49 protein-coding genes and 3 pseudogenes (1 of these 52 running past the window's edge) are annotated in these 56047 nt (G+C 70.9%); 28 read left to right on the top strand and 24 right to left on the bottom strand.

Going from position 1 to position 56047, the window contains the following annotated elements:
- Nucleotides 1-373: 373 nt before the first annotated feature.
- The 5 genes and pseudogenes from ACIREI_RS00495 to ACIREI_RS00475 form a co-directional block, all read right to left on the bottom strand.
- Nucleotides 374-844, bottom strand: a complete 471-nt coding sequence (locus tag ACIREI_RS00495) for a DIP1984 family protein (protein ID WP_403325564.1) — start codon at nucleotides 842-844, stop codon at nucleotides 374-376.
- Between the two features lie 495 nt (nucleotides 845-1339).
- Nucleotides 1340-2246 (bottom strand): annotated as a pseudogene (locus tag ACIREI_RS00490) (transposase family protein); the annotation flags it as partial.
- 57 nt (nucleotides 2247-2303) lie between these two features.
- Nucleotides 2304-3083 carry an alpha/beta fold hydrolase gene (locus tag ACIREI_RS00485; RefSeq protein ID WP_403325561.1) on the bottom strand — a complete coding sequence of 260 codons (780 nt, stop codon included), beginning with the start codon at nucleotides 3081-3083 and terminating at the stop codon, nucleotides 2304-2306.
- Nucleotides 3084-3379: 296 nt separating this feature from the next.
- Nucleotides 3380-3745: a hypothetical protein gene (locus ACIREI_RS00480; RefSeq protein WP_403325559.1), complete on the bottom strand. Its 366-nt coding sequence runs from the start codon at nucleotides 3743-3745 to the stop codon at nucleotides 3380-3382.
- A gap of 17 nt (nucleotides 3746-3762) precedes the next feature.
- On the bottom strand, nucleotides 3763-5316 hold the full coding sequence (locus ACIREI_RS00475; RefSeq protein ID WP_403325557.1) for a hypothetical protein: 1554 nt from the start codon (nucleotides 5314-5316) through the stop codon (nucleotides 3763-3765).
- Nucleotides 5317-5544: 228 nt separating this feature from the next.
- On the opposite strand from ACIREI_RS00475, the gene ACIREI_RS00470 reads away from it, so the two are divergent.
- Entirely contained in the window at nucleotides 5545-5727 is a 183-nt protein-coding gene (locus ACIREI_RS00470; protein ID WP_403325555.1) for a hypothetical protein, read from the top strand.
- A 35-nt stretch (nucleotides 5728-5762) separates the two neighbouring features.
- Nucleotides 5763-5986: pseudogene (locus tag ACIREI_RS00465) on the top strand (IS5/IS1182 family transposase); the annotation flags it as partial.
- 29 nt (nucleotides 5987-6015) lie between these two features.
- Here ACIREI_RS00465 and ACIREI_RS00460 read toward each other — a convergent pair.
- Entirely contained in the window at nucleotides 6016-6318 is a 303-nt protein-coding gene (locus ACIREI_RS00460) for a hypothetical protein (protein WP_403326903.1), read from the bottom strand.
- Between the two features lie 517 nt (nucleotides 6319-6835).
- Here ACIREI_RS00460 and ACIREI_RS00455 point away from each other — a divergent pair.
- On the top strand, nucleotides 6836-8167 hold the full coding sequence (locus ACIREI_RS00455; protein ID WP_403325553.1) for a cytochrome P450: 1332 nt from the start codon (nucleotides 6836-6838) through the stop codon (nucleotides 8165-8167).
- A gap of 412 nt (nucleotides 8168-8579) precedes the next feature.
- Here ACIREI_RS00455 and ACIREI_RS00450 read toward each other — a convergent pair whose 3' ends face one another.
- A complete protein-coding gene (locus tag ACIREI_RS00450; RefSeq protein ID WP_403325550.1) occupies nucleotides 8580-9002 on the bottom strand; it encodes a secondary thiamine-phosphate synthase enzyme YjbQ in 423 nt (140 codons plus the stop codon).
- Between the two features lie 133 nt (nucleotides 9003-9135).
- Between ACIREI_RS00450 and ACIREI_RS00445 the strand changes: the two genes are divergently transcribed.
- The 6 genes from ACIREI_RS00445 to ACIREI_RS00420 all read left to right on the top strand — a co-directional run bounded on the left by ACIREI_RS00445 (nucleotide 9136) and on the right by ACIREI_RS00420 (nucleotide 14474).
- The gene (locus ACIREI_RS00445; protein WP_313884353.1) at nucleotides 9136-9219 is read left to right on the top strand and encodes a putative leader peptide; all 84 of its coding nucleotides are present in this window, start codon (nucleotides 9136-9138) and stop codon (nucleotides 9217-9219) included.
- A 190-nt stretch (nucleotides 9220-9409) separates the two neighbouring features.
- A complete protein-coding gene (locus ACIREI_RS00440) occupies nucleotides 9410-10291 on the top strand; it encodes an ABC transporter permease (RefSeq protein ID WP_403325548.1) in 882 nt (293 codons plus the stop codon).
- A complete protein-coding gene (locus ACIREI_RS00435; RefSeq protein WP_403325545.1) occupies nucleotides 10264-11082 on the top strand; it encodes an ABC transporter ATP-binding protein in 819 nt (272 codons plus the stop codon). The genes ACIREI_RS00440 and ACIREI_RS00435 overlap by 28 nt, the downstream gene beginning before the upstream one ends.
- 25 nt (nucleotides 11083-11107) lie before the next feature.
- Nucleotides 11108-12133, top strand: a complete 1026-nt coding sequence (locus ACIREI_RS00430) for an ABC transporter substrate-binding protein (RefSeq protein WP_403325543.1) — start codon at nucleotides 11108-11110, stop codon at nucleotides 12131-12133.
- Between the two features lies 1 nt (nucleotide 12134).
- Complete coding sequence (locus tag ACIREI_RS00425) at nucleotides 12135-13292, top strand: LLM class flavin-dependent oxidoreductase (RefSeq protein ID WP_403325540.1); 1158 nt, start codon at nucleotides 12135-12137, stop codon at nucleotides 13290-13292.
- A gap of 114 nt (nucleotides 13293-13406) precedes the next feature.
- Entirely contained in the window at nucleotides 13407-14474 is a 1068-nt protein-coding gene (locus tag ACIREI_RS00420; RefSeq protein ID WP_403326838.1) for an NAD(P)-binding domain-containing protein, read from the top strand.
- Nucleotides 14475-14921: 447 nt separating this feature from the next.
- Here the strand turns inward: ACIREI_RS00420 and mltG are convergent, their stop codons facing one another.
- A complete protein-coding gene (mltG, locus tag ACIREI_RS00415) occupies nucleotides 14922-15782 on the bottom strand; it encodes an endolytic transglycosylase MltG (RefSeq protein ID WP_403325538.1) in 861 nt (286 codons plus the stop codon).
- A gap of 43 nt (nucleotides 15783-15825) precedes the next feature.
- Nucleotides 15826-17631 (bottom strand): ABC transporter ATP-binding protein, encoded by a 1806-nt coding sequence (locus ACIREI_RS00410; RefSeq protein WP_403325535.1) that lies wholly within the window; start codon nucleotides 17629-17631, stop codon nucleotides 15826-15828.
- Nucleotides 17632-17725: 94 nt separating this feature from the next.
- On the opposite strand from ACIREI_RS00410, the gene ACIREI_RS00405 reads away from it, so the two are divergent.
- Nucleotides 17726-18175, top strand: coding sequence for a MarR family winged helix-turn-helix transcriptional regulator (locus ACIREI_RS00405; protein WP_403325533.1), 450 nt, complete (start codon nucleotides 17726-17728; stop codon nucleotides 18173-18175).
- Nucleotides 18176-18553: 378 nt separating this feature from the next.
- On the opposite strand, the gene ACIREI_RS00400 is transcribed toward ACIREI_RS00405, so the two are convergent.
- The 3 genes from ACIREI_RS00400 to ACIREI_RS00390 all read right to left on the bottom strand — a co-directional run bounded on the left by ACIREI_RS00400 (nucleotide 18554) and on the right by ACIREI_RS00390 (nucleotide 22664).
- Nucleotides 18554-20032, bottom strand: coding sequence for a cation:dicarboxylate symporter family transporter (locus ACIREI_RS00400; RefSeq protein ID WP_403325530.1), 1479 nt, complete (start codon nucleotides 20030-20032; stop codon nucleotides 18554-18556).
- Between the two features lie 169 nt (nucleotides 20033-20201).
- Nucleotides 20202-21872 carry a peptide-N4-asparagine amidase gene (locus ACIREI_RS00395; protein WP_403325527.1) on the bottom strand — a complete coding sequence of 557 codons (1671 nt, stop codon included), beginning with the start codon at nucleotides 21870-21872 and terminating at the stop codon, nucleotides 20202-20204.
- Nucleotides 21873-21932: 60 nt separating this feature from the next.
- A complete protein-coding gene (locus tag ACIREI_RS00390; RefSeq protein ID WP_403325524.1) occupies nucleotides 21933-22664 on the bottom strand; it encodes a hypothetical protein in 732 nt (243 codons plus the stop codon).
- A 353-nt stretch (nucleotides 22665-23017) separates the two neighbouring features.
- Here ACIREI_RS00390 and ACIREI_RS00385 point away from each other — a divergent pair, with 353 nt between their 5' ends.
- The 4 genes from ACIREI_RS00385 to ACIREI_RS00370 all read left to right on the top strand — a co-directional run bounded on the left by ACIREI_RS00385 (nucleotide 23018) and on the right by ACIREI_RS00370 (nucleotide 28486).
- Complete coding sequence (locus tag ACIREI_RS00385; RefSeq protein WP_403325521.1) at nucleotides 23018-24880, top strand: ABC transporter transmembrane domain-containing protein; 1863 nt, start codon at nucleotides 23018-23020, stop codon at nucleotides 24878-24880.
- A complete protein-coding gene (locus ACIREI_RS00380) occupies nucleotides 24877-26664 on the top strand; it encodes an ABC transporter ATP-binding protein (protein WP_403325519.1) in 1788 nt (595 codons plus the stop codon). Before ACIREI_RS00385 ends, ACIREI_RS00380 begins: the two co-directional genes overlap by 4 nt.
- A 976-nt stretch (nucleotides 26665-27640) precedes the next feature.
- Nucleotides 27641-28111, top strand: coding sequence for a DUF5709 domain-containing protein (locus tag ACIREI_RS00375; protein ID WP_403325516.1), 471 nt, complete (start codon nucleotides 27641-27643; stop codon nucleotides 28109-28111).
- 114 nt (nucleotides 28112-28225) lie between these two features.
- The gene (locus ACIREI_RS00370; protein WP_403325513.1) at nucleotides 28226-28486 is read left to right on the top strand and encodes a type B 50S ribosomal protein L31; all 261 of its coding nucleotides are present in this window, start codon (nucleotides 28226-28228) and stop codon (nucleotides 28484-28486) included.
- 194 nt (nucleotides 28487-28680) lie between these two features.
- On the opposite strand, the gene ACIREI_RS00365 is transcribed toward ACIREI_RS00370, so the two are convergent.
- On the bottom strand, nucleotides 28681-29475 hold the full coding sequence (locus ACIREI_RS00365; protein WP_403325510.1) for a metal-dependent hydrolase: 795 nt from the start codon (nucleotides 29473-29475) through the stop codon (nucleotides 28681-28683).
- Between the two features lie 145 nt (nucleotides 29476-29620).
- On the opposite strand from ACIREI_RS00365, the gene ACIREI_RS00360 reads away from it, so the two are divergent.
- Complete coding sequence (locus ACIREI_RS00360; RefSeq protein ID WP_403325509.1) at nucleotides 29621-32134, top strand: DEAD/DEAH box helicase; 2514 nt, start codon at nucleotides 29621-29623, stop codon at nucleotides 32132-32134.
- A 19-nt stretch (nucleotides 32135-32153) separates the two neighbouring features.
- A complete protein-coding gene (locus ACIREI_RS00355; protein WP_403325506.1) occupies nucleotides 32154-33023 on the top strand; it encodes an acyl-CoA thioesterase in 870 nt (289 codons plus the stop codon).
- On the opposite strand, the gene ACIREI_RS00350 is transcribed toward ACIREI_RS00355, so the two are convergent.
- Nucleotides 33010-33927 (bottom strand): DUF6397 family protein, encoded by a 918-nt coding sequence (locus tag ACIREI_RS00350; protein ID WP_403325504.1) that lies wholly within the window; start codon nucleotides 33925-33927, stop codon nucleotides 33010-33012. The two genes, ACIREI_RS00355 and ACIREI_RS00350, sit on opposite strands and share 14 nt — an antisense overlap.
- A gap of 125 nt (nucleotides 33928-34052) precedes the next feature.
- Nucleotides 34053-34466, bottom strand: coding sequence for a roadblock/LC7 domain-containing protein (locus ACIREI_RS00345; protein ID WP_403325502.1), 414 nt, complete (start codon nucleotides 34464-34466; stop codon nucleotides 34053-34055).
- Nucleotides 34467-34562: 96 nt separating this feature from the next.
- On the opposite strand from ACIREI_RS00345, the gene ACIREI_RS00340 reads away from it, so the two are divergent.
- The gene (locus ACIREI_RS00340; RefSeq protein ID WP_403325499.1) at nucleotides 34563-34991 is read left to right on the top strand and encodes a PPOX class F420-dependent oxidoreductase; all 429 of its coding nucleotides are present in this window, start codon (nucleotides 34563-34565) and stop codon (nucleotides 34989-34991) included.
- A 19-nt stretch (nucleotides 34992-35010) separates the two neighbouring features.
- Here the strand turns inward: ACIREI_RS00340 and ACIREI_RS00335 are convergent, their stop codons facing one another.
- The 5 genes from ACIREI_RS00335 to ACIREI_RS00315 all read right to left on the bottom strand — a co-directional run bounded on the left by ACIREI_RS00335 (nucleotide 35011) and on the right by ACIREI_RS00315 (nucleotide 40010).
- Complete coding sequence (locus tag ACIREI_RS00335; RefSeq protein ID WP_403325496.1) at nucleotides 35011-35616, bottom strand: GTP-binding protein; 606 nt, start codon at nucleotides 35614-35616, stop codon at nucleotides 35011-35013.
- Nucleotides 35617-35735: 119 nt separating this feature from the next.
- Nucleotides 35736-36149, bottom strand: coding sequence for a DUF742 domain-containing protein (locus tag ACIREI_RS00330; protein WP_403325493.1), 414 nt, complete (start codon nucleotides 36147-36149; stop codon nucleotides 35736-35738).
- A gap of 22 nt (nucleotides 36150-36171) precedes the next feature.
- The gene (locus tag ACIREI_RS00325; protein WP_403325491.1) at nucleotides 36172-36645 is read right to left on the bottom strand and encodes a roadblock/LC7 domain-containing protein; all 474 of its coding nucleotides are present in this window, start codon (nucleotides 36643-36645) and stop codon (nucleotides 36172-36174) included.
- Nucleotides 36642-39167: a nitrate- and nitrite sensing domain-containing protein gene (locus ACIREI_RS00320; protein ID WP_403325488.1), complete on the bottom strand. Its 2526-nt coding sequence runs from the start codon at nucleotides 39165-39167 to the stop codon at nucleotides 36642-36644. The genes ACIREI_RS00325 and ACIREI_RS00320 overlap by 4 nt, the downstream gene beginning before the upstream one ends.
- Nucleotides 39168-39236: 69 nt before the next feature.
- Nucleotides 39237-40010, bottom strand: coding sequence for an MHYT domain-containing protein (locus tag ACIREI_RS00315; protein ID WP_403325485.1), 774 nt, complete (start codon nucleotides 40008-40010; stop codon nucleotides 39237-39239).
- Nucleotides 40011-40161: 151 nt separating this feature from the next.
- On the opposite strand from ACIREI_RS00315, the gene ACIREI_RS00310 reads away from it, so the two are divergent.
- Nucleotides 40162-40761, top strand: a complete 600-nt coding sequence (locus tag ACIREI_RS00310) for a class I SAM-dependent methyltransferase (RefSeq protein WP_403325482.1) — start codon at nucleotides 40162-40164, stop codon at nucleotides 40759-40761.
- Between the two features lie 4 nt (nucleotides 40762-40765).
- On the opposite strand, the pseudogene ACIREI_RS00305 reads toward ACIREI_RS00310, so the two are convergent.
- Nucleotides 40766-41149, bottom strand: a pseudogene (locus ACIREI_RS00305) (alpha/beta fold hydrolase); the annotation flags it as partial.
- Here ACIREI_RS00305 and ACIREI_RS00300 point away from each other — a divergent pair.
- The 4 genes from ACIREI_RS00300 to ACIREI_RS00285 all read left to right on the top strand — a co-directional run bounded on the left by ACIREI_RS00300 (nucleotide 41066) and on the right by ACIREI_RS00285 (nucleotide 44858).
- The gene (locus ACIREI_RS00300; RefSeq protein WP_403325479.1) at nucleotides 41066-41539 is read left to right on the top strand and encodes a PadR family transcriptional regulator; all 474 of its coding nucleotides are present in this window, start codon (nucleotides 41066-41068) and stop codon (nucleotides 41537-41539) included. The pseudogene ACIREI_RS00305 and the gene ACIREI_RS00300 sit on opposite strands and share 84 nt — an antisense overlap.
- A 184-nt stretch (nucleotides 41540-41723) precedes the next feature.
- Nucleotides 41724-42020: a hypothetical protein gene (locus tag ACIREI_RS00295; RefSeq protein WP_403326836.1), complete on the top strand. Its 297-nt coding sequence runs from the start codon at nucleotides 41724-41726 to the stop codon at nucleotides 42018-42020.
- A gap of 135 nt (nucleotides 42021-42155) precedes the next feature.
- The gene (locus tag ACIREI_RS00290) at nucleotides 42156-43061 is read left to right on the top strand and encodes a hypothetical protein (RefSeq protein ID WP_403325478.1); all 906 of its coding nucleotides are present in this window, start codon (nucleotides 42156-42158) and stop codon (nucleotides 43059-43061) included.
- A 402-nt stretch (nucleotides 43062-43463) separates the two neighbouring features.
- Nucleotides 43464-44858, top strand: coding sequence for a tannase/feruloyl esterase family alpha/beta hydrolase (locus ACIREI_RS00285; RefSeq protein WP_403325476.1), 1395 nt, complete (start codon nucleotides 43464-43466; stop codon nucleotides 44856-44858).
- Between the two features lie 2 nt (nucleotides 44859-44860).
- On the opposite strand, the gene ACIREI_RS00280 is transcribed toward ACIREI_RS00285, so the two are convergent.
- Complete coding sequence (locus ACIREI_RS00280) at nucleotides 44861-45043, bottom strand: hypothetical protein (protein ID WP_302002678.1); 183 nt, start codon at nucleotides 45041-45043, stop codon at nucleotides 44861-44863.
- A gap of 292 nt (nucleotides 45044-45335) precedes the next feature.
- Here ACIREI_RS00280 and ACIREI_RS00275 point away from each other — a divergent pair, with 292 nt between their 5' ends.
- The 3 genes from ACIREI_RS00275 to ACIREI_RS00265 are packed head-to-tail and all read left to right on the top strand — an operon-like array spanning nucleotide 45336 to nucleotide 49636.
- Nucleotides 45336-48188, top strand: a complete 2853-nt coding sequence (locus ACIREI_RS00275; RefSeq protein ID WP_403325474.1) for a DEAD/DEAH box helicase — start codon at nucleotides 45336-45338, stop codon at nucleotides 48186-48188.
- The gene (locus ACIREI_RS00270) at nucleotides 48185-49471 is read left to right on the top strand and encodes an SWF or SNF family helicase (protein WP_403325471.1); all 1287 of its coding nucleotides are present in this window, start codon (nucleotides 48185-48187) and stop codon (nucleotides 49469-49471) included. Before ACIREI_RS00275 ends, ACIREI_RS00270 begins: the two co-directional genes overlap by 4 nt.
- 3 nt (nucleotides 49472-49474) lie before the next feature.
- Nucleotides 49475-49636: a hypothetical protein gene (locus ACIREI_RS00265; RefSeq protein ID WP_403325469.1), complete on the top strand. Its 162-nt coding sequence runs from the start codon at nucleotides 49475-49477 to the stop codon at nucleotides 49634-49636.
- 102 nt (nucleotides 49637-49738) lie between these two features.
- Here ACIREI_RS00265 and ACIREI_RS00260 read toward each other — a convergent pair whose 3' ends face one another.
- Both ACIREI_RS00260 and xylA read right to left on the bottom strand, forming a co-directional pair.
- Complete coding sequence (locus tag ACIREI_RS00260; RefSeq protein ID WP_403325467.1) at nucleotides 49739-49999, bottom strand: hypothetical protein; 261 nt, start codon at nucleotides 49997-49999, stop codon at nucleotides 49739-49741.
- Nucleotides 50000-50463: 464 nt separating this feature from the next.
- Nucleotides 50464-51630: a xylose isomerase gene (gene xylA / locus ACIREI_RS00255; protein ID WP_403325464.1), complete on the bottom strand. Its 1167-nt coding sequence runs from the start codon at nucleotides 51628-51630 to the stop codon at nucleotides 50464-50466.
- A gap of 203 nt (nucleotides 51631-51833) precedes the next feature.
- Here xylA and xylB point away from each other — a divergent pair, with 203 nt between their 5' ends.
- The 3 genes from xylB to ACIREI_RS00240 form a co-directional block, all read left to right on the top strand.
- A complete protein-coding gene (gene xylB / locus ACIREI_RS00250) occupies nucleotides 51834-53279 on the top strand; it encodes a xylulokinase (protein WP_403325462.1) in 1446 nt (481 codons plus the stop codon).
- A 14-nt stretch (nucleotides 53280-53293) separates the two neighbouring features.
- Nucleotides 53294-54511, top strand: coding sequence for an ROK family protein (locus tag ACIREI_RS00245; RefSeq protein ID WP_403325459.1), 1218 nt, complete (start codon nucleotides 53294-53296; stop codon nucleotides 54509-54511).
- 175 nt (nucleotides 54512-54686) lie between these two features.
- On the top strand, nucleotides 54687-56047 hold the 5' portion of the coding sequence (locus ACIREI_RS00240; RefSeq protein ID WP_403325456.1) for an APC family permease. Its footprint extends 136 nt past the window's final position; 1361 of the gene's 1497 nt are visible here — the first part of the coding sequence; it begins with the start codon at nucleotides 54687-54689; its stop codon lies beyond the right edge, outside the window.

The following is a 56047-nucleotide window of genomic DNA, read 5'->3' as shown; positions in this document are numbered from 1 at the left end:
CCGAGTACAAGCAGTGGCGGCCCCCGTTTGAGACCGCCGGTGGCCAGCGTTCTCCATCGACCTGACTTTGGCGGAATCCCGTTCACGACGATGCAGGATCGCCAACAGTCCGCTGGAGATCGCCGTTGTCCATGGCGCTGCGATGTGGAAAGCCCCGAGCCCGCCCTCGCCGCCTCGGATCTGCACGTGGTGATGTGCTGTGCGATGTACGCCGTTACCTGTACGCGGTGCTGAGCTGCGCTGTCTGGTGGGGAGTCGAACCCCCGCGTTGCTCTTCACGCGCCAGGAGTGGGCTGGAAAACCGCCAGCCCTCGGTGTGTGCACGCTTCCGAAGCTGCTACCTGCTCCACATCGTCCCAGCTTGCTGGACTGCTCAGTCCAGCAGATCGACCTCCCAGTTCGTACGCTGGATCCGCACATCGACCTCGCGGATCTCCCGGGCGAGTGCATCCGCCTGACCGCGAAGATCCGCGACCGGAAGCGCAGAGAGCATCATCAGCTCGGACCGAAGCTGACGGCCGTATCCCCGCTCCCCCTTACCCGCCGCCGCGTCCGCTGCTGCGGTGACTACGGAATGACGCAACCGCAGGACATCCCGGCGTGCGAGGGCATCGGTGAGCGTGCCGTCGGGCCCCATCTCCACGGTGGCATTGGTCCGGTTGATCCGCCGGATCAACGTTTCCAGAGCATCCAGCACCTCACCGGCTTCAGCCAACAGCTGAGCTGCATCCTCGGCGGGTGTCTCCCCTTCCTGGTACCGCGCGCTGCTGACGACCCGCGCTCGTAGCTGCTCTACACGGCGCGTCGCCTCCGCACGCTCTGCCAGTGCCTCAGCAAGCTTCACTGTCTCTGCCTCCCCCTCCATGAGCTCGCACGAGTATACGAGTGCGAACCAGCTCAGACGCACCTGGATTTGATCCGACAGAGCCCCTGACCAGCCGCTGGAGTGAGAGCGCACACTCAGAGCGCCACGAAAGCGAATCCGACAGAAACGGTGAAAATCCGACTACCTCAGCGCGACGGAACAGTCCCCATAGGCCGGACAAGGGCCACCGTCAATGACAATGGGACATCCGAATTGCGAATCGGCACGACAAGTGCAGTGCAGATTCGCAGGAGAATGTCCCACTTCAATGCGCCGACCTGGGAGTTCTCGACTGTCTCGTACGTGTAACACGGCACTTCTGTCTCACGATCTTGTCCTTTGGGCTTACGAGGTTGTGAGCGAATGAGGTCTGGCGATATTGGCCGGAGTTCGGCTGGTAGGTGATTCAGCAGTGGCCTGCCGGACGAGGACGAGTTCGGTGCTCGTCCGTTGCTTTGTAGTCCGCCGGGCGGCGCGGTCGGAGACCATGCCGGCGATGGCCTGGTAGGTGTGTGCGAAGTGTTCGCGACGGCCGGTATACCGCTGCAGGGGACGCACTGTTTGTGCTCGGCGTTCGCGTGTTCCACGCAGATCCGGGCTGAGGACTGGCGTCGTCGGTGCTCACGCCAGGCGTACCGTTCGCCGAGCGGGGCATCGTCCTTCGGCTTGCGGGGCGGGGCCGAGATCTGGGTCGGGAACTCATTAGCCAGGCCCCGGTAGCCCTCATCAACCTCGGCCGTCACCTTCGGGTGGAGGCAGAGCTGTTCGGCGATGCCCTCGGTGCGCATGGCGGTCTGATCGTGCATCCTGCCGGGCCGGTCGGCCCCGGACCACAGGGTCGGCCCTGCCCATCGCTGATCGTGGTGGTCTTGATGGTGTTCTGCTTCTTCTTCCCTGAGACGAACGCACGCCGACCGGGGCGGTGCGCGGCCGGGCGGCGGACCTGGGTCTCGGTCCCGTCGATCCGCAAGGTGACACCCTCCGCTTCGGCGTAGGCGAACACGTCGGCCAGCGTGCGCAGCCGGATCCCGGGCCGGTCGGGGACGGCAAACCCCCGTTGCGCGAGCAGGGGGCGGATCTCGCCGATCGCCCGGGTGATGGTGGAGCGTTCCAGGCCACACAGCTCGGCGAGTGCGGCGTACGGGAGCTGGAACCGTAGGTGGACCAGGGTGACCAGGACCCGGTCGGTGAAGACCAGTTCGTGCTTCGGTCCGGCTCCAGCCTGCCGCTTCCGCCTCCCTCCCCGCCGGTTGCGCAGCGCAGATTCACAGCGCGTGATCCAAGGAGCGGCCAAGTCCTCGATCCAATCGCCGAGATGCGTGTGGGAGAGGCCGGTGAAGGCAGGATGAGACAAGGCCACACGGGCCCACTTCTTGGTCACACTCGAAGAACCCGTGCGGTCGCCCCCACGTCACGGCCGCTGCCGCCCACGACCTGATCAATCCTGCTCTCGGTCCGCCAGTGCGACCGCGGTGGCGCGGACGAAGGCTTCCGGATTGTCCAGCATGATGTTGTGCCCGCAATCCGGGATCGGCATCACAGCCACCCCCGCCTCGATCAGCGCCTTGGCCCCAGGGAGCGGGCCGTCGGCCTCGGGGAGCAGATAGCTACGGGGAATCCTCAAGTCCAGCAGCAGTTCGCGCATGCTGGGAACGGTTCCGCGAGCGAGATGGACCGCGCTGCGGTGCAGGGCCTCACGCCCGGCCAGGCGCATGGTGGACCACCAGTGGGGGCCCACCCGGTCGCGGACCTCTGCCCAGCCGCCTGCCAGGAACTCCTGCTCGGAATAGGCGGCGATGCCGCTGCTACCACTGGAACCGGGCTGGCGCGATATCGGGTCGAGGTTGGCGTCGACGAGGACCAGGCGAGAGACCAGGTGCGGGTGCCGGGCGGCCAGGACGATGGCCACCGAGCCACCCATGCTGTGCGCGATCAACTCGGCACCGGCGATGCCCGCGGATGTCAGGGCCTGAGCGAGAGCATCGGCGTGCGACTCCAAGGTGTAGTCGAAGTCCGTCGGCCGGTCACTGATGCCATGACCGAGCAAGTCGATCAGCAGCGAACGACGGCCGGCCAGCACAGGATGGACCGCAACCTCCGCAAAGTAGGCAGGCGAAGTAGCACCCAGACCATGTACGTAAACACGGGCGGGTTCCTGCCCCGGCAGCTCAACCCAGCGGATCAGGTCACCCTCGGGTGTCACGGCGGCATTACGCACAGTCTGCTCCCTGCGATCAAGATCGATGGAGAGACGAGAGTAGCCACCGCACCTCAGCTCATCACCACCGATCCCCGGCGCAGACACCAGAGAGCAGCCAGTCCGTGGCCAAGGAACCTCATCCGTTTCCGCTCACAACCTCGTTACCGTCCGCACCAAGTCGAGGGCGGATGGAGCAGGCCGGGTGACCATCGCTCCCGCCCGGGCGTCTGAGCGTCGTTGGCGCTGGAGCAGCGGCAGACCGGGGGCTGGGGGGAGAATCCGTCCGCCGTCCGGACGACGGCGGTTGGGGTGTCCTACCGCTTCGGCAGAGCTCTCCACGGCACGGCGATCGAACCATCGGGTTCCCACCCGAACCGATACAGCTGGACACTCTCCTCTGTTCGCCTCAGCTTTCGCAGCATCCAGACCGCCGTGGACAGGGCACGGGGGGAACCGGCTTCGGCGGCGCGGAAGTACCAGTGCATGGCCTCCTCCACCCGCCCCGTCTCCTCCAGCAGCCGGGCCGCCATCCACGGCCAATCGAAGTTGGTGTCGGCTGCGGCACGCGCCTGGTTCTCCCTGATCGCCTGCTCGATCCGCCCGTGCTTCTTCAGTAACGGAATCAATATCTCCATCATCTCGGCCGGCGTGGGTATGCGGGTGGCGTCCAGCTCGATCACGGTGAGCTCCTCCTCCTTCAGCTCCGTGATCTGAAGAGCCGGGGCGAAGGCGGTAGCAGCGTCGAAGCGGGCGGCGGCACGCAGCAGGCCGCGCTCGACGGCTGCGGCCTGATAGCGCTGCGGTCGGCGGGAGGGGCGTGGTCGATCAGGGCGTGCCACAGGGCGGGCGGTGCGGGAACGGCATTGCGCGCAGTGCGGCCGTGCTGTTCGAGGTAGTCGGCGAGGCGGAAGCAGGGCCGGGCAGGATGGGGCTGTCCGGGGCGCGGACGGATGCGGGACAGCGGGCCGCGGGCGCCGTGCACAGGCGTGCCGGTGTAGGTGAGGGCGTGTTCGAGCCAGTCGTCCTCCAGAAGGTCGTACTGGGCGTCGGTGAGGTATCCCTCGGCGGCTGCCTCCAGCAGAGCGTGGGGAAGGGCCAGTCCGTGGCCCAGGCGCCGGGCATCCATGGCAGCGGTGATCAGGGCTCGTGCTGGAGCGGGGGCACTGCGATAGCGGTCCAACAGCACGGGGGCGCCAGCCAGATATTGGGTGATCTGCCCCTGCTCAGCCCGTGCGGCGGCCTGCCGCAGCCGAGGATCGTCCTTTGCCCTACAGGCCAGGAGTTGCAGATCGGTGCCCGTGAACGTTTCGGGGACGGGCACGTCATGACCGGTCAGCAGCGCACGGGCCTGGGCATGCGGGTCAGCCGCTGCGTCGGCGGGCGACGTGGTCATGGTGGACCAATGACCGGGCCAGACGGTGCCCAGCACCAGCACCGGTCCCCGCTCCGGCTCACGCAGCAAGCTGCGTAGCCCTGCGGCGACCCGCTCACCCACCGTGCCGGAGGCCAGGTAGAACTGAGCCTCGTTCAACCACACCACCGTGTACGGTGCGACGTCCTTCAACTCGGCGAGGGCGGCCTCGGGCCGGGTGGGGTCGATGGGATGCCACAGCCGCCACGGCTCGTCCCGCTCGCGCAGCAGATTGAGGGCCTCCCAGCAGGCGCGGGTCTTGCCGGTGGATGACCCGCCCACCAGCACCGCGATCTGGCTGGCACCGGCAGCCGCCCGAGCCACCACCTCGCCCAGCTTCTGGTCATGCGCGCGCGGCACGTACTCCGGCAGCACAGGCAGGCCGGCGATCGGGGAATCGATCGCGCGGTGCACCTCCAGATGGAATGGGTCGGTCACCGAGCTCAGCGGCCGGCCTGGCCGCATCCGCTCCAGGACGGTCTGTCCCTGCTGGGCCTGAACCGCCGCGCGCGTGGCCGACGCGCGCCGTTGTGCCTCGGCCTGGTACGCGCGCCGCCACTGTTGTGGGTCCAGCAGTGCGGCCGCCGCCGGGTCATCGGCCAGTCCGGCGTGATCGGCTTGGCCTCGCAGGGCCCGTAGAACGGCGAGGAGCGGACCGATCTGCTGCGGAAAGCGGTCCGCGCGTAGCCAGTCCCCGACCGTGGTCGGGCTGACTCCGGCAGCCATGGCCAAGAATCGATCCGAGGGCTGGCGGCGTAGCCGGCCGTTGCGGAACGCGGCCAGTTCGGCCATCAGGTCGGCGAAGGCTGGTCCCTGCGCCCCGGCCCCCGTCTCCGCCATCCCTGCTTCCCTCCACGGCACCGGGTGCCGGATCGAATCCTTGAACGCACGCTTGGTCTCGCTCCACCTTGCTCTGAACCCCAGGTGGTCACCAACCGGTTCACCCGGAACGTGTCCAATCCGCAGCAGACCCCTGCTGGACAGCCCACCTGGACGGCCAGCATCGGACTTCACTCAGTCCATCCCCGTTCACCAGGACGCCGACCTCATTCCAGGGGAGTGCATGCAATGTGCCTGCTCCAGATCCTGTCCCTGCTGCTCGCCCTGTCCATGGCCCTCAACATCGCGATCAGCGCGGGACTGCTCGCTCACCGATCCGGCGCCGGCATCCCCGACGCGGTCCTCACCGGTGCGGGAGCCGCGGCCAGCGGCCTCGGCATCTACTTCGCCGCCCTCGCCGCCTACCGTTGACCATGCTCATGCCCCATGCCCGGACGGCATCATGCCGCAGATGGCTTCGATGGAAGCGGATCGGAGTGCGCATCGCACGCAAGGGCATCGAGTCCAGCGAACGATCAGGGCGACGCCGCCAGGTCATCGAGCGGACCATGTCCTGGCTGTCCGGCTACCGCCGACTCAACCCTCGATACGAGCGAATCCCCGCAACTACCTGGCCTTTCTGGGCCCCGCCGCCGCCCTTTGCTGCTACAAGCGACCCGTCCACCTCACCAGGCACGCGGCACGGTCGAGAGCGTACAGCTACAGCTCTCTGGCCAGCGGGCGGATGCTCTCTGGCAGGCCGAGATTGATGCGTGTGCTCGGTTCGTCGATGCCTGCAATCGGGCAGTGCTCAAGATGGGGCAACTGCTGGCTGTTGCCCAGTTGCATCACGACCAAGAGCAGCCGCTTGGAATCTGCGGTCCGTATCTGAAAGGACTGCGAGACCTTAAGGACGAGTGCATGTTGCGAGAGGTCGAATTGTTCCTGCGCATGCCATCGTCCGAGGCGGAGACTGCCAGAACTCTCGGTCAGGCACTGATGGTGGCTGCCGATAGCGTGCACGAATGGTGCGCTACACGTGCGAGTCGAACTGAGGACGAGCCGGATCGGCGTCGAAACGCTCACGAGAAGCTGGATTCGTACAGAGAGTTGCTGAAGCAGTTCACGATCAGGTCGCAACAGCGCTGCGGTGCCACAACGTCGCCACAGCAGCAGCTCCGGCCCCCCTGGCCCTGGGGAGACGATCAGCCAGGCCCGGAGCCGAGCGCATGGATCAGGCGGACAGTCGCAGGACCAGCCAGCGCAGGTAGTTGGCACGCTCCCCAGGAGTGAGACCGAGCAGCGCTGACCGAACACCCACCGACGTGGATTCGTAGGCAAGGCTGAGGACTGGCCCGGCCTCATACAACTCGCCCGCGCGGAGGGTCCTGAGCATGTCCTCGCCTCTGCAGATCCTTCGATGGCTCCCTCGACGAGTAGGGGAAAGCCGCCGTCGCAACTCAAGAGCCCCAGTTCCTTCATCTGGATGAAGAGCACCGATGAAACCCCTGCACTCCGGCGTAACCCATAACATCCGACAATGCGCACATCCTCATCGCTGCTGCGGGCCTTTCGTCCCCAAGTCCAAGAGCGCCTCTACGACTTCTACGAAGACCTGCGGAGCGCCGACGATCTCTTCTGGGACCGCCACCTGGATGCCTGGATCGCCACCGGGCACGCAGTGGTCAGCAGCGCCGCAGGGGACCCGAGGCTGTCCTCAGTGCGCTATCCCGACATCGCAGCCGTCTCCGAGGAACTCCGGCCGCTGGCCCACGTCCTGAGCCGGCAGATGCTCTACAGCGACGCTCCCGACCACCCCCGGCTGCGGGCCCTGATCAGCAGGGCCTTCACCCCCAGGGCAGTAGCGGCACTCCGTGCCCGGATCGTCGAAGCCGTCGACCGGATCATCACCCACGCCGCGCCGACCGGCCGGATGGACATCGTCGCGGACCTCGCCCGCCCGCTGCCGCTCACCATCATCTGCGACCTGCTCGACGTACCCCAGCAGGACCGCCCGGCCCTCGCCGCCTGGTCCGAGCCGATCGCCGAAGCCATCGGCAACTCCCGGCTCGATGCCGACGGCAACCGCGCGGCCTCGCAGAGCATGGCGGACCTGCTCGCCTACCTCCGCGAACTCCTCACCCGCCACGCCACCCCGCCGGCCCCCCACACCCTGCGCGCCTTGGTGACCGCACAGGCACAGGACACCGGCCAGGACCTCGACGAACTCCTCGCCAACTGCGCCCTGCTCCTCATCGCCGGCCACGAGACCACCACGCACTTCATCGGCAACGCCACACTCGCCCTGCTCCGCCACCCGCACGCGGCCGACCAACTGCGCCGCCGGCCCGATCTGATGCCCGCCGCAGTCGAGGAACTCCTGCGCTACGACGCCCCGGTACAGCTGATGCTGCGCCGGGCGCGGCAGGACATGGAGTTGGCAGGCCGTAGCGTCGCCGAAGGGCAGACAGTGCTCCTCGTGTGCGGGGCCGCCAACCGGGATCCGGCTGTGTTTCCCGATCCCCATGTACTGGACTTCGAGCGGCGCGGCGGACGGCACATGGCGTTCGGGCACGGCCCGCACTTCTGCCTCGGTGCAGCGCTGGCCCGGCTCGAAGGCACGATCGCACTGGAAGCACTCCTCACCCGGCTCCCCGGCCTGCGCCTCGACGGCACCGCGCCACAGTGGCAACGCAGCCTCAACTTCCGCGCGCTCACCCGCCTGAATGTCGCCTTCACCCCGCTCACGAACGAACACGACACAGGCACGCTGGACCTGCCGACCGACGGTCCCCCACGCGACCTTGGGCGTGCGCCACATGCCGGCGAGTGTCCCGCCAGGACGGCACCCGGCGGCGTCATGGACGCTTGACCGCGGACCAGAGCGGAGTCAAGAGCTGAGCGATGCCGAGGTCCGCCTGGGTCCCTTGTCGGCAGTGGTGAGCCCCAGGGCGACGGCCGGTTGGCGGCACTGAGTTCCTGGACGGTGTTGCCGAACCGGTCGCAATTCGAGCCCGGTGTGGCATCGGCCGGGAACACGGCGGTGGCGTCGGTCTGACTCCACGCCTCCACGTCCGAATCACCAACGCTGTACGGGGCCCGGGGCCGCGGTACCGGAGCGCGACCGCCAACTACCCACGCTGAATCCGCAACACCACGCGGAGAAGAGGGCGGCCCTCCGCAGAGACGCCCCTTCAGCGCACAGGAGGACTGTGCAGGCATCCACTCACTCCGGCTCCTTCAAGGAACGCTGGGCCGCTAGGCCACACCCAGAACGATCTTGCTCAGCCCAGGAAGCTCAGTCGAACCTGACGGTTGACATTGTCTTTATTCGTGTCCACGAGGCACACCGACTGCCACGTCCCGAGCTCCAGCCGCCCGCCCAGTACCGGCAGCGTCGCATGGGGCGGGACGATCGCCGGGAGGACGTGGTCGCGGCCGTGGCCGGGGCTACCGTGGCGGTGTTGCCAGCGGTCGTCTGCGGGGAGGAGGGTGTGCAGGGCGGCCAGGAGGTCGTCGTCGCTGCCGGCGCCCGTCTCGATGATCGCGATGCCGGCCGTCGCGTGCGGCACGAAGACGTTCAGGAGGCCGTCGCGGCCCGCCGCCGCCTCCTGCAGGAAGGCCTCGCAGTCGCGGGTGATGTCCACGACCCTCTCCGAGGAGCCGGAGGCGACGTTCAGAACTCGGGTGGTGAAGGCGTCTGACATGTCGTCCATCCTCGCCCATACAGCGGAGTCCGCGCGTCAGGGGACGGTCCGAGACGGCCGAGCCGTGATACAGGAGGTCCACTTGGCGAGACGCCGTTGACCGTCGCCGCGCCATCTGGCTACTTTCAGCGGCATGTTGCGTTCAGCCCTGCTCACCACGCGCGGTCACATCGACCTGCTGCGGGTGGCCTCCGCCGCGTGTCGTCGCGGCCGCTGACGCCCTTCTTCCCGATTCACCGACGCTTCCTGCGCGCACCCGCCCGGTGCCGGTCCGGCCCTGACCCGGTGCTGGTCCGGCCCTGACCCGGTGCTGGTCCGGCCGATCCGATCCTGGTTTCCGGCCCTGAGCCGGCCCAGCGGCGCTGAAGCGCGTCCCCATCACGGCTCATAGCCCCCCTGGAGCACTCATGAGCATCAGCCATGCCCCACCCAGCTCTGCCGAGACGGATATTCCCCTGAAATCCGGCTTTGAGCACCCGACCGCCGTCGATGTCGTCCCCCTCCTCCCCTCCTCCTCCCGCCGCACCCACGTCCCCCGCTGGCTGCGCCGCACCACCGGCCCCGTCCTCCTTCTCGCCCTGTGGCAACTGCTCAGCAGCACAGGCCTGTTGACCCCCGACGTCCTCGCCTCTCCCGGCCGCATCGCCCAGGTCGCGGGCGATCTGATCGGCGACGGTTCACTGCCCTCGGCCATGGGCACCTCCCTCCAGCGCGTCGCCGCCGGGCTGGCGCTGGGGACCGTCGTCGGGACCGGACTCGCCCTGGTCGCGGGCCTGTTCCGGATCGGCGAGGACCTCGTGGACGCGCCCGTGCAGATGCTGCGGACAGTGCCCTTCGTCGGGCTCATCCCGTTGTTCATCATCTGGTTCGGGATCGGCGAGGCGCCCAAGGTCGCCATCATCACCCTCGGCGTGACCTTCCCGCTCTACCTCAACGTCTACGCCGGTATCCGCGGTGTCGACGCCCAGTTGATCGAGGCCGGGGAGTCCCTGGGGCTGTCCAGGTGGGGGCTCGTGCGGCACGTCGTACTGCCCGGTGCGCTGCCGGGTGCCCTGACCGGCCTGCGCTACTCGCTCGGCATCGCCTGGCTCGCCCTCGTCTTCGCCGAGCAGGTCAACGCCGACTCCGGCATCGGGTTCCTCATGGTGCAGGCGCGGGACTTCCTGCGGACCGACGTGATCGTGGTCTGCCTGATCGTCTACGCCTTCCTCGGCCTGCTCGCCGACTTCATCGTCCGTTCCCTCGAAAGGCTGCTGCTGCAATGGCGACCGACATTCACCGGCCGGTGAGTCCCAAGGCCGCGCAAGCCGTGCGGTCCACGCAAGCCGTGCAGGCTGCCCAGGCCGTGCGAGCCTCAGACACCGTGCACATCCCACAGGCCGTGCACGTCGAAGGGCTGACCCGCTCCTTCGACGGGCGTGCGGTCATCGATCGGCTGCAACTCGACGTCCGGCCGCGGGAGTTCGTCGCCCTGCTCGGCCGCAGCGGCTGCGGCAAGTCCACCCTGCTGCGCATCCTCGCCGGCCTCGACCGCGACATTGAGGGCACCGTCCTGGTGCCGCGCCGCAAGGCTGTCGCCTTCCAGGCACCGCGACTGATGCCCTGGAAGAAGGTATGGCGCAACGTGCTGCTGGGCCTGCCGGGCAAACCCGGCCGCGATGTCGCCGAACAGGCCCTCACGGAGGTCGGCCTGGACCACCGTACGGACGCCTGGCCCAAGACGCTCTCCGGCGGCGAGGCCCAACGCGCCTCACTGGCACGGGCGTTGGTGCGCGAGCCCGATCTGCTGCTGCTCGACGAGCCGTTCGGCGCGCTCGATGCCCTCACCCGTATCAAGGCCCAGCGTCTGGTGGGCGAGTTGTGGCAGCGGCGCGGCTGCGCGGTCCTGCTCGTCACGCACGACGTCGAGGAGGCCGTACTCCTCGCCGACCGCGTCCTCGTGATGGACGACGGGATCATCGCGCACGAGCAGCGCATCGACCTCGAGCGCCCCCGCGACATCACCGACCCCCGTTTCGCGGAACTGCGCGCCGGCCTCCTGGAGCGTCTCGGCGTCGACACCGCCACCGAAGCAGCCTGACCACCCACCCCAGAACGGAACCACCATGCGACGACGCCTCGCCCCCGCCGCACTGCTCCTCCCCTTCGCGCTCCTGCTCACCGCCTGCGGCGGGAACTCTGCAGCCCAGACCTCGACGGACACCGACGGCCGGGGCTCTCTGACCCTCGACGTGGGTGACCAGAAGGGTGGTTCGGAGGCGATCCTGCGCGCCGCCGGAGAGCTGAAGAACCTCGACTACAAGATCAAGTGGTCCACTTTCACCTCCGGCCCGCCACTGCTGGAGGCGGTCAACGCGGGAGCTGTCGACATCGGCGGCGTCGGCAACACCCCGCCGGTCTTCGCCGCGGGCGCGGGCTCGAAGATCACGGTGGTGGCCGCGTTCCACGGCGCCTCCAAGGGCGATGCGATCCTCGTCCCGAACGGTTCGAAGCTGACGAAGCCCGAGCAGCTCAAGGGCAGGTCGATCGCCGTGGCGCAGGGCTCCTCCGCCAACTACCAGCTCGTCGCGTCCCTCAAGGCGGCCGGACTGAGCCCCGGCGACGTCGACGTGAAGTACCTGCAGCCGGCCGACGCCCTGGCCGCGTTCACCGCCGGCAAGGTCGACGCGTGGGCCGTGTGGGACCCGTACACCTCCCAGGTGCTCGTGGCCAAGCAGGGCAGGATCCTCACGACCGGCGACGGGATCACCAACGGACTCACCTTCCAGGTGGCGGCGCCCGCCGCGCTGCGGGACAAGAAGAAGGCCGCCGCGATCAAGGACTACCTGGAGCGGCTGCGGCGCGCCACGGCATGGGTCAACGGCCATCAGGAGGAGTGGGCCAAGGTCTGGGCGAAGGACACCGGCCTGCCCTACGACGTCGCGCTGGCCTCGGTGAAGCGCACCAACGCCACCCGGATCTCGGTCGCCGTCGACAAGCCCCTCGTCGCCTCCGAGCAGGAGATCGCCGACACGTTCACCGAGCTGAAGCTCATCCCGAAGAAGGTGGACTTCGGCGACTTCGTGGACCCGCGGTACAGCGGCGACCTGCCGCCGTCCACCACCGACACCCGCCCCACGGAAGGTTCGTGACATGACCATCCATCTCCACTGGTTCCTGCCGACCGGCGGCGACGGCCGCACCCTGGTGGACCGGCACGCCTACGGGTCCAACCCGGCCGGAAAGCCGAGCGGCGTACGCGCCCCCGACATCGACTATCTGGCCCAAATCGCCAAGGCCGCCGAACGGTTGGGCTTCGAGGCGGTCCTGACCCCGACCGGCACCTGGTGCGAGGACGCCTGGCTGACCACCGCGGCCCTCGCCCAGCACACCGAGCGCCTCAAGTTCCTGGTCGCGTTCCGGCCGGGCCTGATCTCGCCGACGCTCGCCGCGCAGATGGCGGCGACCTACCAGCGCGTCACGCGGGGACGGCTGCTGCTCAACGTCGTCACCGGCGGCGACTCGGCCGAGCAGCGCCGCTTCGGCGACCACCTCGACCACGATCAGCGGTACGCCCGAACCGACGAGTTCCTGTCCGTCGTACGCGGGGTCTGGCGTGGTGAGCCGTACGACTTCCACGGCGCCCACTACCAGGTCGACGGCGGGCTGACCGCACTGCCGCCGGAGCCGGTGCCGCAGGTCTTCTTCGGTGGTTCCTCGGCGGCGGCCGGGCCGGTCGCGGCGCGGCACGCGGACGTCTATCTGACCTGGGGCGAACCGCCCGCGCAGGTCAAGGAGAAGATCGACTGGATCCGGTCGCTCGCCGAGCGGGAGGGCCGTACGGTCCGGTTCGGGATCCGGCTGCACACCATCTCCCGTGACTCGTCCGCCGACGCCTGGTCGACGGCCCACCGGCTGCTCGACGACCTCGACGCGGACACGGTCGCGGCGGCGCAGTCGGCGCTCGGGCGCAGTGAGTCGGTGGGGCAGCGGCGCATGCTCGCCCTGCACGGCGGCTCCCGCGACGATCTGGAGATCTACCCGAACCTCTGGGCGGGCGTCGGTCTGGTGCGGGGCGGTGCGGGGACCGCGCTGGTCGGCAGCCATGCGGAGGTCGCGGAGCGGATCGAGGAGTACCACGCGCTGGGCGTCGAGCACTTCGTGCTGTCCGGGTATCCGCATCTGGAGGAGGCGTACTGGTTCGGGGAGGGGGTGATTCCCGAACTGGCGGCGCGCGGCTTGATCGCTGGCACGGGGGCGGAGGCCGACGCCGGGGCCGGTGTTCCGCTGCTCGTCGCGGGCGGGCGCTGAGCTCGCTGATATCGGGAGCCGTCGGGGAAGGTCCTCATCCCCGAGATGGTTAGTAGAACCGTGAACAATACGGAGGCAGTCGCGGCAGCCGAGGCTGGTGAGGCCACTGGGCCGATCGAAGTCGTCGACGTCGTCGTCATAGGCGCTGGTCAGGCGGGCCTGTCCAGCGCCTATCACCTGCGGCGCGCCGGTTTCGAGCCGGACCGTGACTTCGTGGTGCTCGACCACTCCCCCGGCCCGGGCGGCGCCTGGCAGTTCCGATGGCCCTCGCTGACGTACGGCAAGGTGCACGGGATGCACGCGCTGCCCGGCATGGAGCTGACCGGTGCGGATCCGGAGCGGGCGTCGTCCGAGGTCATCGCCGAGTACTTCGACCGATACGAGCGGACCTTCGGCCTGCGTGTACGGCGGCCCGTCGACGTGCGCGCCGTGCGCGAGGGAACGGACGGTCGGCTGCTGGTCGAGAGCTCGGCCGGTACCTGGTCGACGCGGGCGCTGATCAACGCGACCGGCACCTGGGACCGGCCGTTCTGGCCGCGCTACCCCGGGCAGGAGACATTCCGCGGGCGGCAGTTGCACACCGCGCAGTACCCCGGGCCGGAGGAGTTCGCCGGGCAACGGGTCGTCGTGGTGGGCGGGGGTGCCTCCGGCACCCAGCATCTGCTGGAGATCGCCCGGTACGCCGCCGCCACGACATGGGTCACGCGGCGCCCGCCCGTGTTCCGCGAGGGCCCCTTCACCGAGGAGGTGGGCCGGGCGGCCGTCGCGCTCGTCGAGGAGCGGGTCCGGCAGGGGCTGCCGCCGAAGAGCGTCGTCTCCGTCACGGGGCTGCCCCTCAACGACGCCGTCCGGCAGGGGCTCGCGGACGGGGTCCTGGACCGGCAGCCCATGTTCGACCGGATCACACCTGAGGGGGTGGAGTGGCAGGACGGGCGGCGCGTGGACGCCGACGTCATCCTGTGGGCGACCGGCTTCCGGGCCGCCATCGACCACCTGGCCCCACTGCGGCTGCGCGAGCCGGGCGGCGGGATCCGGTTGGAGGGGACCCGCGCGGTCGCCGACCCCCGGATCCACCTGGTCGGCTACGGCCCCTCCGCCAGCACGATCGGCGCCAACCGGGCCGGCCGCGCGGCCGTACGGGACATCAGACGGTTGCCGGCCGAGGAGCGGGTGACGGCCTGACCTTCGGCGGCCGGCTCGGCGGCGGCCGGCTCGGCGGCGGCCGGCTCGGCGGCGGCCGGCTCGGCGGCGGCCGGCTCGGCGGCGGCCGGCTCGGTAACCTTCGCCTTGGTCGCGGCCGGCCCGGCTGCGGGGCCCTGGCGACGGGCGACGTGGCGGCTGGTCGCTACCGGCCGGCAACCCCGAGCAGTTTGAGGTCCGGCGCGGGGGAGGTACGCCCCGTCACTGGCACGCCCGGCAGGCTCAGCAGGCATGCGAAGCACCGCCGTGCGACGATCCCGCCGAGCGCCTGAGCCGAACCCTCGGCGTCCGGCTGCTCCGGCAGAGGGTCGCGCCGGGCGCCCGACGCGGGACCGTCGCCGAGGCACGTACCCTCCCGGCACCGGTCGCCGCGACTCGTATCCCTCCGCAACCGGCCGACGCCCCGGCCGCCATCCGATGCCCCGAGCGTCACCTCGCCGGCTTGGGGCTGGCGGGGCTCGCCTTCTGATGGGCGTTGAACTCGGCGACATTGCGCTGGTGTTCGGCGTAGTCGGCCGTGAAGCGGGTGTCGCCCGGCTTGACCGTGACGAAGTACAGCCAGTCCCCCGGGGCCGGACTGATCGCGGCGCGCATCGCGTCCTCGCCGGGGTTGTCGATCGGCGTGGGCGGCAGGCCCATGCGCTGGTACGAGTTGTAGGGGCTCTCGATCCGGGTGTCCGCGTCGGTGGTTTTGATCGTGGAGCGGTTGAGCGCGTAGTTGATGGTGGAGTCCATCTGCAACGGCATCCCGCGTTCGAGCCGGTTGAAGATGACCCGGGCGACCTTGCCCATGTCGGCCTTGCTGCCGGCCTCGGCCTGGACGATGCTCGCGATCGTGACCGCCTGATAGACGTTCATGGCGTTGCGCTGGGCACCGGCGGCGATCGGGGCGCCGCCGAACTTCTTGTTGGCGGTGTCGACCATGGCCGACAGCAGGGAGTCCGGCGTCGCCTTCTTGCCGTTCTGTTCGAGGGGGTACGTCGCCGGGAAGAGGTAGCCCTCGGGGTTGCCGTCGGCGTCGCCCGGGAGTTTGAGGTCGAGCTTGCCGAGGGACTTCTTGGTGGACCCGGGCGGCAGGGCGAGGGCCTTGTCTACGGCGGCGTACACCTGGCTCGCACGCCAGCCCTCAGGGATCACCAGTGAGGTGGGCCGCGCCGGCTCCTCCTCGCCGAGGATCAGCAGCGGCACCGCCACGGCGGCGCCGGCCACGACGGCGCCGGCGGCGATGAGAGCGATACGGCCCCGCTGCGTCAGTCGAATCGTGTTCCGTGGCGGAGTGTTGAAGTGCATGCGGGCACGGTATCCCGCAAACACTTACAAAACCGACATAACGTCACCTCGTCGGCTCCAGTTGGGCGTCCCGGCGGACCAGCCCGGCATACCGTCCGTCCCGCTCCAACAGCTCCTCGTGCGTCCCCCGTTCGGCCACGCGCCCCGCGTCGAGGACCACGATCTGGTCGGCGCCCCGAATGGTGGACAGGCGGTGTGCGATGGTGAGGGTGGTGCGGTTGGCCGACAGGGCGTCGATGGCGTCCTGGACGGCGTGTTCGGTGTGGGTGTCCAGGGCGCTGGTCGCCTCGTCGAGGATGAGGACCGGCGGGTCGCGCAGGATCGTACGGGCGATGGCCAAGCGCTGCTTCTCACCGCCGGAGAAGCGGTGGCCACGCTCACCGACGATCGTGTCGTAGCCGTCGGGCAGGGCGGCGATGTGGTCGTGGATCTGGGCCGCCTCGGCCGCCGCGCGCAGCTCCTCGTCGGTGGCGTCGGGCTTGGCGAAGCGCAGGTTGTCGGCGACGGAGGCGTGGAAGAGGTACGTCTCCTGCGAGACGACGCCGACCGCGCGGGCGAGGGTGTCGAAGTCGAGGTCGCGCACGTCGACGCCGTCGAGGGTGACCCGGCCGCCCGTCACGTCGTAGAGCCGCGGCACGAGGTGGCCGAGTGTGGACTTTCCGGCGCCGGTCGGACCGACGACCGCGAGGCTGCCCCCCGCCGGGACGGTGAGGTCGATGCCGTCGAGGATCGGGCCGCTCTTGCCGTCGTACCGGAACTCGACGTTGTCGAAGCGGACCTCGCCCTTGATGCGGTCGAGGTGGACGGGGTCCACCCGCTCGGTGATGTCGATGGGCAGGTCGAGGTACTCGAAGATGCGCTGGAAGAGCGCGAGCGAGGTCTGGATCTGTACGCCGGTGGACAGCAGGCTGACGGCCGGGCGGAACAGGCCCTGCTGGAGCGAGACGAAGGCGACGATCGTGCCGATCGAGACCTGCGGGCCGCCGAGTTGGAGGGCCGTTCCCGCGGCCCAGTAGATGACGGCGGGCATGGCGGCCATGACGATGCCGATGACGGCCATGCGCCAGCGGCCGGCCATGTTGGACCGCACTTCGAGGTCGACCAGCCGCTCGGACTCGTCGGCGAAGGCCGTGGTGAGCGAGCCGGAGCGGCCCATCGTCCGGCCGAGCAGGATGCCGCTGACCGAGAGCGACTCGGTGACCGTGGCGGCCATCGCGGCCATCTGCTTCTGGCGCTCGGTGGTGATCTTCTTGCGTTCCCGGCCGACGCGGCGGCTGATCCAGACGAAGACCGGCAGGAGGAGCAGGGAGACGACCGTCAGGCGCCAGTCGAGGGCGATCATCGCGACGATCGTGGCCACGACGCTGGTCAGATTGGAGACCAGGGAGGTCGCGGTGGAGGTGACGGTGGCCTGCATGCCGCCGATGTCGTTGGCGATGCGGGACTGGACCTCGCCGGTGCGGGTGCGGGTGAAGAAGGCGAGCGACATGCGCTGCAGGCGGCCGTAGACGGCGGTGCGCAGGTCGTGCATGACGCGCTGGCCGACGGTCGTGGAGATCAGAGTCTGCAGCACGCCGAAGATGCTGGTGAGGACCGCGCTGAGGATCATGCCGAGCGCGAGCAGGGTGAGCAGACCGGTGCGGCCCTCAGGGATCGCTACGTCGAGGATCGCCTTGAGGAGGAAGGGTGTGGCGACGCCGACCAGTGACGAGGCGCCGACCAGGAGGCCGACGACGGCCAGGCGTCCGCGGTACGGACGGAAGAGTCGCAGGATGCGGCGCACCTGCCGGGGTTGTTCCTGCTCCGCGGCGGGTGGCGTCCAGGCGGCGGGTTCTTTGTCGGGGTGCATGGGCTCCTACGGGAGGTGTGGTGACGAGGACTGACGGAGCTTAGCTCATTGTTACCTATGCTCACAATGAATGTCGTCCTGATATTGTTCCCGCATGACCACCCCCGATCCCGACGGCCCGCTCGCCGAGCAGTTGCTGCGCTTCACCCGCCGGGTGCACCGGATTCAGAAACGGCATCTCCAGGAGTGCGGTCTGGGCGTCACCCCGGCCCAGTACCGTCTGCTGCGCACGCTCGCGCACTACGACTCGCCGCCTCGCATGGCCGACCTCGCCGAGCGCCTGGAGGTGGTCCCGCGCGCCGTGACGACGCTGGTCGACGGGCTGGAGACGAGCGGGAAGGTGCGGCGGGTGCCGGATCCGACGAACCGGCGGGTGATCCGCATCGAGCTCACCGACGACGGACGCGAGACCCTGCGGGAACTGCACGGTGCGCGACGGTCGGCGGCTCAGGAGATCCTGGCGCCGCTGACGGGCGAACAGCGTGCGGTGCTGGGCGAGTTGCTGGGCACGCTGATCGACGGGGGTGTCGAGCGGCGGTGCTGAGGGGGCGGTGCCGGGGTGCCTCGAGGCACGTCCGGGGGACCCCGGCACCGCCTCGGGGCCGCGTCTCGGGATCGGCCCGGGATCGGCCCGGGGGCGCCTCGGGGCACGGCCGGGGTCGCCTCGGGGCACGGCCGGGGTCGCCGAGCCCGGTGGGCGGCAGCTCGACTGGCGGATGGCCGGCTGGCCCCCACGGCACGTGGCGGTGCGGACTGGCCGGTGGCCTGGGATGGAAGGAGAGCTGCCGGGAGGCCGCGGCGGCGGACCGCTCGCCGACTTCCGGCACCGGCTGAGGGCCTACGGACTTGGCGGTCGGTCACAGGCCGCGGCCACCGCCCCGTACTGCTGGGGCGATGGCCGCGATTCTGTCGGCGGTGGCCGTCAACCGGCCTCGGGGGCCGTCTCCTTGGTGGTCTGAGCCGGTACGGCGACCGATTCCTCGGACTGCGTCGTCCCGGGCTTCTTGAGCTCCGCGGTCTCCGCGTTCCCCGACTTTTCTGCGTTCCCCGGCTTCTCGGCCTGCTCGGGCTTCTCGGCCTGCTCCGACTCGTCGTCGTCCAGCTCGACCACGATCTCGCCGTCCAGCACCTTCTTCGCCCGCTCCTTGTCCAGGGCGCCCTCCCAGCGGGAGACCGCGAAGACGGCGACGCAGTTGCCGAGCAGGTTGGTGACGACGCGCATCGAGTCCATGATGCGGTCCACGCCCAGCAGCAGGGCCACGGCGCCGGCCGGGATGGCACCCAGAGAGGAGGCGGTCGCGGACAGGGCGAGGAACGCCGAGCCGGGGATGCCCGCCATGCCCTTGCTGGTCAGCATCAGCACCAGGATCACGGTGACCTGCTGGCTGAAGCTGAGGTCGACGCCGACGGCCTGGGCGATGAACAGCGTGCCGATGGACAGGTACAGCGAGGCGCCGTCGAGGTTGAAGGAGTAACCGGTGGGCAGCACCAGGCCCACGGAGTCGTCGCGGGCGCCGGCCTTGCGCAGCTTCTGCATCACGCGCGGCAGGACCGACTCGGTGGACGCGGTGCCGAGCGCGAGCAGCATCTCCTCACGGATGTAGCGCAGGAACTTCCAGAGGCTGAGCCCGGTGACCACCTTCAGGGCGACGGCGAGGAGCGCGATGAAGAGCGCCGCGGCCGCATAGCACAGGATGATCAGCTTGCCGTAGGTCTCGATCACGCCGAGGCCGTAGTTGCCGATCAGGACGGCCATCGCGCCGAACACCGCGATCGGGGCCAGCCGCATCACGAAGCCGACGATCGCGAAGATGATCTCCTGGGCCTGCTCGATGGCGGGTAGTACCTTCGGCACCTTGGTGTGGCCCAGGTGCAGCAGGGCGGCGCCCACCAGGCAGGCCAGGATGAGCACCTGGAGCAGGGAGTTCTCGGCGAAGGCGCCGATGAAAGAGGTGGGAATCGCGTTCAGGACGAACTCGGTCGTCGAGGGCAGGTGTCCGCCACCCGTCTTCGCGTCGACCGCCGAGGTGTCGAGCGTGGACGGGTCGACGTTCATCCCGGACCCGGGCTGGACCAGGTTGGCGGCGAGTAGTCCGATGAGCAGCGCGAGCGTGCTCGCGACCTCGAACCAGATCAGCGCCTTGAGCCCGATCCGGCCGAACGCCTTCAGGTCACCGGCCTTGGCGATGCCGACGACGACCACGCAGAACACCAGCGGCGAGATGATCGTCTTGATGAGCCGGATGAAACCGTCGCCGAGCGGCTGCAGATCCGCGGCGAAGCCGGGCCACAGCTTCCCGACGACGATTCCGAGCACCAGCGCGCAGGCGACCTGCGCGAAGAGGGAGGTACGCAGTGTGCGTGCGACGCGTCGCGGCAGGGGCGATTCGGACGGCGGCACGGGAACTCCTTGGGGACGGCGGCACACAGAAGCCGGGGACGGGGACTTCTGTCATACGGAAAGCGGATTCCGTGGCGATCACTTTGCGGGTGATGTTGGTCCCGCACAAGACCCCCGTGTTGCATCCGTGTAAATCGCGCCCCGAGTGACGCATCACACACAACCCGCCTCAGCAGCCCCTGCGATCCTCGGTGAGCACTCCCTGGACGCTGGTGAGCACACGGTCGTGGCACCCGTCCGAGCCGTACAGCCGAAAGCGCTCGCTCGTCGTGCCGACCGCGTGCCGCTGGTCGCGCGGCACGTTCAACGTCCAGGAGGCATCTCCCTCGACGGTGTCGTCGAGCCATGACCACGCCACCCGTCGACCGGCCTGGGTCGTTGCGACCGCGGCACGGTCACCGAGGGTCAGCACGGTGCGGAGCCGGTCGCCCGCGCCGATCGTGATCGAACCGTCCATCGTGTACGTCCGCTGCGTACGGGTCGTGCGGGCCGGTCCACGTCCGTCGACGGTGACCGACAAGTCGTCCGTCCAGGTGGCGTCCAGGGCGTCCAGGTTCTCCCCGTCGGTCCAGCGGTGCGCGGAGGTGTTCGTGAGCGACCGGCGAACGGTGGTCGTCACCCGGCCGTGCGAGGTGTCGACGTATCCGGCGACGGTCAGCCGGTGACCACCCTCCGTGTCCACCCGGTGCTCCGAACCGGGCGTGTACGTCGAGGAGTTGGCGAGGTCGTCGGCGCGGTGCGTGGTCAGCTTGCCGGTGACGTGGGCGCTCTTCGCGTCCTGCCACACGAGGACGTTCACGGGTGCGCTCCAGCCGCTCTGCCCCTCGGGGACGCCGACGACGGAGACCTCGACGCGGTGCGGGCGGCCGTCGTTGAGGAGACCGGCGAACGGCGTCAGGTCGTATTCGATCGGCTTGACGTCGAAGGCGCGCGGTCCCGGAGTGACGTACCAGAGGAAGGGGTTGGACCAGCCGCCGGTCCACACGTGCGGGAACGGCGCGGCGATTCCGGCGAGTTGGCCGTCGACCTTGATCTGCACCTCACGGTAGGGGCCGCCGGCGGCCTTGCAGGAGTAGGGCGCCGGGTCGGGCGCCGACAGGTACCAGAACTCCTCGCAGCCGCCGCCGGAGCCGGTGGCGTACACCTCGGCGACGATGCGCTCGCTGTTGCGCGGGGTGGTGAGGGTGCCGTTCTGGAGGGTGAGGACGCGGTCGGGGGTCGTGGTGGGGTGACCCGGGGTCGTGGCCGGGTGGCCAGGAGTCGAGGCGGGGAGGCCTACGTAGAACGTCAGCGTGACCTTGACGTCGATGATGCCGGTGTACGTGTCGTCGACGACGTTCCCGATGAGCATCTCGACGTCCTGGCCGTGGCGGAAGGTGTCGCTGTAGCGGGTGACGTCCTTCTCGACGGACCACTCGATGCCATCCGGAGACGGCTCCGGAGTCGACGTACGGAAGATCTCGACCCCGCCGACCTGCAGATGGCCGAGCCGGTCGAACTGGCGCCCCTTGACCTTGCCGTCCATCCGCAGCACCACCTTGCTCCAGCGGTCGCCGCAGCCTCGGGGCGGGGTGAAGGTGCCCTTGTACGGGGTGAAGTCGCGGAACTGCGCCTCGGCTACGGTGACTTGGCAGGACTTACCGGAGGGCTTGGTGACGGGCGGGGCTGCCGTGATGGGGTCGTGCCAGTCGGTGCCGAACTCGGCGGGGACGTGGGCCGGTTGAGCCTCGGCCGCGGGTTCCGCCACGGGTTCCGCCGCCCGGGCGGGGCTCGTTCCGAGGAGGGTGCCCGCCAGGAGGGTCGCTCCCGCGAGCATGGACATGACGATCCGTCTCTTCATGGCCGGTGTTCTACGGGGAGTTGGGCGCCCTCGCAATGACGCCTCTTCAGGCCTCCCCCATCAGTGCGAGCTCTTCAGGTCCGTCCTGTCCCCCATCACCACGACAGGATGCCGGTCCGGATCGAGCGTGCGCAGCAGGTACTCCATCCCCGATTCGGACAGACTGACACAGGCCGACGTACCGCTGCCGTGGTCCATGTGCAACCAGATGCCTCCACCCTTGGATGCCCCCTGGGGACGGGTGGGGTCGTTGGGCGGGACACCCTTGACGCGGTTGTAGTCGATGGCGATGACGTAGTCGAAGTCGTGCCAGTACGACTTCGCCCACCAGCGCGGCGCCGCGAAGGCCGCGGACCGCGTGTACGGCAGCTTGGCCCCGGGGTTCTTCCGTACGCCACCCGCGTCGCTGAGCGTGAACACGCCGACGGGACTGCGGTTGTCGCCCTCGTGATGGTCGGTGGTCCAGCCCTTCTTGCCGTTGTGCGCGGGCCAGCTGCGGGTGCGGTCCCAGGTCGAGCCGTGCTTCGTGTAGAGCACGACCGTGGAGTCCGGGGAGTCCTTGCCGTCACCGTAGACCGCCACGACCTGGCGGGAGTTGGCGGGGATGCGTCGCTGCCACCGGTCGGCGAGGCCCGGGATGCGCGTCGGATCCGAGGTCGCGGCCGACCGGGCGGGTGGCCGGGCGGGTGCGGCCCTGCCGGCATCCTCACCTCCGCCATGCTGCGCGCCGCCGCACGCGGTCAGGGTCGTCAAGGTCGCCAGGAGCGATCCCAGGGCCGCAGTCGCGACCATGGCACGCCGTACTCCGCCCTTCCGTACTCCGCCGTTCCGCACTACGCCGTTCCGCACTACGCCGTTCCGTACTCCGTCGTTCCGTACTCCGCCGTTCCGCATCACTCCATGGTCGCACCGCGTTCGGGGCCGCGGCCGGAGCGACAACCCGGCGCCCGGTCGGAGAGGTTGCCGCATGGGCAGCCGGATCTGTGCGGCGGCGCGAAAAACCGTTTGCGTCCGGCCACTCTGCGACGCGAACCTGTCACGGTTTGCTGCCGCCGTGCGCGGTCCGTACCGCGCACAGGCATCCGATCGACTCCCCATCCCCATCCCTATCCTCTCCCCCCACTGACACGAGCCACTGGGACGTCATGCAGATTCAAGACCTTCCGTATCCCGACCCAGGTGTGCCGGACGCGCGCTCAGGTCCCCGATTCCTGTGGTGGCTCTTCAGGAACCAGATGGGCGGACAGCTCAAATCCCTGGCCTGGGGGCTGCTGCACTTCCTGTCCATCTCCGCCCTGCCGTTCTGCGTCGGCGTCGCCATCCAGGCAGTCGTCGACCGTTCGGGAACGCGGCTCGCCCTCGCGGGCGGCCTCCTGGTGCTGTGCGCCGCAGGAAACGCCCTCGGCGACACCTTCCTGCACCGCACCGCCATCACCAATTGGATCACCGCGGCCGCCCGCGTCCAGCAGGTACTGGCCCGCAAGGCCGCGCAACTGGGCTCGGCGCTGACCCGTCGCGTCGCGGCCGGTGAAGTCGTGGCAGTCTCCACGGGTGACGTCGAGAAGATCGGCTGGTTCGTCGAGGCCTGGTCACGGTTCACGGCGGCGGCGCTCACCATCGTGGTGGTCTGCGTGGGCCTGGTCGTCTATCAGCCGGCGCTCGGTGTGGTCGTCGCCGTCGGTCTGCCCGTGCTGGCGGTCGCCGTGCTGCCGCTGCTGCCCCGGGCGACCCGGCGGGCCGACTTCCAGCGCGAGAAGGCCGGGCGTGCCACCGAGTTGGCCTCCGACACCGTCGCCGGCCTGCGTGTCCTGCGCGGCATCGGCGGCGAGGAACTCTTCCTCGACCGCTACCGCCGCGCGTCGCAGGACGTGCGCCACGCCGCCGTGCGCAGTGCCCGGATGTGGTCCCTGATCTCCGCGATCCAGGTGCTGCTGCCGGGACTGCTGCTGATCGTGGTCGTCTGGTACGGCGTCCACCTGGCCCGCGAGGGCCGGGTCACCGTCGGCGAACTGGTCGCCGTCTACAGCTCCATCATGATCCTCACTTATCCGCTGCGGCACTTCGAAGAGATCGCGATGGCCTACTCCTTCTCACGCCCCTCGGCCAAGCGGGCCGCTGGGGTGCTGTCTCTGGAGCGGCTCACCGACACCGAAGGGTCGCGCGACGGATCCGAGTTGCCCTCCGGAGACCTGTACGACCCCGCCACCGGACTGCTCGCCCCCACCGGCCGGCTCACCGCCGTGGTGTGCGGCGACCCTGACGCGGCGGGGCGGCTGGCCGAACGGATAGGGGGACACGGCTCCGAGGAGGGCGCGCCGGTGCTGCTGGGCGGCGTCCCGCTCGACGAGTTGCCCCTCGACTGCGCGCGTACGGCCGTCCTCGTGCAGGACAAGGACCCGGTCCTGCTCTCCGGCACGCTGCGCGAACTGCTCGACGTGCCGCGGTCGGGCGACGTCGGCCCCGAGGAGGCGCTGGCCGCGGCGCAGTGCGAGGACGTCCTGTCCGCGCTGGTCCAGGGGTCGCTCGGCGTCGAGGACCCGATGGACGCCCGCATCACCGAACGCGGCCGGTCCCTGTCCGGCGGCCAGCGCCAGCGCCTCGCGCTCGCCCGGTCGCTGATCACGGATCCCGAAGTGCTCGTCCTGGACGAGCCGACCTCGGCCGTCGACTCGCACACCGAGGCGCGGATCGCGGAGGGCATGCGCAGCCTGCGGGCGGGGCGCACGACAGTGGTGTTCACCTCGTCGCCGCTGCTCCTGGACCGCGCCGACCGGGTCGTGCTCGTCCACGAGGGCGAGGTCGCGGCGGTTGGCGTGCACCGCGAACTGGTGCACGCCGAACCGCGGTACCGGGCCGTGGTGACCCGGGAGACCGACGAAGAGGCCGCCCTGAACGCCGCGTTGAACGAAAACGAAGCGGTGGGCGAAGGGGGCGAAGGCCCCCGGTCGGGGTCGGCCGCCCTCGACCACGTACTGAAGGAACTGGAAGAGATCGAGGAGTCGGCATGATCGGCGTGGCGCCACCGGCGTACGACCCGGCGGCCCCGACGACGGCGAGCACCCTGCCGGTCGGCGCCCCCGCGACCGTACGCGCCTATGTGGTCGAGTTGTTCCGTCGGCACCGCCGTGCCTTCCTGCTGCTCATCGCCGTCAACACGGTCGCCGTGGTGGCCTCGATGGCGGGGCCCTGGATGCTGGGCGGGCTGGTGGAACGGGTGTCGGACGGCGTCGCCGCGCGGGAACTCCATCTGGAGCTCACCGTCGGGCTGTTCGTGACCGCACTCGTCGTCCAGGCCGTGTTCGTCCGGCAGGTACGGCTGCGCGGCGCGATGCTCGGCGAGCGGATGCTGGCCGATCTGCGCGAGGACTTCCTCGTCCGGTCGGTCGGGCTGCCGCCCGGTGTCCTGGAGCGGGCCGGGACGGGCGACCTGCTGTCCCGGATCACGACGGACATCGACCGGCTGGGCAACGCGATGCGCGAGGCGGTGCCCCAGCTGGCGATCGGCGTGGTGTGGGTGTTCCTGCTGCTCGGCGGGCTCGTCATCACCGCGCCGCCGCTGGCCGCCGCCGTCCTGCTCACTCTGCCGCTGCTGGTGATCGGCTGCCGCTGGTACTTCAAGCGTGCGCCGGCCGCCTACCGCTCGGAGGCCGCCGGATACGCCGCCGTGGCCGCCGCGCTCGCCGAGACCGTGGACGCCGGGCGGACCGTCGAGGCCCACCGCCTCGGCAAGCGCCGCGTGGAGCTGTCGGAGCGGCGGATCAAGGAGTGGACGGCGTGGGAGCGCTACACGCTCTGGCTGCGGTCGGTGCTCTTCCCGTTCGTCAACGTCACCCATGTGATGCTCCTCGGCTCGGTCCTGATGGTCGGCGGCGTGTTCGTCCTCCAGGGCTGGATCGGCGTCGGTCAGCTGACCACGGGTGCCCTGATCGCGCAGATGCTGGTGGATCCGGTCGGGCTCATCCTGCGCTGGTACGACGAGCTGCAGGTGGCCCAGGTGTCGCTGGCCCGGCTCGTCGGGGTCCGGGACATCGAGCCGGAGGCCGGGGACGCCCTGCTGGCGCCCGACGGCCGCGATGTGCACGCCGACCGTGTGCACTTCGGCTACCTGGAAGGCGTGGACGTACTGCGCAAGGTCTCGCTCGAGGTCCCGCCGGGCACCAGGCTGGCGCTCGTGGGGCCCTCCGGGGCGGGCAAGTCCACGCTGGGCCGGCTGCTCGCGGGTATCTACGCCCCTCGTGACGGCCGGATCACTCTCGGCGGTGCGGAACTGTCCCGGATGACCGCCGAGCGGGTCCGCTCCCACGTGGCCCTCGTCAACCAGGAGCACCACGTCTTCGTGGGCGCCCTGCGCGACAACCTGTTGCTGGCCCGCACGGACGCGACCGACGCCGAGCTGTGGGCGGCGCTGGGCGCCGTCGATGCGGACGCGTGGGCCCGTGCGCTCGACGACGGCCTGGACACCGAGGTCGGCTCGGGCGGGTTCGCGCTCACGCCGGCCCAGGCGCAGCAGATCGCGCTGGCCCGCCTGGTGCTGGCCGACCCGCACACGCTGGTCCTGGACGAGGCGACCTCGCTCCTCGACCCACGGGCGGCCCGCCACCTGGAGCGATCCCTGGCCCGCGTCCTCGACGGCCGCACGGTCGTCGCCATCGCCCACCGCCTCCACACCGCCCACGACGCCGACGTCATCGCGGTCGTCGAGAACGGCCGCATCAGCGAGCTGGGCAGCCATGACGAGCTGGTGAGCGCCGACGGGGCGTATGCGGCGCTGTGGCGGTCCTGGCATGGGTGATCGGGGGTGATGGACCGGGACCGGGCTGAGGCGGGAGCCTTGGCCTTGGGCGGCGGGAGTGCTGTGGGCCGGGGCCGGGAGCTCTGGGAGCGGACCTGGTCGTGCGGCGGGCGCCCGGAGGGGAGCTGTGGTCGGCTGGACGCCGGACGCGCGGTCGGCCGGGGCCGCGAACCAGCCCGGCCCACCGGGACTGGGAGCGCAGGGGACGCAGACCACAGCCACGGCCGACGGAACACCGGACACAACCGGCCGAGGCCAGGAACCAGCCCGGCCAACCGGAGCTGAACCCGCAGGGGACACGGCCCACAGCCACGGCCGACGGAACACCGGACGCAACCGGCCGAGCCCGGAACCCCGACCGACCAGGGCTGGAAGCGTGGTGGGCCGAGGCCGGGCGCCTCGGTCGACCGACGCGACGGCGTGGTCGGCTGGGGCTGCCGGGAGTCGCGGTCGGCCGGAGTCGGCCGGATGAGTCGTCTCGGGTGGGAACCGTGGCTGACCAGGGCGGAAGCACGTTGGCCCAGGCCCGGTGCCCTGGCAGACCGGAGCCGGAAGGGGTGATCGGTGAGGGCCGGCGCCCTGACCGGCCGGGCCGGAGACACGGTCGGCCCATACCGGTGGCGCCGGCACGCCATGGCCCGGAGTGGAGGATGCCGTGGCTGAGGAGCGCGGCTCGCGGTGACCGGGAGGCGCGGGCGCGGCCGTCCTCAGTCGGCGGACGGAAGTGGGACTTGCCGGGGCGAGGTGGCCCGGCGCAACGGCGCGGTTCCGGGGCGCGGCTGATCCGGAGGACCCGCCCTTGCCGCCGTGCCGTTGCGCCGGGGCGAAAAGGGGTGGAAGGCTGGATAGCGGCACCGGTTCGGGGAGCACCCGGGAACCACGCGGTTCGCGCCGGGTGCGGCCTGTGCCCCGCACCGTGGCGGCCCGCCGCCGACCGCGGTGAGTTCGGGCCCGTCCCCACCACCTGGAGGTACCCGTGAACAGCGCCGACGGATGGGGGGACGACGTCTACCAGCCCGACGCATCCGATCAACGTGAGGACACGGGGCTGCTCGACGTGGAGGACACCCTGGAGAACGACGGCGTCGACGATCCCCTGGACCGGGGCTGGTCCCCTCCGGAGCGGCCGTGGGCGGTGGAGCGCGCCGATGTAACGGCCGCCGAGCGCCGACAGGGCGAGACCCTGGATCAGCGGCTCGCCGAGGAGCTGCCCGATGTCGTCGCCCCCGACGGCGACGGCCTCGGCGACGCCGAGGGAACCGACGGGGAACTCCTCGACAACGAGGTCGGCGCCATGCGCTCCGGCCGCCTCGTGGCACCCGACGAGGGCGCCCACGAGGACGAGGAGAGCGCGCTCGTCGCGACGGACGTCGGCATCGACGGTGCGGCGGCGTCCGCCGAGGAGGCCGCCGTGCACATCGTCGACGAGGACTCCCTGTACAGCTGAGCCGCGGCCCCTGTACGGCAGCCCCCGCACACCCCGCGACTCAGCCCCCGCGCCTTCGACCCCACTCCGTCGGCCCTTGCCGATGCCAGGGATGCCGCCACCCGAGGAGTTCGCATGCAGCAGGACAAGCACCCCGACTACCACCCGGTCGTCTTCCGCGACCGCGCCGCCGGTTACGCCTTTCTGACCCGGTCCACCGCGACCAGCGAGCAGACCATCGACTGGGACGACGGCGAGACCTACCCCGTCGTCGACGTGGAGATCTCCTCGGAGAGTCACCCCTTTCACACGGGCAAGGCCCGCACGCTGGACTCCGAGGGCCGCGTCGCCGCCTTCGAGCGGCGCTACGGCGGCGGGACGGGACAGGGCGGCTGATTCTGCCGGCAGAGCGCCTGGGCGGCAGGACAGGCCGGAGATCCACGCCGCCCGGCGGCGGCTCGGTCCCGCAGACGGGTCACCGGGGCGGCCAGGCGGATCCGCGGGGCGGCGACGTGCCGGCCCTTTCCCGCTCAGATGGTGACGTGCCCGCGACCTCCTGCTCAGATGGTGACGCGCCCGCCCCCTCCCGCTCAGATGACGTTGAGCGCCGCCGCGCAGCCCACCCCGCCGAGCACCATGAACGCCGGCATCAGCACCTTGAGCTCGACCCAGCTGCCCGCCCGGAACCGCATCGCCTTGGGCGGCCCCACCGGGTACCAGCGCTTGCGTCCGACCGGGATCGGCCACAGGATCGGGCAGCCGGAGACCGTCAGCGCGTCCCCGATGTCGTGCACCAGCGCGCCCAGCACGATCGGCAGCCCCAGCCACAGGTACTCCTGGCCCGGCGCCGTGAACAGCCAGTCCGAGCCGTTGCCCGGCTTGTCCAGGACGCCGGCGATGATCCACGAGCTGGTGGCGGCCAGCAGCCACACCAGGACATCGGCGCTGGAGCCACGGGTCGCGCGCCACAGCAGACCCTCGATGGCCAGCACCATGTGCGCGAACAGGATCGCCAGTACCGCCCAACGGCCACCGGTGATCGCCAGAACCGACGCGCCCCCGCCGATCAGCACCGCCCACAGCCACGTGTGCGTGAGTGTGCGATGTCCACCGGAGCGACGGGGATCGCCCTGCTTCTTCGTCCCCTTGTAGACGGCGTACGACAGCTTGTCGACGATCTCGCACAGCCAGCGTGACAGCGGCCCGAACGCCCGCGAGATGGTGGCCGCCTTGTGATCGAGGTCCGGAGCGAGGGCCGCACCGGCGCAGATCAGCGCGCCGGCCAGGAGGACGGGCCAGGGCATCCCGTGCCCCGCAGCGGCCGCGGCCGCTCCGACGCCGAGCCAGGCCGCCGCTCCCGACAGTGAGTGTGCTGGTCCCATCATCGCCGTTGCCCGCCCCATTCCTCGTGTGCCGCTGTCCAGTTGACCGGGTTCGCTGACGTGTAGTCGGCGACACAGCGTAGCGTTCGCGATCTTCGGCCCTGCAGCCGATTCCCCTGTGGAGCAGGAGGGCAGGCAAGATGGGTGGGTGACCCTCATCGATCAGCTGCCGCCGACCGCCGACCCCGACGCCCTCTACGAAGCCTTCGAGTCGTGGGCCGAGGAGCGTGGCCTCACGCTCTACCCCCACCAGGAGGAGGCGCTGATCGAGGTGGTCTCCGGCGCGAACGTGATCGTGTCGACGCCCACCGGGTCCGGCAAGAGCATGATCGCCGCGGGTGCCCACTTCGCCGCGCTGGCCCGGGACGAGGTCACCTTCTACACCGCCCCGATCAAGGCGCTGGTCTCGGAGAAGTTCTTCGAGCTGTGCAAGATCTTCGGCACGGAGAACGTCGGCATGCTCACCGGCGACGCGTCCGTGAACGCCGACGCTCCCGTCATCTGCTGTACCGCCGAGGTGCTCGCGTCGATCGCGCTGCGCGACGGCAAGCAGGCGGACGTCGGCCAGGTCGTCATGGACGAGTTCCACTTCTACGCGGAGGGGGACCGCGGCTGGGCCTGGCAGATCCCGATCCTGGAGCTGCCGCAGGCGCAGTTCATCCTGATGTCGGCGACGCTCGGCGATGTCTCGATGTTCGAGAAGGACCTCACCCGGCGCACCGGCCGCCCGACGGCGGTGGTCCGCTCGGCGACCCGTCCCGTGCCGCTGTCCTACGAGTACAAACTGACCCCGCTGACCGAGACGCTGACCGAGTTGCTGCAGACCAAGCAGGCGCCGGTCTACATCGTGCACTTCACGCAGGCGCAGGCCGTGGAGCGGGCGCAGGCGCTGATGAGCATCAACATGTGCTCGCGTGAGGAGAAGGACCAGATCGCCGAGCTGATCGGCAACTTCCGCTTCACCACCAAGTTCGGCCGCAACCTCTCCCGTTACGTGCGGCATGGCATCGGTGTGCATCACGCCGGCATGCTGCCGAAGTACCGCCGCCTGGTGGAGAAGCTCGCGCAGGCCGGTCTGCTGAAGGTCATCTGCGGCACGGACACACTGGGCGTGGGTGTCAACGTCCCCATCCGCACGGTGCTGTTCACGGCCCTGACCAAGTACGACGGCAACCGCGTCCGCACCCTGCGCAACCGGGAGTTCCACCAGATCGCCGGCCGCGCCGGGCGCGCGGGGTTCGACACGGCGGGCTTCGTCGTCGCCCAGGGTCCCGAGCACGTCATCGAGAACGAGAAGGCGCTCGCCAAGGCCGGCGACGACCCGAAGAAGCGCCGCAAGGTCGTCCGCAAGAAGGCGCCCGAGGGCTTCGTCGGCTGGACGGAGAACACCTTCGACAAGCTCATCGCCTCCGAACCGGAGCCGCTGACCTCCCGCTTCCGGGTCACGCACACCATGCTGCTGTCGGTGATCGCCCGGCCCGGCAACGCCTTCGAGGCGATGCGGCATCTGCTGGAGGACAACCACGAGCCGCGCAAGCAGCAGCTGCGCCACATCCGGCGCGCGATCGCGATCTACCGCTCGTTGCTGGACGGCGGCATCGTCGAGAAGCTCGACGAGCCGGACCCCACCGGCCGCATCGTCCGCCTCACCGTCGACCTCCAGCAGGACTTCGCGCTCAACCAGCCGCTCTCCACCTTCGCCCTGGCCGCGTTCGAGCTGCTGGACCCCGATTCGCCGTCCTACGCCCTGGACATGGTGTCCGTCGTGGAGTCCACGCTGGATGATCCGCGGCAGATCCTCGTCGCCCAGCAGAACAAGGCCAAGGGCGAGGCCGTCGCGGCGATGAAGGCGGACGGCGTCGAGTACGAGGAGCGCATGGAGCGCCTCCAGGACATCACCTACCCCAAGCCCCTGGAGGAGCTGCTCTTCCACGCTTACAACACGTACCGCAAGAGCCACCCCTGGGTCGGCGACCATCCGTTGTCGCCGAAGTCGGTCATCCGGGACATGTACGAACGGGCGATGTCCTTCACGGAGTTGGTGTCCTTCTACGAGCTGGCCCGCACCGAGGGCATCGTGCTGCGCTACCTCGCCAGCGCCTACAAGGCCCTCGACCACAACATCCCGGACGACCTGAAGTCCGAGGACCTGCAGGATCTGATCGAGTGGCTCGGCGAAATGGTGCGTCAGGTCGACTCCAGTCTGCTCGACGAGTGGGAGCAGCTCGCCAACCCGGAGGAGATGACCGCCGAGGAGGCCCAGGAGAAGGCCGACGAGGTCAAGCCGGTCACCACGAACGCCCGTGCCTTCCGCGTCCTCGTCCGCAACGCCATGTTCCGCCGTGTCGAGCTCGCCGCCCTCGACCAGGTCGAGGAGCTGGGTGAGATGGACGCCGAGGCCGGCTGGGACGCCGAGGCCTGGGGCGAGGCGATGGACAAGTACTGGGACGAGTACGAGGACCTCGGCACCGGACCCAACGCCCGCGGGCCCAAGCTTCTGGTGATCGAGGAGGAGCCGGCGAACCGCCTGTGGCGCGTCCGCCAGATCTTCGACGACCCGAACGGCGACCACGACTGGGGCATCAGCGCCGAGGTCGATCTCGCCGCCTCCGACGCGGAGGGCCGCGCGGTGGTCCGTGTCACGGACGTAGGCCAGCTGTGAGTACAGGAGAATCCCAGCCATGACGACGAACCCGGCCGAGAGGCTCGTCGACCTGCTCGACCTGGAGCAGATCGAGGTCAACATCTTTCGCGGCCGCAGCCCGCAGGAGTCCCTGCAGCGCGTCTTCGGCGGCCAGGTGGCCGGCCAGGCACTGGTCGCCGCCGCGCGTACCACGGACGGCGACCGCCCGGTGCATTCGCTGCACGCGTATTTCCTGCGCCCGGGCAGGCCGGGCGTGCCGATCGTGTACCAGGTCGAACGGGTGCGGGACGGCAGGTCGTTCACGACCCGCCGGGTCACCGCCGTGCAGCAGGGCCGCACGATCTTCAATCTCACCGCCTCCTTTCATCAGCCTGAGCAAGGGAGCTTCGAGCACCAGCTGCCGCCGGCCCGCAAGGTCCCGGGCCCGGAGTCGCTGCCGTCGGTGACCGACGAGATCCGGGAGCATCTGGGCGCGTTGCCCGAGCAGTTGGAGCGGATGGCGCGCCGTCAGCCCTTCGACATCCGCTATGTGGACCGGCTGCGCTGGACCGCCGAGGAGGTCAAGGACGCCGAGCCGCGCAGCGCGGTGTGGATGCGCGCGGTCGGGCCGCTGGGCGACGACCCGGTCGTGCACACCTGCGCGCTGACCTACGCCAGTGACATGACCCTTCTGGACGCCGTCCGCATCCCGGTCGAACCCCTGTGGGGCCCGCGGAGTTTCGACATCGCGTCGCTGGACCACGCCATGTGGTTCCACCGGCCGTTCCGCGCGGACGAGTGGTTCCTGTACGACCAGGAGTCGCCGATCGCGACCGGTGGACGGGGACTCGCCCGCGGGCGGATCTACGACGTGGAAGGACGCCTGTTGGTGTCCGTCGTCCAGGAAGGTCTGTTCAGGGCGCTGTAGCCCGGGGCCGGGTGCTTCTGCGGCGCAGCCGGCTCAGCAGGCCGCGTGGCGGTTCCGGCTCCTCGGGCCGTGGCGAACCGAGGAGCATGGGATGCCCTGGAGCCGGGGCCCGCTTCGCCGCCGGACGCGGGGCCGGCCGCCTCTCGCGTGCCATGTCCAGCACTGCCGTCAGTTCGGCCCGCAGCAGGCCGATCTCGTCCGGATCGTCCGCCGTCATGATCCTCTCGGCGAGGTGCGCGGCGGGCGAGCCCGGTGCGCCGGATGCGGGCGGCCCTGGCCGGAAGCGGTTCAGATGGGAGCGCTCGTAGGGGTCGGGGACGATTTCCGCGATGTGCACGGGGTCGAGGAAGGCGGCCAGCGCGCCGGCGCTCTCCCATGGGTCGCCGGCCAGCCGCAGCAGGAATCCCCGATGACGGCCCCGCCAGTTGCGCGCCCGCAGATCCACGCCCGTGTCCAGCATGCCTCGCAGTCCTTCGGGCATACGTCGGGCGTTCAGCAGCGGGGCGTTCTTCTCGTCGGTGGCGAACTGCTTCAGCTCCTCGGCCAGATACAGCCAGACCACTGCCCGGTAGCGATTCAGATACCACCTCACCGGCACGACCAGCCCCAGGCGTGCCAGGCGCGTGAACCTGCCGACGGGCACGTCCACGACACCCGCGCCCTGTGTCGTACCCACCACCTTCACGCGGTCCTGCAACGATTCGGGGAACCCCGTCCCCGAACGCAGCCGGTCGATCTCCGACCGCGGGACGCGTCGGCCTCCACCTCCCTCGTCCGGCAAGGTCCGGATGAGTCCGAGGTGGACGGCGAGGTCCAAGTCTCCTCGCTTCAGGCCCAGTTCGCGCGCCGCGCGGCTCGGCGTGTACGAGAGGTGGTGTGGTTTCGTGACGGTGTCGCCTGACATGATCGTCTCCCCCGTGGAGTCAGTGGCTCACGCTGAGTGCGCTCGCCGTGACAAAACCGTAGCCCGTCCGGCGGATCTCGTGGCGAGCCTGTGGATAACTCCACGGGAGATGAAGAATCAGCAGGTCAGACGTCTGTGGTCGGTGTCCGTTCGGGCTGCCGGGCGTCCACGTCGAGGTGCTCGCCGACCCGGTTGACGAGCAGGGTCATCTCGTAGGCGATCTGGCCGATGTCCGCCTCCGCGCCACTGAGCACGCACAGGCAGCTGCCGGTGCCCGCCGCCGTGACGAACAGCACCGCGTCGTCGAACTCGACCATGGTCTGGCGCACTCTGCCCGCGCCGAAGTGCCGTCCCGAGCCCTTGGCGAGGCTGTGCAGTCCGGACGAGACGGCGGCGAGGTGCTCGGCGTCCTCGCGCCGCAGTCCGGTGCTCGCACCTGTCACCAGACCGTCGTTGGACAGCACCAGCGCGTGCCGTACATGGTCGACGCGCTCCGTCAGGTCGTCCAGCAACCAGCCAAGTCCCTGGTTCTGCGCCATGTTCCGGTCTCCCCGTGTTGATGTCTCCCCCTGCACCGGAGGATCTCTTCGCCACCCTTCCCGACGATCCGGCCCGTGGGCAAGGAGGATGGAGGCATGGCGCAGAAGATGACCGATGAGGAATGGCGGGCGTTCGTCTCGCAGGGCACACGCACCGGAAAGCTGTCGACCGTCCGGGCCGACGGGCGTCCGCATGTGACGCCGATCTGGTTCGTGCTGGACGGCGACGAGTTGGTGTTCAACACCGGCAAGTCGAGTGTGAAGGGCCGCAATCTGGCCCGTGACGGCCGGGTGGCACTGTGCGTGGACGTCGACCGGCCGCCGTACGACTTCGTGGTGCTTCAGGGCATCGCCCGGATTTCGGAGGATCCCACGGAGTTGAGGCACTGGGCCGGTCGTATCGGGGCTCGGTACATGGGCGAGGAACGCGCGGAGGAGTTCGGAGCCCGCAACGGCGTGCCGGGTGAACTCCTCGTCCGCGTCACGATCGAGAAGGTACTGGCGGAGAAGGGCGTCGCGGACTGACAGCGGGGGTCGGAACCGGTCAGCCCACGGAGTCGAGCAGCCGGGCGGTGTGCATCCGCCCGGCGTACTCGACGAGCCGGATCAGCACCTCCTTTCCCGAGTCGCGGTCCCGGGCGTCGCAGAGCACCACGGGTGTGCCGCTGTCCAGGTCGAGGGCGCGTGAGACGTCGTGGGCGCCGTACGTCCGGGCGCCCGCGAAGCAGTTGACGGCGACGACGAACGGGATGTGCCGGTGCTCGAAGTAGTCCACCGCGGGGAAACAGTCCTCCAGGCGCCGGGTGTCCGCGAGGACCACCGCGCCCAGGGCGCCTTGTGACAGTTCGTCCCACAGGAACCAGAAGCGGTCCTGGCCCGGGGTGCCGAAGAGGTAGAGGGACAGTCCGGACCTGATGGTGATGCGTCCGAAGTCCATGGCGACGGTCGTGGTGACCTTCTGGTCCACGCCGCCGGTGTCGTCCACCAACTGCCCTGCTTCACTGAGCAGTTCCTCGGTGCGCAGCGGCCGGATCTCACTGACCGCGCCCACCATGGTGGTCTTGCCCACGCCGAATCCGCCGGCGACCAGGATCTTCAGCGCCAGGGCGGTCGTCTCGCCGTCGGAGGCGTCGGAGTGCTCGGAGACCATCGATCACTTCTCTCGGGAGTGCCGGCATCGGTCGACGTCACGGTGCGAAGTCAGCATCATGACAACTGCGGCCGCCCTTCGTGGGATTGGAGCAGTTTTGACTGGTTCTGGAAGCTCATCTACAGCGCCCGCAATCCTTCGATCACCTCGCGCAGAATCCGTTCGTCCGGAAGCTGTGCGGGTGGTACCGGACGGCTGACGGTGACGCAGCCCAGTTCCAGGAGGTCGCCGAGGAGCACCCTGACGACCCCCACGGGCAGATCGGCGTCCGCGGCGAGTTCCGCGACCGACTGCGTCTCCGTGCGGCACAGCTCGATGAGGGCCCGGTGTTCCGGCCCGAGCGCGGTGTCGTCGTCGGCTCCGGGCGCGGAGGCGTCCAGGGTGACGAGGGCGATCAGGTCGAAACGCGCCCCGGTGGGGCCGGGGTCGGTACGTCCGCCCGTCATGGCGTACGGGCGGACGAGGGGCCCGGCCTCGCTGTCGTACCACTGGCTGCCCGGCTCGTGCGGGGCGCCCGTCGTGTCCTCGGTCATGCGCGCGGACCACCCTTCCGGCTCATCCCGCGGCGGGCGGCCGCGCTGCCGTGCGCGTCGGCGTGTAGAGATGCTCGCCGACGCGTTTGACCAGCCGTGCCATCTCGTACGCCACCAGTCCGATGTCGGCGGTCACGGCGGTGAGGACGGCGAGACAGGAGCCGTCGCCCGCAGCCGCCACGAACAGGAACGCCTCGTCCATCTCCACCATGGTCTGGCGCACCCCACCGGCGCCGAAGTGCCGGCCCGCGCCCTTGGCGAGACTGTGGAAGCCGGAGGCGACCGCGGCGAGGTGCTCGGCGTCCTCGCGGCGCAGGTCGGTCGACGCACCCACGGCCAACCCGTCGTTGGACAGCACCACGGCGTGCCGTACCTCGCTCACCCGCAGCACCAAGTCGTCCAGCAGCCAGTCGAGTTCGCCGGCCCTCCCCCACTCTCGGCTCCGCTCGAGCGGGGGGACCCCCATGTCGGCCCTCATGCTCGGATCCTGGATCATGCGGGGTCTCCTTCGCTGCTGTCGCTGCGCGCTGTGGGATCGGGAGTGGCACCGAGGCCGGGCTGCCTGCCGCCGCCGCGCGCCCAGCCGTCCCGGTATGCCGCCATGCGGTCCCGTACGAGTTCGGGGGTGCGCTGGTCGTCGTCGCGGGCTGTGGGCGGATGCGCCGGCTCCTCCGGACGCCCCTCGCGCAGCTGGGGGGCGAGGCTCGCCTGCCGTACGCGGCGTGGGAGGTCGTCGGAGGCTTCGGAGTCGTCCGGGGGGCGGTGCAGTCGCAAGGTGGTGACTCCGGGGGGTGGGGTGTCGGTCGTGAGGGCCTCCGCCGCGGCCGGCACGGGAGCCACCAGCGCGGGCCGGTCGGCGACCGCGTGGACGGACTCCTGGTGGCGTTCGGCGGCGGGCACGCGCGCGTACGGACGCTCGGCGGGCCGCTCGCTGTCCGCCCTCCTGCCGGGGGAACGTTCCGCCGTGGCCTCGTGCAGTAGGGCGGTGGGCAGCAGGACGACCGCGGTGGTGCCGCCGTACGGCGAGGTGCGCAGGTGCACCTTGATGCCGTGCCGCGAGGCGAGCCTGCTGACGACGAAGAGGCCGAGCCGGTCGCTGTCGAACAGGTCGAGTGCCTCGGACTGTTCGATGCGCCGGTTGGCCTCGGCGAGGGTCTCCTTGCCCATGCCCAGGCCGCGGTCCTCGACCTCGACGGCATAACCGTTGCCGACGGGCTCTCCGGTGATGCGCACACGCGTGTGGGGCGGCGAGAACTGGGCGGCGTTCTCGACGATCTCCGCCAGGAGGTGGGTGAGGTCGGCGACGGCCGCGCCGATGACGGACGCCTCGGGGAGCTGTCGTACCTCCACGCGCGCGTAGTCCTCGACTTCGGAGACGGCAGCGCGGACCACGTCGGTCAGGGAGACCGGCATCCGCCAGGCCCGCCCGGGCGCCGCTCCCGAGAGGATGATCAGGCTCTCGGCGTGGCGTCGCATACGGGTGGTGAGGTGATCGAGCCGGAAGAGGTCGCTCAGTTCGTCGGGGTCGTCGGAGCGCCGTTCCATGCTGTCCAGCAGGCTCAGTTGGCGGTGCACGAGGATCTGGCTGCGGCGGGCGAGGTTGACGAAGACGCCGGAGATGCCGCTGGCGAGCTCGGCGCGCTCCACGGCGGCCCGGAGCGCGGCGCGATGGACGGTGCCCAGGGCCTCGGCGACCTGACCGGTCTCGTCCTCGGCGGGCGGTCCGGGGGGTGCCTCGGCCCGGACGTCGATCTCCTCACCGGCGCGCAGCTTGCGCATGGCCTCGGGAAGTTTGCGCCGGGCGATCTCCAGGGCGCCATTGCGCAGGCTGACCAGCTCGACGACGAGCCCACGGCCGATGCGTACGGAGATCACGAGAGAGGCGGCGACGGCGGCGAGGCCGAGGAGGACGGCGGCACCGGCCGGGGTGAGCAGGCCACGGGTGAAGGGGTCGGCGCTGTCCGCGACTCCGCGCCCGGCGTCCTGCTCGATCGTCCGCATTCCGCCCTGCACGCGTGCGTGTGCCTTGCTCCAGGTGGCCTCCGCCGCGGCGTCGATCGCCCGAACGCCCGGTGCGGTGCCGAGGACCTTGTCCTCCACGGCGGCCACGGCCGCGTAGGCGCTGCCGTCGGCGAGGCTCTGCCAGGCCGCGCGTTCCGGACCGCGCAGATCCGCGACGGCGGATTCAGTGAGCGTGCGGCGGGTGTCGACGGCGCCGGTGAACAGCCGCAACCGCTCTCCGTCGAGACGTCGGGCAAGGCGTGCGCTGTCCAGCACCACGTCCTCTTGGGCCAACGCCTCGCCCGCGCGGGCGAATTCGAGCAGCACGCGCGCGTCGGAACCCAGTTCGGCGTCCTGGATGCCGGTGAGCGCCCCGCCCACCGAGAACGCGCTCGCGATGGTCCTCGTGTACCGCCCGTACGTCTCGTCCCAGCCGGAGCGGCCGTCGAGAACGGCACCGCGTACGGTGCTCAGCTGCTCGGCACCGGTCACGAAGGCCTCGAGGCGTCGGGCCACCCCGGCGGGGAGCTCCTCGCTGTCGGCGACGGTGCTGCGGTCGCCGAGCCGCAGCTGCGCCACCGCCTGGTCGGTGCCTTCCGCGAGCCCCTTGAGGTCGGCGATCTGTCCGGCGGAAGGGTCGGTGGCGTAGCGCACCGCGGCCTCGCGTTCGGCCTGGAGGGCGGCGACGGCGGCCGCGACGGGGGCCCTGATCTCGGAGTCGACGCGCTGCAACTGGCGCAGCCTCGCGACGTCCTGCGCGGTGGTGACGGTGGCGTAGGCCCAGAGGGCCAGCAGCGACACGACCGGCACCATCAGCAGACAGACGATCTTGGCGCGGACGGTGCGCGGCCGTATGCGCCAGCGCTCCACGCGCGCGGGTGGGTCGTCCGGCGCCGCGCCCGTGAGTTCTTCCGGGCCTTCGTCGGCCGGCGGTCCGGCGTGGGCGCGGCGGCCGCGCACGGGTGGCGGGGACGGCGTCTCGGCGCCGGCTGCGGTGGTCCTACGGGGTGTACGCATGGCATCCTCGCTCGGAAGGGATTCGGGGCGGGCCTTTCCGGGCCGTCACCGGTCCGGAAAGGCCCGCCGCTAGCCGACGACGCTCTCGACCGACCGCTGGGCCGACGCGGATGCCTCACGCTCCCTCGTCGTGGGTGAGAGTGCGACGAACGCCGAGGTCAGGAAGAGGTAGGAGCCGAGACCGACGGCGAGGGGGAAGATGAACTGCATCGCCGTGGCCCCGGGCAGGACGTCACCGGAGGGCGTGACGCTTACGCCGACGGCGAACATCCCTGTGTAATGCATGCTGCTGACGGCCGCGCCCATGATCAGGGAGGCGATGGTGACGGCGACGGGCGACTTGATGTTGAGCGCCGCCCACAGGGCCGCCGTGGCCGCGACGACGGCGATCAGGACGGAGAGTCCGACGAGGACGGGGTCGTAGCTGACGTCGCCGTGGAGTCGTACGGCGGCCATGCCCAGGTAGTGCATGCTCGCGACGCCGAGCCCGGTGGTGAGACCGCCGAGGAAGAGCGCGCGGGTCCGGTCACGGCCGTAGCCGACGGCGAAGACGCCGGCGCAGACGACGGCCATGGCGACGAGCAGGCTCGCGATGGTGAGCGGCACGTCGTAGCGGATGTCGGTGCCGCTGACGCTGAAGCCCAGCATGGCCACGAAGTGCATGGTCCAGATGCCGGTGCCGATCGCCGAGGCCGCGGTGACGAGCCAGTTGCGGCGCGACCGGCCGGTGGCGGCGAGCGCGCGGACGGTGCACCGCAGGCCGAGCGCGGCGCCTATGCAGGCCATCACGTACGACAGCACGGGGGTAAGCCAGCCCAGGGCGGCGTGGTCCAGGTGTCCCATGACCCCGGGACGCTAGGGGGGCACGGGTGCACGGAGGGGGCGCGTTTCGAAAGCTGTTGGAATATGACGCACACATGCACCGGAACGATCGCGTCACGCTCGAACGTGTGCACAGCGACGTCATCCGCGCCGGTGAGGGATCATGCGAAACATGAGCGACGACCACACGCATGTGCAGGAGTTCTTCACCGCCCGCGCCGCCGACTGGGACAGCCGGTTCCCCGACGACGGGCCCGCCTACGCGGCCGCGGTCGCCGAGCTCGGGCTGCGCGAGGGAGGCCGCGTGCTCGACGCGGGCTGCGGCACCGGGCGGGCCCTGCCGCCCCTGCGTGCCGCTGTGGGGCGCTCGGGGGTGGTTCTGGGGGCCGATCTGACCCCGGCCATGCTGGAGGCCGCCGTACGGGCCGGACGCGACGCCGACGGGCGGTTGCTGCTCGCCGACGTGGCCGCGCTGCCGTTGCGGTCGGAGTCGCTCGACGCCGTGTTCGCGGCCGGTCTCATCGCGCACTTGCCCCATCCGGCGACGAACCTGCGGGAGTTGGCCCGTGTGGTGCGGCGCGGCGGCACGCTCGCCCTGTTCCACCCGATCGGCAGGGCCGCGCTCGCGGCGCGCCAAGGCCGCCAAATCACCCCGGACGACCTGCGCGCCGAGCCCAACCTCCGGCCGCTGCTGGCCGGTTCCGGATGGCGCATGACGTCGTACGTCGACGAGGACGACCGCTTCCTGGCACTGGCCGTACGGGAGTCCTGACGTCTCAGCCCAGCCCGGCGACGGCCGCCATGAAGGCATCGGGGTTGTCGAACATGACGTTGTGCCCGGCGCCGGGCGCGGTCACCACCCGCACGCCCGCGGCCTCCGGGACTTTCCTGCCCGGGAGTTCACCGCTGAGTTCGCCCTGAAAGTACAGGCGGTCGATGGTCAGTCCTTCGAGGATGGCCCGCATGATCGGCTCGGAGCCTCGCCTCAGCCCCACGGCGCTGCGGTGCAGGGCGCGCCGGTCGGCCAACCGCATGGTCGCCGCCCACAGCGGCCCGACCGCGTCCAGCACGCGCGCGTGTGCACCGCCGACGAACTCCGCCTCGTAGGCCGCGATCCATGCGCTCCCCGCGGCGGGCGGAGGCGAGGCGTCGAGGTTGGCTCCCTCAGGGCGGGCCTGCTGGCCCGTGCCACGGAACCCGGAGCAGTGGCTGCTCCGCGTCATGTGCTGACGCTGACCGAGGCGCGCCGACGGGGTCTGTGCCACCGGCTCGCCGAGCCCGACCCGCGTGCCATCAGCGATGAGAACCGGTGGTTCACGGTGCTCGCCTTCCTGCGGCACCCGGACGACGCGGCCGCCCGGTCCGCCGTACTACGACGTCGGCTCGCCTTCATCGAGGAGCCCGCGAGCTTCTTCTACGACGGTGACCGGCCGCTGCCCGCCGAGGAGCTGGACGATCCCTTCCGGCGCGGCATCCTGACCATCGCGCGGGCGACGTCCCGGGCCGAACTCAGCTGGCTGCGCGAGACGATCGCCTCACTCGGCGACTGACCGGCCGATGCGCCGCGCGGGACAGCACCGGACGCCCGGAAGCAGCCGGGTGACGAATCTGCGCGAGCCGCTCGAAGCGCTTCACCGCGCCGTCCCCCTTCTTTCGCCGAGGCTCCAACTCTACGTTGATTGGGGGAAGATGGACGATCAACCAGGTGAGCAACACAGGGGGAAGGCGGTCATCATGTGGAGCAGGGTGCGCGAGTCGTATGCGAGATTTCTCCGATCCATGCGCACGGAGGCGGACACCGGCAGGGAGAGGCAGACGCACAATCTGTTCGAGGCCGCCGCCGTATATGTGTCGGCCCGCGCGCAGGACGACCAGGAGCAGATCGACGAGGCCGCCGGCTGGGTGTCTCCGGAAGCGCTGTCGTTCGGCGTGAGCGAGCTGGCGTGCCGGGCCGTCATCGCGCTCGCCCGGGAGCGCGACGAGTCGCCGCAGACCGTCGCCAGGTCGCTCCTCGGGCTGCCGGCGGCCTGACAGCGCGGGCAATCGCGGTCGATTCGCCCCGTCCGGTCGGAAAACTGCAGCTCCGGGTGTGCCTGGGAGTCGTGACAAGCGGCTTCCGGTCGCACTAGGGTGCGCGCCGATGGACGAACCGATGGGGAGGCTGGGATGGCCGGGACGGATGAGGAGGCCGTCGCCGCCGCGGACGATGCGCTCTATGTGCTCACGGCGGTGCTGCTGACGCCGGCGAAGTTCCCGAGCGTGCTGGGCGACGACTATCCGGAGGCCTGCGCGGCGCTCGGCCTCGCGCCGCTGGCCGACGGATACGGCCTGGTACTCGGCCAGGACGGCGACGGCGCCCGGTGGACGGTCGTCGTCGACGACGTCTCCCTGGTCGCCGTCGCCATCGCCTCCTGGGACTGCGGCATGGAGTACGACCTGTCACCGGACGAACGTACGGTCGTGGCCGCGCTGCCCGGGTGGCCCCTCGCGGTCGCCGTCGCCGCCCCCAATGTGCCGGCTCCGCACGATCCCGGCCCCGAGTTCGCCGACGGTCCGCCGCTCACGCCGCCGGACACGAGCGTGTGGGGGCCGGCCCAGCGGCGGCTGGGCGCCGACGAGATCGCGCTGCAGTGGGCGATGTGGCGAGAGCAGATCGACGACGCCGAGTTCCCCACGCCGGGCGGTGCGTCGGACGCCGCCGAGCCGACGGACGGGGGCGAAGAACAGGGCGAGGCCCAGGGGGTCGCGCAGGAGGAGGGCCAGAACGAGGCCGAGAGGGGCGCGCAGGGCGAGAGCCAGGGCGGTCACAGCGGCATCCGCCGGGTCCTCGCCGAGGCACGCGCGTACGTGGACTCCCCGCCGCCCCTGGGACGCGTCCGGTCGTCGTTCGCGCCGGGCGACGCACGGACCCTGCGCGCGGACGGCCCCGGCTGGTCACTCGTCGCCAGGACCGACGACATCGCGTTCGTGCTCCTGGACGACGAACCCGGCGAGGTCCTGCCGGTCGGCCGCGGGCCGGAGCTGCCCGGGCTGCTGGCAGCGCTCGACAAGATGGCCGTACGCCCCAGCTGAGCCACACGCCAGGAGAGATACGGCAGCGGGCCCCCGGCTGCCTGGGACGCCCGTCGGTGTCCGGCGCGGCTGCGGCGTCCCGCGGCTGCGGGGCCCGGCACGGTGCCGGGTCCGGCACGGCTGGGCTGTCAGGCACGCCTGCGGTGTCAGGCTCGTCCAGGGAACGCCGGGAGGACGTTCGCCGCGCCTCACGTCCGAAGCCATCGGCCTCGCGGAGACGCCACTGAGCTCCCACCTGCCGTGGGGCACCTGTGCAGCGGCGTGTCTCGGGACCCCATCCGGCGGCGGCGTTCCATGTGGGTCGAGCCCATGGAAGGCGCGGAGCCAGGCGCGCACCATGAGGCAGCCTTCGCGGCTCCGCTCCCACTGCCGCCCTCGTCTCCCGCCTTCCAGGAGGCCGTCATGCGCCTGTCCCAAGGTGTTCCGTTCGTTGCCGCCACACTGCTGACCGCCGCCCTCACCTGGCCGACTCCGGCAACGGCCACGGCAGTTCATGAGCACCACTGCTCCCGTCAGGAGCGCCTGCGCGTACCGGGCGCGGCCTTCCAGCAGAGGGCCTGCCTCGCGGATCTCACCACGACGGGACTCGCCGGCACGCCCTACACCGACATGGCCGACCAGGCCGGATTGACGGCGCAGGGCACCCGGACACCGGCCGGGGTTCCGGGGATTCAGGTCGACGGATACTTCCCGGACTCCTCTCGCTTCAACGCCACACACGGCCTGCATCACGACGCGCAGTTCGTGATCCGGCTGCCGGACCGCTGGAACGGCGGCCTGGTCGTCACCGGAGCCCCGGGCACCCGCAGGCAGTACGCGATGGACACGGCGATCTCCGACCAGGTGCTCGCCCTGGGTTACGCCTACGCGGCGACGGACAAGGGCAACAACGGCGCCGACTTCTACCGCGACGGCAAGCGGCCCGGCGACGCGGTCGCCGAGTGGAACGCGCGGACCACCCAGCTCACCCGGGCCGCCCGCAAGGTGGTGGCCCAGCGCTACGGGCGCGCTCCCCGCCGTACCTACATGACCGGCATCTCCAACGGTGGTTATCTCACCCGCTGGCAGTTGGAGAACCATCCCGAGCTGTACGACGGCGGCGTGGACTGGGAGGGCGCCCTGTGGACCGCGGACGGCCCCAACCTGCTCACCTCCTTGCCCACGGCAGTGGCACGCATGCTCGGCTCCGCGCGGGACGAGGACCTGTACACGGTCGGTTTCGCGCGCGGGTCCGAGTTCCTGTGGCCCTACCACGAGCAGGCCTACTGGGGAGTCACGCAGAAGATCTACCGCGCCGAGTTCGACCCCGCCTACGACCCCGGCTGCCCCGGTCCGTCCGCCGGGAGCACCCCGGAGCGGATTCTGGCGCCATGCGCGTCCGATGCCACGTACGACTACGCGTCGCGTCCGGCGTCCGTCCGCGGCGCCGTGGCCCGCGTGGCGCTGACCGGGCGCATCGGCCGACCGTTGATCACGCTGCACGGCGATTTGGACGCGCTGCTGCCGAAGGCCAGCGACTCGGATGTGTACGCGCGCATGGTCGACGGAAGCGGACGGGGAGCACTGCACCGCTATTTCACGATCGCCGACGGTACGCACGTCGACGGGCTGTACGACACCTATCCCGACCGGCTCCGGCCGATCCTGCCCTGCTACAGGTCGGCGTTCGACGCACTGGTCTCATGGGTGGAGCGCGGCACTCCACCGCCCGCGGACCGTACCGTCGGCAGGCCCGCGAGCGGCGATGTGCTCCACTCCTGCGCACTGTCAGTCCCGGTCGGACCGGCGGTCGGGTGAGGTCAGCGACCGAGTTCCTTGCGTGTGGCGCGGCGCAGCCTGCGCCGCTGTGACGGGTCGAGCGCGAGGTACGCGGCGGCCGGGACTCCCAGGACTATCAGGAGCGCCGCCCACCAGGGCAGCCAGATCAGCAGGATGAGACCGGCCGCCACACCTCCCGCGGCGATCTTCGCGTTCTTCGACATGTGCGTCGCCTCCTTCGCGGCCACTGCCGCTCTCTGACCTGAAAACGGGTCCGCGCTTCCAGCGGTTCCGAACCGCGACCCTGAGACGACCCTGAGGTGCGGCCCCTACTGGTCACGGAGAGCTCCGGTGCCAGCCGATGTGCGTCGGCGCGCCGGGCTCCGCACAAGGGACATACCCACGCCGACCAACGCGTGACCCAGGCCACGATGCGGGCATGCCGGATGAACCGCCGAGTTCCTGTACCCTCGGCCACTCGACCCAAGTAGTCAAATTTGAGGAGTGTTGCAGAGCGTGCCGAGGCTTCCCGAGGCAACACCGTCCGACATCTCCGAACTGGCCTGCTGCCGAGCCGTTTTCGTGCCCGGTGACCCTGCCCGCACCGGCCAGGTCGCCTTCTGGCGAGCCGACGGCGGCGCTGTTCCGCCCGTGGCGTCCGGATCCGTCGAGGAGCTGGCCGTCGCTCTGCCGGGCGAAGACGGTGTCGAGCTGGTGAACGTGCCGGCCGTTGTGCTGCCGGTGCGCACCGCCCTGCCTGTGCTCACGCGTGCGCGTGCCTGCGCGCAGGTTCCCCGGTCGGTCGCTTTCTGGGGCACGGCAGCCGTGCTTGCCCTGCAACTCGTGGCACGCGGCCTCCTCCTGCCCGGCCTATCGGCAGAAGACCATGACGCCTGGCGCGCCGGTCCCCTGCGCCCGGAGGACGTCGAACGCATCCGGGCTCTTGCCGCCGCGATGCCGCCCGAAGCACACTCCGTGCCGCTGGAGGGCGTCGGGCCACTGAGACTGCCGGACCCGGAGCGGCTGCTGCGGGCCTTCCTGGACGCCGTCGCCGACGCGCTGCCCCGCTCCCCTGCGGCCGCGCTCGTCACAGGCGGGCCCGCCTACGCGGCTCAGGAGCCGCAGCACCTGCCCGAGCAGCGGGCGTGGGCCGCCGATGTCGCCTCCGGCCACGACGCGGGCGTACGGCTCTCCCTGCGGCTGGAGGTCCCCGGCCTCGCCACGGTGACGCAGGATGACGCGGCGCTGTCGTTCCGGGCGGTGTTGCAGGTGCACAGCGTGAGTGATCCGACGCTGGTCGCGGATGCGGGTGACGTGTGGGCGGGATCCGGCGCCTTCGGTCCGCGCGCGCGGATGGACGCCCTGCTGGCGCTGCGCCGGGCCGCGCGGGCCTGGAGTCCGCTCACTCCGTTGCTCTCGGCCGCCGTGCCGGACGCCGTGGAACTCGCGGACGAGGAGGTGACCGACCTCCTGGGAGAGGGCACGCGAGCCCTGGCCGGGGCCGGCGTCGACGTGCACTGGCCCAAGGCGCTGGCCCGCGAACTGACCGCCCGCGCCGTGATCGGTCCGCCGGACGAGGAGTCCGCGTCCGGCAGGGTCTCCTCGGACACGCCGTCCTTCCTGTCCGCCGACGCGCTGCTCGCCTTCAACTGGTGGTTCGCGCTGGGCGACCAGCGGCTCACACGCGAGGAGCTGGACCGGCTGGCGGAGGCGAACCGCCCGGTGGTGCGGCTGCGCGACCAGTGGGTCCTCGTCGATCCCCAGGAGGTGCGTCGCGCCCGCGCTCAGCAGGACCGCAAGGTGACGCCCATCGACGCGCTGGGCGCCGCGCTGACGGGCTCCACCGAGGTGGACGGCCACCAGGTCGAGGTGCGGCCCACAGGGTGGCTGGCGGCGCTGCGCGAGCGGCTCGCGGACCCCGAGGGACAGGAGCCGGTGGGCCGGCCTCCCGCGCTCACGGCGACACTGCGGGACTACCAGCTGCGTGGCCTGAGCTGGCTGGCCCGGATGACCTCCCTGGGCCTGGGCTGCTGTCTCGCCGACGACATGGGCCTCGGCAAGACGGTCACGCTCATCGCGCTGCATCTGCACCGGCAGGCCGACGCCTCGTCCGCCGGTCCGACGCTGGTGGTGTGCCCGACGTCCCTGATGGGCAACTGGCAGCGGGAGATCGAGAAGTTCGCGCCCGGCACGCGCGTGCGCCGCTTCCACGCGTCTCGGCGTGATCTGGGCTCCCTGGCGGACGGGGAGTTCGTGCTCACCACGTACGGCACGATGCGCCTGGACGCGCGCCGCCTGGCCGAGGTGCCGTGGGGCATGGTCGTGGCGGACGAGGCCCAGCACGTGAAGAACCCGTACTCGGCGACAGCGAGGGAGCTGCGCTCCATCGGCGCACGCGCACGCGTGGCGCTCACCGGCACCCCGGTGGAGAACAACCTGTCGGAGCTGTGGGCGATCCTCGACTGGACGACGCCCGGGCTGCTGGGCCGCCTCGGCACCTTCCGCGCGCGATACGCGCAGGCCGTCGAGAGCGGCCAGGATCCGGCCGCCGCGGAACGTCTGACCCGGCTCGTGCGCCCGTTCCTGCTGCGTCGGCGCAAGTCGGATCCGGGGATCGCGCCGGAGCTGCCGCCGAAGACGGAGACCGATCGTGCCGTGTCCCTCACCGCGGAACAGGCGGGTCTCTACGAGGCCGTGGTCCGCGAGACGCTCGCGGAGATCTCGGGAGCCGACAGCATGGCGCGGCGTGGCCTGATCGTGAAGCTCCTGACGGGTCTGAAGCAGATCTGCAACCATCCGGCGCAGTTCCTCAAGGAGGAGCGGCCGAGGATCGCCGGAAGGTCGGGCAAGTTGGAACTGCTGGACGAGCTGCTCGACACCATCCTCTCCGAGGGGTCGAGCGTCCTGGTCTTCACGCAGTACGTGCGCATGGGACACCTCATCGAACAGCATCTGGCGGCCCGCGGCATGCCCTCGCAGTTCCTGCACGGCGCAACCCCAGTGGCCGAGCGTGAGGCCCTGGTGCGCCGCTTCCAGGACGGTGAAGCGCCGGTGTTCCTGCTGTCGTTGAAGGCAGCGGGCACCGGCCTGAACCTCACCCGCGCCGAGCATGTCGTGCACTACGACCGCTGGTGGAACCCCGCCGTCGAGGCGCAGGCCACGGACCGCGCGTACCGCATCGGCCAGACCCGGCCCGTGCAGGTGCACCGGCTGATCGCCGAGGGAACCATCGAGGACCGTATCGCCGACATGCTGAGCCGCAAGCGGGAGCTGGCCGACGCTGTGCTGGGCGCCGGCGAGGCGGCGCTGACGGAGCTGACGGACGCGGAGCTGGCCGATCTGGTGGAACTGCGAGGGGGCGCCCGATGACTCGACACGACGGTGACTTGGAGCGCACGTTCGCCGCGCTGCCGCCCGCGCACGGGCGGGGGTTCGCACAGACGTGGTGGGGCCAGGCCTGGCTGAAGGCGCTGGAGGAGACGGCGCTGGACTCGGGGCAGCTCAAGGCCGGCCGCAGACTCGCGCGCGCGGGAGCGGTCGGGGCGGTGTCGGTGCGCCCGGGACGCATCACCGCCGTTGTACAGGGCCGCGACCGTACGGCGCACCGGGCCGACGTACTGCTGGAGGAACTGACCGGCGAGCAGTGGGAGCGCTTCCTGGACATGACCGTCGAGCGGGCCGGGCATGTCGCCGCACTGCTCGATCGCGACATGCCACCGCATCTGGTGGAGGACGCCGCCGCCACCGGCATCGAACTGCTGCCGGGCATGGGTGATCTGGAGCCGGAGTGCGGCTGCGGGGCCTGGGACCACTGCGGTCACACAGCGGCCCTGTGCTACCAGGTGGCTCGGCTCCTGGACCAGGACCCGTTCCTGCTGCTGATGATGCGCGGTCGGGGCGAACGAGGCCTCTTGGACGACCTTCAGGCCCGCAGCGCCTCACCCGCCGACGAGCCGTCGGAACCGTCCGCGCCGTCCGATCCGGAGGGCGTGGACGCCGCCGAGGCCTATGCGGCCGGCGACATCCTGCCGCCGCTGCCCGCCCTGCCCGGGCTGCCCGCCGAGCCGGGAGTGCCGCCTTCCCTGGACACCGAGACGCCTCCCGCACCCGGCGTCGACCCGGCCGCGCTGGAGTTCCTGGCCGCCCGGACCGCCGCGGAAGCACACCGCATGGTGGCGGAAGCCCTGCGAGCAGGCCCGGAACAGCATGCCGTCGAAGCGGAGTTGACCCTCGCCCAGGACGCGGTCCGCCTGGCCTGCGGCTCCCCGTCCACCGGCGTGGCGGAGCGGTTGGCCGATGGCTCGGGGCGCGGCCGCGAGGGGCTGCCGGTCGCGGTGCGCGCCTGGCGTCTCGGGGGCGTCGCCGCGCTGTCCGTGCTCGACGAGGAGTGGACCGTCGAGGGCGAGGCGTTCGCACGCGCGCGTGCCGCTCTGGACTCGGCCTGGGACGAAGACGAACGGCCGGTGCTGCGGGCGAAGGGCAACCGCTGGACGGTCCTCGGTGCGCCCAGCCAACTGCGCCTGGGACGGGACGGACGCTGGTGGCCATACCGCGAGGAACACGGCAGCTGGGTGCCGGCGGGAGGCCCCGCCCAGGATCCGGCAACAGCGTTGGCTTCGGCGCAGCTTGCGGCCGAGGAGGAGCAGCCGTAGGGCATGCCCGGCGGCCCCTGCGAGGGTGACCGGCCGTGGTGGTGGGCCGTCGGCCGGTCGCTCGAGCAACTCGACGCCCCGGCGGCCTCGGGTGCGCCGGAGCTGCCCAGGAAGCTGATCGTGGACACGTCGGCGAGCTACGTGCCGTTGCGGCGCGGCATTTGACGGCCGACCCGAGACACCGCGCTCGCGAGGAGCACGCGTGCGTGGCCGTTGCGGATCGCCACGCACGCGTACCGCGCGTATCCACGCCGGCCGGTGCCGTTACTACGGCAGCTCGTCCGCCAGTGAGGGCAGCAGCGATTCGAGATCGCTCGGAAAGCCGCTGGGCAGCTCGGTGGGGAAGCCGGAAGGCAGCGATGTCGGCAGCTCGCTCGGCAGCCTGCTCGGCAGCTCGGTCGGGATGCTGAAGGAGGGCCTGGGCGAACTGCTCGTGCTGCTCTCGGGGAGCGGACGCTCGTCGGGTGAGTCGTCGCTCCCCGAGGTCATCAGGACCACGGCCACGACGGCTGCGAGGGCCACGAGCACGGCCAGCAGGATGAAGAGCGGATTCCGCCGCCGTCCTGGCCCGCCGCCTCCCTCGGGCGGTTCCGGCGGCGGCCAGCCACCGTAGGAGGGCGGGCCGCTGTCACCCGGAGGAGGACCGTAGCCTCCCGGGGCCCCGTCGCCCCTTGTGGTCTCATGCCCGCCTCCTGTGCCCTGTCCGCGGCCGAAGCCTTCAGGAGGCGGTCCGAAGCCGCCCGGAGGCGGCGTGTCACCCGGCGGTCCCGGCGGCTGAGGCGGTACGGGCGGCATGGCCATACCGTCAAGGGTCGCCACGCATCGGTCAGGACGCGACCCCTATAGGGGAGTTGATACGGGCCCATGCCTTGGATCGCATGATTCCGGAACATTCCGCGCAGCGGCCGGCCGGCAACCCGTACCGCGTGTGACCGAATCTTTCGGCGGACGGTCACACGCGGCAAGGTGGCAGCGGGTACGCGCGCGTGGCCTCAGCCGCGGGCGCCCAGCAAATGGTCCATCGCCAGCTGGTCGAGGCGCTCGAAGGCCATCCCGCGCGCGGCGGCCGCCTCGACGTCGAACTCCTCGAACGCCGAGCGGTCCGCGAGCAGCGACTTGAGGCCGTCGGCCGCGGTCGGCTGCGCCAGCTCGTCCAGGCGCGAGGCGCGCAGGGCCTCCTGGACCTCCGGATCGGCACGGAAGGCGGCCGAACGCTCCTTCAGGATGAGGTAGTTGCGCATGCAGCCCGCGGCCGACGCCCACACGCCGTCGAGGTCCTCGGTCCGCGGCGGCTTGAAGTCGAAGTGGCGGGGCCCGGTGTAGCCGGCGCTCTCCAGGAGGTCGACCAGCCAGAAGGCGGAGCGCAGGTCGCCGGCGCCGAAGCGCAGGTCCTGGTCGTACTTGATGCCGGACTGTCCGTTGAGGTCGATATGGAAGAGCTTGCCCGCCCACAGTGCCTGCGCGATGCCGTGCGGGAAGTTGAGCCCGGCCATCTGCTCGTGGCCGACCTCGGGGTTGACGCCGTACAGCTCGGGACGCTCCAGGCGCTCGATGAACGCCAGGGCGTGGCCTACGGTCGGCAGCAGGATGTCGCCGCGGGGCTCGTTCGGCTTGGGCTCGATCGCGAACTTCAGGTCGTAGCCCTGGGAGGTGACGTACTCGCCGAGGAGGTCGAAGGCCTCCTTCATGCGGTCGAGAGCGACGCGTACGTCCTTGGCGGCGCCGGACTCGGCGCCCTCGCGGCCGCCCCAGGCGACGTAGGTCTTGGCCCCCAGTTCGACCGCGAGGTCGATGTTGCGGATCGTCTTGCGCAGGGCGTAGCGGCGCACGTCACGGTCGTTGGCGGTGAACGCGCCGTCCTTGAAGACGGGGTGGGTGAAGAGGTTGGTGGTCGCCATCGGCACCTTCATGCCGGTCGCGTCGAGGGCCTCACGGAAGCGCTTGATGTGCGCCTCACGCTCGGTGTCCGAGGACCCGAAGGGGATCAGGTCGTCGTCGTGGAAGGTGACGCCGTGGGCGCCCAGTTCGGCCAGGCGCTGCACGGTCTCGACCGGGTCGAGGGCGCGGCGGGTGGCGTCGCCGAAGGGGTCCCGTCCCTGCCAGCCGACGGTCCACAGGCCGAAGGTGAACCTGTCCTCGGGGGTGGGCTGGTAGCTCATGCCGCGGCTCCTTGCTTGCGGACGACTGCTTGCTACGACTCGCTACGACTATTTCGTCATGGCGGTTTACAAATTAGTATGCCGACGCGTCCCTGGGAAGGGACAAGATGTCCCTGAAGGGGTGAGGTCCGGGTCGTGGTCATCCGGGGCACCCTCGAAACAGCAGGTCAGATCCCGCAGAGCCGCGGAAAAGGGAGAGCCCGATGTCAGCAGCCGAGGGTCCGCTCGTCGTCGGCGTGGACACGTCCACCCAGTCCACCAAGGCGCTGGTCGTCGACGCGTCGACCGGGCGGGTCGTCGCGAGCGGCCAGGCACCGCACACGGTGTCCTCCGGGGCCGGTCGCGAGAGCGACCCGCGCCAGTGGTGGGATGCCCTGTGCGAGGCACTGCGCCAGTGCGGGGATGCGGCGCACGAGGCCGCCGCGGTGTCGATCGGCGGGCAGCAGCACGGCCTGGTCACGCTGGACGACCGGGGCGAGCCGGTCCGTCCGGCCCTTCTGTGGAACGACGTGCGCTCGGCGCCGCAGGCCCGCCGTCTGACCGAGGAGCTGGGCGGCGCGAAGTTCTGGGCCGAGCGCACCGGCTCCGTACCGGCCGCCTCCTTCACGGTCACGAAGTGGGCCTGGCTGGCCGAGAACGAGCCGGAGTCCGTCCGGGCCACCAAGGCCGTCCGTCTCCCCCACGACTACCTCACCGAACGCCTCACGGGGCAGGGCACCACCGACCGAGGCGACGCCTCCGGTACGGGCTGGTGGGCGTCGGGCACGGAATCGTACGACGACGAGATCCTCGCGCGCGTGGGGCTCGACCCGGCGCTGCTGCCTCGTGTGGTCCGGCCCGGCGAGGTCGCGGGCACGGTGCGCGACAGCCACGACCTGCCGTTCTCCAAGGGCACCCTGGTCGCGCCCGGCACCGGCGACAACGCCGCCGCCGCGCTGGGGCTCGGCCTGCGCCCCGGGAGGCCGGTCCTGAGCCTGGGCACGTCGGGCACGGTGTACGCCGTGTCGAAGCGGCGCCCCGCCGACCCGACCGGCACCGTGGCGGGCTTCGCCGACGCGCACGGTGACTGGCTCCCGCTGGCCTGCACCCTGAACTGCACGCTGGCCGTGGATCGCCTCGCGACGTTGCTGGGCCTCGACCGCGAGGCCGTGGAGCCCACCACCGGCCTCACCCTCCTGCCCTACCTGGACGGCGAGCGCACCCCGAACCTGCCGAACGCGTCCGGCCTCCTGCACGGCCTGCGCCACGACACGACCGCCGGTCAGCTCCTGCAGGCCGCCTACGACGGTGCCGTCCACGCGCTGCTGGGCGCCCTGGACCTGGTCCTGGACGACGACGCGGACCGCTCGGCCCCCCTGTTGCTGATCGGCGGCGGCGCCCGGGGCACGGCCTGGCAGCAGACCGTACGGCGGCTCTCGGGGCGCCCGGTGCAGGTGCCCGAGGCCAAGGAACTGGTCGCGCTCGGCGCGGCGGCGCAGGCGGCCGGCCTGCTGACGGGCGAGGATCCGGCCGCGGTCGCCCGGCGCTGGAACACCACGCGCGGGCCGGTGCTCGACGCCGTGGAGCGGGACGAGGAGACGCTGGCCAGGATCAGCGGGGTACTCTCCGACGCGGCCCCGCTGCTTCAGCGGAGCCCCGAAACTCACTGAGGACGGACGGAGGCATGACCGCACCGCTGCACGAGGCCCACCCGGCCGGCCCCGGCCGCGCGCTGCCCAACACCCAGCAGGGCATGCGCCGCCGCAACCTCGCGCGGGTGATGCACACCGTGAGTGCCGAGGGGCCGCTCTCCCGAGCCGCCGTCGCCTCCCGCATAGGTCTGACCCGTGCCGCGGTGTCCACGCTCGTCGACGAGCTGATCCGCTCGGGACTGCTGGAGGAACTCGGCCCCGAGCGGCCCGGCCGGGTGGGCCGTCCCGGGTCGGCGCTGGCCGTCAGCGGGCACGGTCCGGCCGGGATCGGAGCGGAGATCGGCGTCGACCACCTCGCCGTCTGCGCGGTCGATCTCCGCGGCGAGGTGCGGTCCAGGGCAGTGCGGCACGGCGCGAACCGTGGCCGTGCCGCCGAACCTGTCATCGAGGAACTCACCGAACTGGTGCGCCAGGTTCGCGCCGAGGCCGAGCACGAGGGACTCCGGCCCGCCGGCCTGGCGGTCGCGGTGCCGGGTCTGGTCGCGCGGGACGCCCGAACGGTCGTACGCGCCCCGAACCTCGACTGGCGCGACACGGACCTCGGCGCTCTGTTGCCCGTGGACTTTCCGCTGACCGTGGGCAACGAGGCCAACTTCGGCGCGCTCGCCGAACTCTGGCTGGGCGACGGCACGCCGCGCGACTTCCTGCATGTGTCGGCGGAGATCGGCATCGGTGCGGCGGTCGTGGTGGACGGCGGGCTGCTGCACGGAACGCGTGGTTTCGCCGGCGAGTTGGGGCATGTACCGGTCCAGCCTGACGGGCCGGAGTGCCCGTGCGGGGGGCGGGGATGTCTGGAGCAGTACGCCGGTGAGGAGGCGGTGCTGCGCGCCGCTGGCCTGGAGTCGGACGAGGACCGCGTCGGGCTGCTCGCCGGGCGTGCCGCCGCCGGTGACGAGGACGTACGGCGGGCCCTGCGCGAGGCGGGAACGGCGCTCGGTGTCGCGCTGACGGGCGCGGTCAATCTGCTGGACCCCGAGAGTGTGGTGCTGGGCGGTGCGCTGGCCGGGCTCGCGCCCTGGCTGCTGCCGTCGCTGGAGGCCGAGTTGGACCGGCGTACGGCCGGGCCCGCCTGTCCGGTGTCCGTGTCGCGGTTGGGTCCCGAGGGGCCGTTGCTGGGGGCCGCGCACTCGGTGGTGCGAGCGGTGCTGGACGATCCGATGGCCGTGGCGGCGGTGGCGGAACAAGCCTGAGCCCAGGTCGAGTTCACTCCTGTGAGTGAGCGGGTTATCCACAATCTTGCGGCTGTCCACGGAAAGCCGGGGGACTCTTCTGCCCAACCCGCCCGCGCCGTACCGTGATTCACGCGAGGCGCAACCGTCGTGGCATGGCGACGCGAGCGCATCGGCGTGGATGAGGGGGATTCACATGTCGGGGGATTCGGCGGGGCAAGCGACTGCGGGGCTGCGGCGCGACGCGATCGGGTTGCGCGAGGTCCTGTTCCAGAGCATCACGGCGATGGCGCCGGCCGCGGCGGTCGCGGCGTCCATTCCGGCGGGCGCGGCCTTCGCGGGCGGAAGCCTGCCGCTGTCGGTGCTGATCGCGCTGGTGGCGTGTCTGTTCACGGCGTCGTGCGTGGCCGAGTTGGCACGGGAGCTGCCGGCCGCGGGCTCGGTGTCCACGTATGTGGCGCAGGGGCTGCATCCCGCCGTGGGCTTCCTCGTCGGCTGGGGCTATGTCTTCGTCGAGGCGCTCGTCCCGCCGCTGTTGCTTCTGCAGCTGGGCTTCACGACGGCGGGCACGCTGCACCAGGAGTGGTCCTCGTATCCGGCGGACCTGTGGTGGCCGTGGGCGCTCGCGGGGGCCGCGGTCATCGCTCTGTCCGGGTACTTGGGCGTGCGGACCTCCGCCCGGTTCGGCACGATCCTGGGCGTCTTCGAGGTCCTCGTCCTCGTGGTGTTCGCCGTCTGGCTGATCGGCAAGGCGGGCGGGGACAACACACTGTCCGTATTCGGGACTTCGCACACCGCGGAGGGCTACGAGGGCGTCACCGGAGTGTTCGCCGGCTCGGTCTACACGGTGCTCGCCTTCGCCGGATTCGAGGCCGCGGCGCCGCTGGCCGAGGAGACCCGGAATCCACGCCGGACCATGCATCGCGCGGTGCTCGGGGCGGCCCTCGGCATCGGCCTGTTCTACGTGCTCACCACCTACGCCATGACCGTGTACTACGGGCCGGACCGCTTCGGGGAGTTCGGGACCTCCGGCGCCGCATCCTGGGAGGGCGTGGCCCGGGCGTCGTTCGGGCTGTTCTGGGTGCTGGTGTTCCTGGCCGTGGTCAACTCGGCCATCGCCAACGCCAACGCGTGCGCCAACGTCTCCACCCGAACCGCCTTCGCCCTGGCCCGCATCCGTGTGCTGCCCCACTTCCTGGCCGTGCTGCACCCCAAGTACCGCTCCCCCGTGGCCGGTATCGCCGTGCAGACCGTCGTCGCGGTCGGTGCCGTGCTGGGGCTGGGGCTGGCCTACGACCCGGTGACGGCGTTCCTGCTGCTGGCCACGGTGATCGTGACGGTCGTGATCGGCGTCTACATCGTCGTGAACCTCGCCTGTGCCGGCTACTTCCTGCGCCGCAGGCGCGAGGCGCTCAAGCCCGTACGGCATCTGCTCCTGCCCGCCCTCGGCATCGCCGCGTTCGTGCCCGCGCTGCTGACCGCGGCGGGACTGCCCGTCTTCGACTTCGTCTCCGAGCTGACCGCGCCGGTGTCGTACGCGGGTTCCGTGGTCGGTGT

The sequence above is a fragment of the Streptomyces sp. NPDC093591 genome (assembly GCF_044764885.1).
GTDB lineage: Bacteria > Actinomycetota > Actinomycetes > Streptomycetales > Streptomycetaceae > Streptomyces.
The sequence above is the reverse complement of the archived record's forward strand: the minus strand, read 5'-3'. Positions and strand labels throughout refer to the sequence as shown.

What these genes read in the sequence shown, in the direction of transcription:
- ACIREI_RS00475 (WP_403325557.1), bottom strand. Translation starts at nt 5,316, where the DNA reads ATGGCGGAGACGGGGGCCGGGGCGCAGGGACCAGCCTTCGCCGACCTG.
- ACIREI_RS00470 (WP_403325555.1), top strand. Translation starts at nt 5,545, where the DNA reads ATGTGCCTGCTCCAGATCCTGTCCCTGCTGCTCGCCCTGTCCATGGCC.
- ACIREI_RS00455 (WP_403325553.1), top strand. Translation starts at nt 6,836, where the DNA reads ATGCGCACATCCTCATCGCTGCTGCGGGCCTTTCGTCCCCAAGTCCAA.
- ACIREI_RS00450 (WP_403325550.1), bottom strand. Translation starts at nt 9,002, where the DNA reads ATGTCAGACGCCTTCACCACCCGAGTTCTGAACGTCGCCTCCGGCTCC.
- ACIREI_RS00445 (WP_313884353.1), top strand. Translation starts at nt 9,136, where the DNA reads ATGTTGCGTTCAGCCCTGCTCACCACGCGCGGTCACATCGACCTGCTG.
- ACIREI_RS00440 (WP_403325548.1), top strand. Translation starts at nt 9,410, where the DNA reads ATGAGCATCAGCCATGCCCCACCCAGCTCTGCCGAGACGGATATTCCC.
- ACIREI_RS00435 (WP_403325545.1), top strand. Translation starts at nt 10,264, where the DNA reads ATGGCGACCGACATTCACCGGCCGGTGAGTCCCAAGGCCGCGCAAGCC.
- ACIREI_RS00430 (WP_403325543.1), top strand. Translation starts at nt 11,108, where the DNA reads ATGCGACGACGCCTCGCCCCCGCCGCACTGCTCCTCCCCTTCGCGCTC.
- ACIREI_RS00425 (WP_403325540.1), top strand. Translation starts at nt 12,135, where the DNA reads ATGACCATCCATCTCCACTGGTTCCTGCCGACCGGCGGCGACGGCCGC.
- mltG (WP_403325538.1), bottom strand. Translation starts at nt 15,782, where the DNA reads ATGCACTTCAACACTCCGCCACGGAACACGATTCGACTGACGCAGCGG.
- ACIREI_RS00410 (WP_403325535.1), bottom strand. Translation starts at nt 17,631, where the DNA reads ATGCACCCCGACAAAGAACCCGCCGCCTGGACGCCACCCGCCGCGGAG.
- ACIREI_RS00405 (WP_403325533.1), top strand. Translation starts at nt 17,726, where the DNA reads ATGACCACCCCCGATCCCGACGGCCCGCTCGCCGAGCAGTTGCTGCGC.
- ACIREI_RS00395 (WP_403325527.1), bottom strand. Translation starts at nt 21,872, where the DNA reads ATGAAGAGACGGATCGTCATGTCCATGCTCGCGGGAGCGACCCTCCTG.
- ACIREI_RS00390 (WP_403325524.1), bottom strand. Translation starts at nt 22,664, where the DNA reads ATGGTCGCGACTGCGGCCCTGGGATCGCTCCTGGCGACCTTGACGACC.
- ACIREI_RS00385 (WP_403325521.1), top strand. Translation starts at nt 23,018, where the DNA reads ATGCAGATTCAAGACCTTCCGTATCCCGACCCAGGTGTGCCGGACGCG.
- ACIREI_RS00380 (WP_403325519.1), top strand. Translation starts at nt 24,877, where the DNA reads ATGATCGGCGTGGCGCCACCGGCGTACGACCCGGCGGCCCCGACGACG.
- ACIREI_RS00370 (WP_403325513.1), top strand. Translation starts at nt 28,226, where the DNA reads ATGCAGCAGGACAAGCACCCCGACTACCACCCGGTCGTCTTCCGCGAC.
- ACIREI_RS00365 (WP_403325510.1), bottom strand. Translation starts at nt 29,475, where the DNA reads ATGATGGGACCAGCACACTCACTGTCGGGAGCGGCGGCCTGGCTCGGC.
- ACIREI_RS00355 (WP_403325506.1), top strand. Translation starts at nt 32,154, where the DNA reads ATGACGACGAACCCGGCCGAGAGGCTCGTCGACCTGCTCGACCTGGAG.
- ACIREI_RS00350 (WP_403325504.1), bottom strand. Translation starts at nt 33,927, where the DNA reads ATGTCAGGCGACACCGTCACGAAACCACACCACCTCTCGTACACGCCG.
- ACIREI_RS00345 (WP_403325502.1), bottom strand. Translation starts at nt 34,466, where the DNA reads ATGGCGCAGAACCAGGGACTTGGCTGGTTGCTGGACGACCTGACGGAG.
- ACIREI_RS00340 (WP_403325499.1), top strand. Translation starts at nt 34,563, where the DNA reads ATGGCGCAGAAGATGACCGATGAGGAATGGCGGGCGTTCGTCTCGCAG.
- ACIREI_RS00335 (WP_403325496.1), bottom strand. Translation starts at nt 35,616, where the DNA reads ATGGTCTCCGAGCACTCCGACGCCTCCGACGGCGAGACGACCGCCCTG.
- ACIREI_RS00330 (WP_403325493.1), bottom strand. Translation starts at nt 36,149, where the DNA reads ATGACCGAGGACACGACGGGCGCCCCGCACGAGCCGGGCAGCCAGTGG.
- ACIREI_RS00325 (WP_403325491.1), bottom strand. Translation starts at nt 36,645, where the DNA reads ATGATCCAGGATCCGAGCATGAGGGCCGACATGGGGGTCCCCCCGCTC.
- ACIREI_RS00320 (WP_403325488.1), bottom strand. Translation starts at nt 39,167, where the DNA reads ATGCGTACACCCCGTAGGACCACCGCAGCCGGCGCCGAGACGCCGTCC.
- ACIREI_RS00315 (WP_403325485.1), bottom strand. Translation starts at nt 40,010, where the DNA reads ATGGGACACCTGGACCACGCCGCCCTGGGCTGGCTTACCCCCGTGCTG.
- ACIREI_RS00310 (WP_403325482.1), top strand. Translation starts at nt 40,162, where the DNA reads ATGAGCGACGACCACACGCATGTGCAGGAGTTCTTCACCGCCCGCGCC.
- ACIREI_RS00295 (WP_403326836.1), top strand. Translation starts at nt 41,724, where the DNA reads ATGTGGAGCAGGGTGCGCGAGTCGTATGCGAGATTTCTCCGATCCATG.
- ACIREI_RS00290 (WP_403325478.1), top strand. Translation starts at nt 42,156, where the DNA reads ATGGCCGGGACGGATGAGGAGGCCGTCGCCGCCGCGGACGATGCGCTC.
- ACIREI_RS00285 (WP_403325476.1), top strand. Translation starts at nt 43,464, where the DNA reads ATGCGCCTGTCCCAAGGTGTTCCGTTCGTTGCCGCCACACTGCTGACC.
- ACIREI_RS00280 (WP_302002678.1), bottom strand. Translation starts at nt 45,043, where the DNA reads ATGTCGAAGAACGCGAAGATCGCCGCGGGAGGTGTGGCGGCCGGTCTC.
- ACIREI_RS00270 (WP_403325471.1), top strand. Translation starts at nt 48,185, where the DNA reads ATGACTCGACACGACGGTGACTTGGAGCGCACGTTCGCCGCGCTGCCG.
- ACIREI_RS00265 (WP_403325469.1), top strand. Translation starts at nt 49,475, where the DNA reads ATGCCCGGCGGCCCCTGCGAGGGTGACCGGCCGTGGTGGTGGGCCGTC.
- xylA (WP_403325464.1), bottom strand. Translation starts at nt 51,630, where the DNA reads ATGAGCTACCAGCCCACCCCCGAGGACAGGTTCACCTTCGGCCTGTGG.
- xylB (WP_403325462.1), top strand. Translation starts at nt 51,834, where the DNA reads ATGTCAGCAGCCGAGGGTCCGCTCGTCGTCGGCGTGGACACGTCCACC.
- ACIREI_RS00245 (WP_403325459.1), top strand. Translation starts at nt 53,294, where the DNA reads ATGACCGCACCGCTGCACGAGGCCCACCCGGCCGGCCCCGGCCGCGCG.